This is a genomic window from Enterococcus sp. DIV0358, assembly GCF_051713465.1.
GTDB lineage: Bacteria > Bacillota > Bacilli > Lactobacillales > Enterococcaceae > Enterococcus > Enterococcus faecalis.
This window is the reverse complement of sequence record NZ_JBIOPX010000001.1, coordinates 57,672-115,342: the sequence shown is the minus strand read 5'-3', so window position 1 is coordinate 115,342 and position 57,671 is coordinate 57,672. Positions and strand designations below refer to the sequence as shown.

At 38.3% G+C, this 57,671-nt stretch carries 49 protein-coding genes (1 of these 49 only partly in view); 10 read left to right on the top strand and 39 right to left on the bottom strand.

Annotation, left to right across the window (positions count from 1 at the left end):
* Positions 1 to 500 carry the 5' end (the start) of an NADP-dependent oxidoreductase gene (locus IGK70_RS00500; protein ID WP_010827081.1) on the bottom strand. 517 nt of this gene lie to the left of the window's left edge, so the window shows 500 of its 1,017 coding nt (coding positions 1-500); its start codon is at positions 498 to 500; its stop codon lies beyond the left edge, outside the window.
* Between the two features lie 179 nt (positions 501 to 679).
* Between IGK70_RS00500 and IGK70_RS00495 the strand changes: the two genes are divergently transcribed.
* Both IGK70_RS00495 and IGK70_RS00490 read left to right on the top strand, forming a co-directional pair.
* Positions 680 to 1,015 carry an ArsR/SmtB family transcription factor gene (locus IGK70_RS00495; RefSeq protein WP_002356136.1) on the top strand — a complete coding sequence of 112 codons (336 nt, stop codon included), beginning with the start codon at positions 680 to 682 and terminating at the stop codon, positions 1,013 to 1,015.
* Positions 1,012 to 1,692 carry a type 1 glutamine amidotransferase domain-containing protein gene (locus IGK70_RS00490; RefSeq protein ID WP_010827080.1) on the top strand — a complete coding sequence of 227 codons (681 nt, stop codon included), beginning with the start codon at positions 1,012 to 1,014 and terminating at the stop codon, positions 1,690 to 1,692. Before IGK70_RS00495 ends, IGK70_RS00490 begins: the two co-directional genes overlap by 4 nt.
* A 90-nt stretch (positions 1,693 to 1,782) precedes the next feature.
* On the opposite strand, the gene IGK70_RS00485 is transcribed toward IGK70_RS00490, so the two are convergent.
* From IGK70_RS00485 to IGK70_RS00460, 6 genes are all read right to left on the bottom strand, one after another.
* Complete coding sequence (locus tag IGK70_RS00485) at positions 1,783 to 3,234, bottom strand: YfcC family protein (RefSeq protein ID WP_002356134.1); 1,452 nt, start codon at positions 3,232 to 3,234, stop codon at positions 1,783 to 1,785.
* Between the two features lie 47 nt (positions 3,235 to 3,281).
* Entirely contained in the window at positions 3,282 to 3,974 is a 693-nt protein-coding gene (locus IGK70_RS00480) for a Crp/Fnr family transcriptional regulator (protein ID WP_002356133.1), read from the bottom strand.
* A 24-nt stretch (positions 3,975 to 3,998) separates the two neighbouring features.
* On the bottom strand, positions 3,999 to 4,931 hold the full coding sequence (arcC, locus tag IGK70_RS00475) for a carbamate kinase (protein WP_010822022.1): 933 nt from the start codon (positions 4,929 to 4,931) through the stop codon (positions 3,999 to 4,001).
* A 105-nt stretch (positions 4,932 to 5,036) separates the two neighbouring features.
* Complete coding sequence (argF, locus tag IGK70_RS00470; RefSeq protein WP_160747730.1) at positions 5,037 to 6,059, bottom strand: ornithine carbamoyltransferase; 1,023 nt, start codon at positions 6,057 to 6,059, stop codon at positions 5,037 to 5,039.
* 25 nt (positions 6,060 to 6,084) lie between these two features.
* Positions 6,085 to 7,311: an arginine deiminase gene (gene arcA / locus IGK70_RS00465; RefSeq protein WP_002356129.1), complete on the bottom strand. Its 1,227-nt coding sequence runs from the start codon at positions 7,309 to 7,311 to the stop codon at positions 6,085 to 6,087.
* A 297-nt stretch (positions 7,312 to 7,608) separates the two neighbouring features.
* Entirely contained in the window at positions 7,609 to 8,121 is a 513-nt protein-coding gene (locus IGK70_RS00460) for an arginine repressor (protein WP_002387472.1), read from the bottom strand.
* 218 nt (positions 8,122 to 8,339) lie between these two features.
* Here IGK70_RS00460 and IGK70_RS00455 point away from each other — a divergent pair, with 218 nt between their 5' ends.
* Positions 8,340 to 8,819: an arginine repressor gene (locus tag IGK70_RS00455; RefSeq protein ID WP_002356125.1), complete on the top strand. Its 480-nt coding sequence runs from the start codon at positions 8,340 to 8,342 to the stop codon at positions 8,817 to 8,819.
* Positions 8,820 to 8,949: 130 nt separating this feature from the next.
* Positions 8,950 to 9,900 (top strand): alpha/beta hydrolase, encoded by a 951-nt coding sequence (locus IGK70_RS00450; protein ID WP_025191067.1) that lies wholly within the window; start codon positions 8,950 to 8,952, stop codon positions 9,898 to 9,900.
* A gap of 36 nt (positions 9,901 to 9,936) precedes the next feature.
* Here IGK70_RS00450 and serS read toward each other — a convergent pair whose 3' ends face one another.
* Genes serS through IGK70_RS00430 form a run of 4 tightly spaced genes read right to left on the bottom strand, consistent with a single transcriptional unit; the run spans position 9,937 to position 13,931 of the window.
* On the bottom strand, positions 9,937 to 11,208 hold the full coding sequence (gene serS / locus IGK70_RS00445; RefSeq protein ID WP_010827078.1) for a serine--tRNA ligase: 1,272 nt from the start codon (positions 11,206 to 11,208) through the stop codon (positions 9,937 to 9,939).
* Between the two features lie 26 nt (positions 11,209 to 11,234).
* Positions 11,235 to 12,128: an L-serine ammonia-lyase, iron-sulfur-dependent, subunit alpha gene (gene sdaAA, locus IGK70_RS00440; RefSeq protein ID WP_104855563.1), complete on the bottom strand. Its 894-nt coding sequence runs from the start codon at positions 12,126 to 12,128 to the stop codon at positions 11,235 to 11,237.
* Between the two features lie 14 nt (positions 12,129 to 12,142).
* On the bottom strand, positions 12,143 to 12,838 hold the full coding sequence (gene sdaAB / locus IGK70_RS00435) for an L-serine ammonia-lyase, iron-sulfur-dependent subunit beta (RefSeq protein WP_016616693.1): 696 nt from the start codon (positions 12,836 to 12,838) through the stop codon (positions 12,143 to 12,145).
* Positions 12,825 to 13,931, bottom strand: coding sequence for a PTS sugar transporter subunit IIC (locus IGK70_RS00430; protein ID WP_002383466.1), 1,107 nt, complete (start codon positions 13,929 to 13,931; stop codon positions 12,825 to 12,827). Before IGK70_RS00430 ends, sdaAB begins: the two co-directional genes overlap by 14 nt.
* Before the next feature lie 316 nt (positions 13,932 to 14,247).
* Between IGK70_RS00430 and IGK70_RS00425 the strand changes: the two genes are divergently transcribed.
* Complete coding sequence (locus IGK70_RS00425; protein WP_002383467.1) at positions 14,248 to 14,868, top strand: helix-turn-helix transcriptional regulator; 621 nt, start codon at positions 14,248 to 14,250, stop codon at positions 14,866 to 14,868.
* 58 nt (positions 14,869 to 14,926) lie between these two features.
* Here the strand turns inward: IGK70_RS00425 and IGK70_RS00420 are convergent, their stop codons facing one another.
* The 7 genes from IGK70_RS00420 to IGK70_RS00390 form a co-directional block, all read right to left on the bottom strand.
* Complete coding sequence (locus IGK70_RS00420; RefSeq protein WP_104855562.1) at positions 14,927 to 15,712, bottom strand: hypothetical protein; 786 nt, start codon at positions 15,710 to 15,712, stop codon at positions 14,927 to 14,929.
* 155 nt (positions 15,713 to 15,867) lie between these two features.
* Positions 15,868 to 16,629, bottom strand: coding sequence for a formate/nitrite transporter family protein (locus IGK70_RS00415; protein WP_153853727.1), 762 nt, complete (start codon positions 16,627 to 16,629; stop codon positions 15,868 to 15,870).
* Positions 16,630 to 16,805: 176 nt separating this feature from the next.
* Positions 16,806 to 19,568 (bottom strand): glycosyl hydrolase family 28-related protein, encoded by a 2,763-nt coding sequence (locus tag IGK70_RS00410; RefSeq protein ID WP_162783088.1) that lies wholly within the window; start codon positions 19,566 to 19,568, stop codon positions 16,806 to 16,808.
* Positions 19,565 to 19,804, bottom strand: coding sequence for a hypothetical protein (locus IGK70_RS00405; protein WP_002356115.1), 240 nt, complete (start codon positions 19,802 to 19,804; stop codon positions 19,565 to 19,567). The genes IGK70_RS00410 and IGK70_RS00405 overlap by 4 nt, the downstream gene beginning before the upstream one ends.
* Before the next feature lie 336 nt (positions 19,805 to 20,140).
* Positions 20,141 to 21,646 carry a helix-turn-helix domain-containing protein gene (locus tag IGK70_RS00400; protein ID WP_002376347.1) on the bottom strand — a complete coding sequence of 502 codons (1,506 nt, stop codon included), beginning with the start codon at positions 21,644 to 21,646 and terminating at the stop codon, positions 20,141 to 20,143.
* 81 nt (positions 21,647 to 21,727) lie between these two features.
* The gene (locus IGK70_RS00395) at positions 21,728 to 22,642 is read right to left on the bottom strand and encodes a diacylglycerol/lipid kinase family protein (RefSeq protein ID WP_002407569.1); all 915 of its coding nucleotides are present in this window, start codon (positions 22,640 to 22,642) and stop codon (positions 21,728 to 21,730) included.
* 273 nt (positions 22,643 to 22,915) lie between these two features.
* Positions 22,916 to 29,044: a SpaA isopeptide-forming pilin-related protein gene (locus IGK70_RS00390; RefSeq protein WP_162783086.1), complete on the bottom strand. Its 6,129-nt coding sequence runs from the start codon at positions 29,042 to 29,044 to the stop codon at positions 22,916 to 22,918.
* A 709-nt stretch (positions 29,045 to 29,753) separates the two neighbouring features.
* Between IGK70_RS00390 and IGK70_RS00385 the strand changes: the two genes are divergently transcribed.
* Both IGK70_RS00385 and IGK70_RS00380 read left to right on the top strand, forming a co-directional pair.
* Positions 29,754 to 31,241 carry a helix-turn-helix domain-containing protein gene (locus IGK70_RS00385; RefSeq protein ID WP_104855554.1) on the top strand — a complete coding sequence of 496 codons (1,488 nt, stop codon included), beginning with the start codon at positions 29,754 to 29,756 and terminating at the stop codon, positions 31,239 to 31,241.
* Complete coding sequence (locus IGK70_RS00380) at positions 31,235 to 32,719, top strand: helix-turn-helix domain-containing protein (protein ID WP_104855553.1); 1,485 nt, start codon at positions 31,235 to 31,237, stop codon at positions 32,717 to 32,719. Before IGK70_RS00385 ends, IGK70_RS00380 begins: the two co-directional genes overlap by 7 nt.
* Before the next feature lie 205 nt (positions 32,720 to 32,924).
* On the opposite strand, the gene IGK70_RS00375 is transcribed toward IGK70_RS00380, so the two are convergent.
* From IGK70_RS00375 to IGK70_RS00315, 13 genes are all read right to left on the bottom strand, one after another.
* Complete coding sequence (locus IGK70_RS00375; RefSeq protein ID WP_002381345.1) at positions 32,925 to 33,104, bottom strand: hypothetical protein; 180 nt, start codon at positions 33,102 to 33,104, stop codon at positions 32,925 to 32,927.
* A 20-nt stretch (positions 33,105 to 33,124) separates the two neighbouring features.
* Positions 33,125 to 34,360 (bottom strand): MFS transporter, encoded by a 1,236-nt coding sequence (locus IGK70_RS00370; protein WP_002356101.1) that lies wholly within the window; start codon positions 34,358 to 34,360, stop codon positions 33,125 to 33,127.
* A gap of 296 nt (positions 34,361 to 34,656) precedes the next feature.
* Positions 34,657 to 34,917, bottom strand: a complete 261-nt coding sequence (locus tag IGK70_RS00365; RefSeq protein WP_224798851.1) for a hypothetical protein — start codon at positions 34,915 to 34,917, stop codon at positions 34,657 to 34,659.
* Positions 34,918 to 34,932: 15 nt separating this feature from the next.
* On the bottom strand, positions 34,933 to 35,238 hold the full coding sequence (locus IGK70_RS00360; protein ID WP_104855933.1) for a hypothetical protein: 306 nt from the start codon (positions 35,236 to 35,238) through the stop codon (positions 34,933 to 34,935).
* Complete coding sequence (locus IGK70_RS00355) at positions 35,235 to 36,632, bottom strand: DUF2974 domain-containing protein (RefSeq protein WP_104855934.1); 1,398 nt, start codon at positions 36,630 to 36,632, stop codon at positions 35,235 to 35,237. The genes IGK70_RS00360 and IGK70_RS00355 overlap by 4 nt, the downstream gene beginning before the upstream one ends.
* Complete coding sequence (locus IGK70_RS00350) at positions 36,632 to 37,147, bottom strand: hypothetical protein (protein ID WP_033594356.1); 516 nt, start codon at positions 37,145 to 37,147, stop codon at positions 36,632 to 36,634. Before IGK70_RS00350 ends, IGK70_RS00355 begins: the two co-directional genes overlap by 1 nt.
* Positions 37,148 to 37,186: 39 nt before the next feature.
* Positions 37,187 to 37,702, bottom strand: coding sequence for a hypothetical protein (locus IGK70_RS00345; RefSeq protein ID WP_104855935.1), 516 nt, complete (start codon positions 37,700 to 37,702; stop codon positions 37,187 to 37,189).
* 163 nt (positions 37,703 to 37,865) lie between these two features.
* A complete protein-coding gene (locus tag IGK70_RS00340) occupies positions 37,866 to 38,108 on the bottom strand; it encodes a GlsB/YeaQ/YmgE family stress response membrane protein (RefSeq protein ID WP_002356092.1) in 243 nt (80 codons plus the stop codon).
* A 23-nt stretch (positions 38,109 to 38,131) separates the two neighbouring features.
* Positions 38,132 to 38,692 (bottom strand): Asp23/Gls24 family envelope stress response protein, encoded by a 561-nt coding sequence (locus tag IGK70_RS00335; RefSeq protein ID WP_002356090.1) that lies wholly within the window; start codon positions 38,690 to 38,692, stop codon positions 38,132 to 38,134.
* Positions 38,693 to 38,750: 58 nt separating this feature from the next.
* Complete coding sequence (locus IGK70_RS00330) at positions 38,751 to 39,263, bottom strand: Asp23/Gls24 family envelope stress response protein (protein ID WP_002383483.1); 513 nt, start codon at positions 39,261 to 39,263, stop codon at positions 38,751 to 38,753.
* 12 nt (positions 39,264 to 39,275) lie between these two features.
* Positions 39,276 to 39,467: a DUF2273 domain-containing protein gene (locus tag IGK70_RS00325; RefSeq protein WP_002356087.1), complete on the bottom strand. Its 192-nt coding sequence runs from the start codon at positions 39,465 to 39,467 to the stop codon at positions 39,276 to 39,278.
* 12 nt (positions 39,468 to 39,479) lie between these two features.
* Positions 39,480 to 40,052 (bottom strand): alkaline shock response membrane anchor protein AmaP, encoded by a 573-nt coding sequence (gene amaP / locus IGK70_RS00320; protein ID WP_002381343.1) that lies wholly within the window; start codon positions 40,050 to 40,052, stop codon positions 39,480 to 39,482.
* A gap of 12 nt (positions 40,053 to 40,064) precedes the next feature.
* Positions 40,065 to 40,958 carry an SDR family oxidoreductase gene (locus IGK70_RS00315; RefSeq protein ID WP_002367586.1) on the bottom strand — a complete coding sequence of 298 codons (894 nt, stop codon included), beginning with the start codon at positions 40,956 to 40,958 and terminating at the stop codon, positions 40,065 to 40,067.
* Between the two features lie 273 nt (positions 40,959 to 41,231).
* On the opposite strand from IGK70_RS00315, the gene IGK70_RS00310 reads away from it, so the two are divergent.
* On the top strand, positions 41,232 to 41,885 hold the full coding sequence (locus IGK70_RS00310) for a Crp/Fnr family transcriptional regulator (protein WP_002356081.1): 654 nt from the start codon (positions 41,232 to 41,234) through the stop codon (positions 41,883 to 41,885).
* Positions 41,886 to 41,926: 41 nt separating this feature from the next.
* On the opposite strand, the gene IGK70_RS00305 is transcribed toward IGK70_RS00310, so the two are convergent.
* From IGK70_RS00305 to ruvA, 5 genes are all read right to left on the bottom strand, one after another.
* The gene (locus IGK70_RS00305; protein ID WP_104855936.1) at positions 41,927 to 42,844 is read right to left on the bottom strand and encodes a helix-turn-helix domain-containing protein; all 918 of its coding nucleotides are present in this window, start codon (positions 42,842 to 42,844) and stop codon (positions 41,927 to 41,929) included.
* A gap of 545 nt (positions 42,845 to 43,389) precedes the next feature.
* On the bottom strand, positions 43,390 to 45,729 hold the full coding sequence (ygjK, locus tag IGK70_RS00300) for an alpha-glucosidase (RefSeq protein ID WP_104855937.1): 2,340 nt from the start codon (positions 45,727 to 45,729) through the stop codon (positions 43,390 to 43,392).
* A gap of 177 nt (positions 45,730 to 45,906) precedes the next feature.
* Positions 45,907 to 46,605: an N-acetylmannosamine-6-phosphate 2-epimerase gene (locus IGK70_RS00295; protein WP_002370615.1), complete on the bottom strand. Its 699-nt coding sequence runs from the start codon at positions 46,603 to 46,605 to the stop codon at positions 45,907 to 45,909.
* 141 nt (positions 46,606 to 46,746) lie between these two features.
* Complete coding sequence (gene ruvB / locus IGK70_RS00290) at positions 46,747 to 47,763, bottom strand: Holliday junction branch migration DNA helicase RuvB (RefSeq protein WP_104855938.1); 1,017 nt, start codon at positions 47,761 to 47,763, stop codon at positions 46,747 to 46,749.
* A gap of 12 nt (positions 47,764 to 47,775) precedes the next feature.
* Positions 47,776 to 48,390, bottom strand: a complete 615-nt coding sequence (gene ruvA, locus IGK70_RS00285) for a Holliday junction branch migration protein RuvA (protein WP_002361491.1) — start codon at positions 48,388 to 48,390, stop codon at positions 47,776 to 47,778.
* A 218-nt stretch (positions 48,391 to 48,608) separates the two neighbouring features.
* Between ruvA and IGK70_RS00280 the strand changes: the two genes are divergently transcribed.
* Both IGK70_RS00280 and IGK70_RS00275 read left to right on the top strand, forming a co-directional pair.
* A complete protein-coding gene (locus IGK70_RS00280) occupies positions 48,609 to 49,595 on the top strand; it encodes an LLM class flavin-dependent oxidoreductase (protein WP_220421767.1) in 987 nt (328 codons plus the stop codon).
* A 14-nt stretch (positions 49,596 to 49,609) separates the two neighbouring features.
* Positions 49,610 to 49,834 carry a DUF896 domain-containing protein gene (locus IGK70_RS00275; RefSeq protein ID WP_002356070.1) on the top strand — a complete coding sequence of 75 codons (225 nt, stop codon included), beginning with the start codon at positions 49,610 to 49,612 and terminating at the stop codon, positions 49,832 to 49,834.
* Positions 49,835 to 49,880: 46 nt separating this feature from the next.
* Here the strand turns inward: IGK70_RS00275 and IGK70_RS00270 are convergent, their stop codons facing one another.
* The 3 genes from IGK70_RS00270 to glmU form a co-directional block, all read right to left on the bottom strand.
* Positions 49,881 to 51,560 carry a peptide ABC transporter substrate-binding protein gene (locus IGK70_RS00270; RefSeq protein WP_104855940.1) on the bottom strand — a complete coding sequence of 560 codons (1,680 nt, stop codon included), beginning with the start codon at positions 51,558 to 51,560 and terminating at the stop codon, positions 49,881 to 49,883.
* 135 nt (positions 51,561 to 51,695) lie between these two features.
* Positions 51,696 to 55,688, bottom strand: a complete 3,993-nt coding sequence (locus IGK70_RS00265) for a 5'-nucleotidase C-terminal domain-containing protein (RefSeq protein WP_438775144.1) — start codon at positions 55,686 to 55,688, stop codon at positions 51,696 to 51,698.
* 440 nt (positions 55,689 to 56,128) lie between these two features.
* A complete protein-coding gene (gene glmU, locus IGK70_RS00260; protein WP_002356067.1) occupies positions 56,129 to 57,514 on the bottom strand; it encodes a bifunctional UDP-N-acetylglucosamine diphosphorylase/glucosamine-1-phosphate N-acetyltransferase GlmU in 1,386 nt (461 codons plus the stop codon).
* Positions 57,515 to 57,671: the final 157 nt, after the last annotated feature.

Below are 57,671 nucleotides of genomic sequence, written 5' to 3'. Positions count from 1 at the left end.
AGTTTTGCTAATTGAATCGCAATGGTTCCAATCCCTCCTGAACCTGCTTGAATCAGGACTTTCTGGCCTGGCTGTACATTCATAATATCATGTAGCGCTTGATAACTTGTCAAACCGACTAACGGAATGGCCGCAGCTTCTTCAAACGTTAAATTTTTCGGCTTCATAGCTACAGCCGCTTGATCCACAGCAATATATTCAGCAAAAGTTCCCACGCGATTTTTGGGTACTCGTCCGTAAACTGCATCGCCCAGCCTAAAATTTTGAACATTTTTTCCAACAGAGACAACAATCCCAGCAAAATCACTGCCTAAAATCAGTGGCATTTGATAATTTAAAAGCATCTTTACTTTGCCATCTTTTGTTTTTAAATCAATCGGGTTGATACTGGCAGCGATAATTTTGACCAAAACATCATTGTCATGAATGGTGGGTAAGGGCACCTCCTCGATTGCTAATTCTTTTTGTCCGTATTTATGAATTAAAGCGGCTTTCATCATTGAATCTTTCCTCTCTTTCTATCCCTTTTATTGGTTTAAAAGTTTAAACCCTTAATCAATTAGTATCTTAACGAAAAATGGAATCCACGTCAAGTTTCAGCCCTTAGCGTATTTCATTGACAAAAAACACGAAAAATGGTTTAATCGTTTAAAAATGCGAACCAAAGGGGCGAAAGAATATGAAAGAATTAGAAGAAATTCAAACAGAATTTACTGCGCTTAGTGATTTTTTAATCGCATTGGGTGATGAAAAACGCCAAGCAATTATTATTGCACTGTTAGAAGACCAGGCCTGTGTTGGCCGTCGTGTCACTGAGTTAACAGAGGCGACACAACTCTCACGTCCCGCTGTTTCTCACCACTTAAAAATTTTGAAACAAGCCAAATTAATTGATTGTCGCAGTGAAGGAACTAAAAATTATTACTCACTTTCTCACGATACCACCAAAATTGAGCAACTCCAACAACTATTGACCCACATTACGTCGATTATGCCAGGGAGGAAGCAAGCATGAAAAAAATTCTCGTGGTCCTCACAAACGTTTCCCGTTATCACGGCACCGAAGAACCAACGGGCCTCTGGCTAGGTGAAGCCACGGAGTTCGTGGAAGAAGTAACCAAAGCAGTATTTTCAGTTGACTATGTTAGTCCCCAAGGAGGCTATGTCCCTTTGGATCCCCGGAGTATGAAATATGTAGATTCATCCATTATGGCAGTTTATGAAAGTGCTGATTTTCAAGAACGAGCGCTAGCACATTCCCTCTCTCTTGAAGAAATTGAGCCAGATGAATACGCAGCAATTTACTTTACAGGAGGCCATGGCGTTATGTGGGACTTTCCTGATAATCCTCAGTTGCAAGCAATCACTCGTAGCCTTTACGAACAGGGCAAGTACCTAACTTCTGTTTGTCACGGAATTGCTGGCCTTTTAAATGTCAAAGATGCGTCAGGAAATTATTTGATTGCAGATAAAACCATTACTGGCTTCACTACTGCAGAAGAAATTTTAGCCATGAAAAAAGCAGTTGTTCCTTTCTTAAACGAAACAATTGCCAAAGAACATGGTGCTACTTTTGCGAAAAAGCGTCCCTATAAAGAATTTGCGTATCAAGATGGCCGTATAATCACTGGGCAAAATCCTTTTTCTGTCCGCGCTGTCGCAAGATTGTTAATTCAACAACTATCAAAATGAAACAACAGCGACTACTTTTAGGTAGTCGCTGTTGTTTCATTGCTTCTTCTTTTTTCCGAAAGCCGAAGCCCTAACATAAAAAATTTTTGATTAGCTAAAGAGTAACATCGCGCCAATTAAGATAATTAGGTTAATTAAGCCTAAGACAATCATTGGTTTGGCCATGAATTTTGTCCAAGTGGCATATTGAACTTTGGAAATTTCCAAACCACCCATTACGACACCAGATGTTGGCGTGATCAAATTAATCAAGCCACAACCTGAAGCAAAAATCATAACCATCACTTCTGGACTTAAACCAATGTTTTTAGCTAACGCACCCATTACAGGAATAGAAACGTACGCTAAACCAGAAGTTGAAGGAATTAGGAAAGATAAACCTAAGTATAAAACAAAGGCACCGATGACAAATAAGACTGGGGAGAGTCCTTGTAATAAGCCTGCCGCTTTATCAAGGATAAATGAATCTAAATACGTTTTAGACATCAAAACAGATGCCCCGCGAGCAACTACAATGATTAAAACAACGGATAACATATCTTTGGCACCGTCGATAAATGCTTCAATGGTTTCTTTTTCAGTAAAGCGACCAATCAAGGCAGCAATGATACCTAAAAGGAAGAACCACATCGCTAAGTCGCCAAAGTACCAGTCACCGAAACTGTTGCCTGTTAAAACAGACGTCCAGCCTTTGAAAATCGTCACTCCAAAGTCGTTCCATGGAATTAAGGAAACAATCATAATGACAAAACAGAAAGCGAATACCATTAAGATTTTTTTATGACGATTCGTAAATGGCATTTCTTTCGACGCTGCTTGTCCATACGTTTTTTCCATATCCTCTTGTTCTTGTAAAGATAAAATTGTTGAACCTTTGTCAGCCTTCACTTTTTTCGCATAACGCATCACAATGAAAATAGAATAGCTAGTAGAGGCCGCCCACAAAATAGCACCGACAATTAAAATAATTCCTGTATTCGGCTGAATGCCAATACCTCGCAACGCATCCATCGCTACCCCTGTGGAGAAAGGGTTAACCGTTGAACCGATAACACCTGATCCTGCACCCAATAACACAGTACCCACTGCGACAAACGTATCAAAACCAGCGGCGACCATGGTGGCACTCAATAAACCATAAAAAGGAATTGTTTCTTCTGCCATTCCATAAGTCGAACCACCAATAGAAAATAAAATCATTAAAATCGGAATGATTTTCAATTCGTTCCCTTTTAACTTTTTAACGACTGATTGAATCCCTGCTTCAAGAGCCCCAGTTTGCGTCACAATATTTAAAAAGCCACCGAGTACTAAAATAAAAATATTAATTTCAATGGCATCTTTAAACCCATTGAATGGAGCCATGATAATATCCGATAATTTGGCCCCTACCACGTGGTCAACCATTTTGCCATCAATTTCTCTTGGGGTAAATGGCTGGCCATTTAGCAAGACCGTTACGATACCTAAAACAATTAAAATAATAAATAAAATACTAAAAGACGAAAGCTGTTTTTTGTTTTTCTTCTTTTTTTCTGCCATATCCTTTTATACAGGAACCTACTTTCCTGTATCTCCCTTCTCTATGATTAATTACTCAATCGATCAATAAAGAATGGCGTATCTAGAAAAGTTAAGAATTTATGACTGTAGCTAATACGGTTCATTTGGACTAATTTTTTCATAACACTGCTTGCTGTTTCCCGCGTAGTTCCACTCATTCGTGCAATGTCATTAATGGTAATTGGACAAGTAATTGCAACGCGTTCTCTGTTGTCAATTCGTTCTCCTAAATCATTTAATAACATCGCCAGTGATGTCACAATCCGTTCACATGCATCATTGGTTGTTCCTTTTTGGATTTTGATCATGCTTTCTTTTAAAAGGACCGATTGTTCTTGAATCCAATGAATCAATTGCTGGGGATTATTTTGGAGAAAACGCTCAAACAGTTTAACTGGCACAAACACAACCTCAATATCCGTATAGGCAATCGCGGAGTCGTAATGAACCTCATCTTGAAACAGTCCGATTCTCGGAAAAAGAGCCTGCTTTTTCATAAAATGCAGATAGGAAAAATTACCACTGCGATCATTTTTTTCAATTTTAATGACACCTGAAACCAATAAAATCAAATGATTTCTCGGATCACCTGGATAAAAAAGGACTTGGCCTTTTTTATAGGAGCGAACGAAACTCTCGTTGCGCAATTCTGTTAGTTCTGATTCAGAAAAGTATTGAAAATCTTGATTATTTTTAGTGATTATTTTCTCTATCATCATCTTAATTCTCCTAAATACTATACTTTATTTTGTCACAACCGTTCCTACGATTTCATCGCCGCTCATACTTCCTAAGTTTTCCAAAGAAGTGATAATTGCTTGTTTATTGGGTTGGCTTTCTACAAACTGAATGGCGGCTTCAATTTTCGGTAACATACTACCTGGTGCAAAATGACCCGCTTGTTTGTATTCTTCCAACTCTGCTACAGTGACATTGGTTAATTGTTTTTCATCTGGTTTGCCATAATTAATACACACATAATCCACGCCAGTTAAAATAACTAGTGCATCCGCATCCACTAATTCTGCCAGTTTTTCAGAAGCAAAATCTTTATCGATTACTGCTTCGACACCTTTTAATTCTTGTCCTACGACAGGGATGCCACCACCACCACATGAAATGGTAATTATATCATTTTTTATTAAGGTATTAATAGTCTCAGCCTCGTGGATGTCAATTGGCTTAGGACTTGGAACGACTTTGCGCCAGCCACGTCCTGCATCTTCTTTAAAAATAGCACCTGCTTGCATTGCTTCTTTGGCTTCAGCTTCTGTTAAAAATGGACCGATCGGTTTTGTTGGATTTTTGAATGCCTCATCTTCTGGATCCACCACCACCTGTGTTAAAACAGTAGCCACTTGTTTCTTGATTCCTGCTTTGTTTAATTCTTGATTAAGCGCATTGGACAACCAGTAGCCGATACTTCCTTGTGTCATAGCAACACACGTATCTAGCGGCATCGCTGGATTTTTTTCAGAATCAGCTGCTTGTTGTTGCAATAATAGATTTCCGACTTGTGGACCATTGCCATGTGAAACAATCAACCGATGCCCTTGTTTAATTAAATGAACTAAATAGGCAGATGTTTGAACTAATGCTTGCTGTTGTGCATGTGCGCTAGCATCATTTGAAAGGATGGCATTTCCGCCTAGTGCAACGACCATTTTTTTCCCCATTACAAATCCTTCTTTCCTATCATAATAAAGAATAGGCCGCCCTTCAAAAGAAACTCTTAAAGGGCGAAACAACTATTCTTTTTTCAATGTTTTTTCAGTTGCTTCCTACACACGAGGAATGAATAAGTTGCCTAAAGTAGCTGCCATGATTGCTTTAATGGAATGCATTCTGTTTTCTGCTTCTTCAAATTGACGACCATATTTACTGCGGAAGACTTCATCCGTAATTTCCATTTCAGTAATGCCAAATTTTTCAGCAACCATTTCTCCGTATTGTGTTTTCGTATCATGAAAGGCTGGTAAACAGTGTAATACGATTAAATCGCCATCCATGTTTTCGGTTTTTTCTAACATAGCCATATTAATTTGATAAGGTTTCAACAGATTGACACGTTCTTCAAATTTATCTTCTTCACCCATGGACACCCAAACGTCTGTATATAACACGTTGGCTCCTTTAACACCTTTAGCAACGTCGTCTGTAATCATTAATTCTGCACCAGATTCTTTCGCAAATTCTTTTGCATAATTAACGACTTCATCAGAAGGGAACAATTCTTTTGGTGCACAAATGCGAACATTTACGCCTAAAATAGCACCTGTCACTAACAAGCTGTTTGCCATGTTGTTACGGCCATCGCCGACATATACTAAAGTGATTCCTTCTAAACGACCAAAGTTTTCTTTCACTGTCATAAAGTCCGCAATCATTTGTGTTGGATGCCATTGATCCGTTAAACCATTCCAAACAGGAACACCAGAATATTTCGCTAAATCTTCCACTACTTCTTGACTAAACCCACGGAACTCAATCCCGTCAAACATACTACCTAAAACAATCGCTGTATCTTCAACAGATTCTTTTTTACCTAATTGAATATCGTTGGCGCCTAAATACTCAGGATGTGCCCCTAAATCAATCGCTGCTGTAGTAAATGCAGAACGTGTCCGTGTCGAAGTTTTTTCAAATAAAAGAGCGATATTTTTTCCTTCTAAATAGTGATGTGGAATCCCTTTTTTCTTCAATTCTTTTAAGTGAATACTGAAGTCTACCAAATACTCTAATTCTGCTCTTGTAAAATCTTTTTCTGCTAATAAACTACGTCCTTGAAATACTGAATTCATGATGATTCCTCCTATTTTTGGGTGTTTTTTAAAGATCTTCACGGTAAAGTGGCATGCTCATACAACGAGGGCCACCACGGCCACGTACTAGTTCACTTCCTGGAATGTAATTCAATTTCACGCCTGCTTCTTCTAGCGCTTTATTCGTAATCGTATTCCGATCGTAAACAACAACTTCCCCAGGGGCAATTGCTAATGTATTTGAACCGTCGTTCCATTGTTCACGGGCTGCTGCTGTTAAATTTCCAGCGCCGCAACGGATTAATTGAACATTGTCTAAATGCAAGTATTTGCATAAAATGTTATCTAATGTATCTTTTTCTTTTGTAATTTGGATGTCTCCATCTGCTTTTTCAGTGATCGAGTAAACAACCAAACCACCTTCGATTTCTGGATGAATCGTAAATTTATCATAGTCAATCATGGTAAAAACGGTATCTAAATGCATGAATTTACGATGTTCACCGATATCAAAAGCCAAGATATTTTTGAACCCTAATTTTTGTTCAAAAATATTTCTCGCAATTTTTTCAATTGACGCGGCATCCGTTCTTTGAGAAATCCCAATGGCCACTACTTCTTTTGAAAGAATTAATTCATCGCCACCTTCAATTCTGGTTGATTCTGAACGATCATAGACTCTAGGAACCTCTTTTCCAGCAAAACGAGGATGATAATCAAAAATGTATTGCCCAAAAATGGTTTCCCGTTGTCGAGTTACTGAATACATATGATTTAAAGAAATCCCGTGGCCCATTGTCGCAAAGTTATCACGTGTGAAGTATAAGTTAGGCATTGGATCAATAATGAATGGATAATCCGCTTCAACCATATCTGTTAAAAATTCTTGCTCATATTTAGGTAATTCTTGTTTTTGAATGCCTGCAATCGCTTTTTGAATCAGTTCTTCGTTGTCGTCAATTTCTAACATTAACTCTCTAACTTTTTCTTTTGCTGATTCACTGCGAATATTGGCTTCTTCTAAGAATTGGTCAATAAATTGTCGGCGGACCTCTTCATTAATCAACGCTTCAGCAGCTAAGTCCTCTAAATAGACCACTTCGATATCTTTTGATCGTAACAACTCTGCAAATGCATCATGTTCTGCTTGTGCTTTTTCTAAAAACGGAATATCATCAAACAACAGTCTCTCCAGATAATCTGGCATTAAATTTTCTAATTCCTTACCTGGACGATGTAACATCACTGTTTTCAATTTCCCGATTTCAGAAAATACATTAATTGGATGACTCATGTGAAATAACCTCCTCAACTTAATTACAAACACAGAATAACAGACCTGATTAACCTAGGACGTGAGCCATTTGCCAAACAAAATACCAAATATACAACGGTATTCTTTCTTATGCATATTTCCAGCCTAAAAGAATGCGCTTTCATAGATATTCTAAAAAAATAATGCATAATTAAATAAAAAAAAATGCATTTATTCAAAAAAAAATTATTTCTCCATACACTTCATAAAGTTATAATCTTATAGAGGTAAAAGGAAGTGAGCCAGAAGTCAAAACGACTTCTGGCTCACTTCCTTTTATGCGTTACTTTTTGACAAAGGTGTTGGCTGAATAAATTGTTGAAAATACTGCTCTAGTTCTTGTGCTTTTTCCTCGGATGATGAAACAATAATAACAGTGTCGAAGCCAGCGACAGAACATTTCTTTTCACACAAAGACACTTCATCAAGTACAGCTGAAAACAATGTTGCGTTGTCTGGTAATGTATGAACCACTAGTAAAAAGGCGACACGTTCAACTTTGGTCACTACCTCACGAATTGCTTGTATCAACTGTTCTTTTTTTCGTTCTTCTAAAGAAGTGAATTGTTCAAAAATCGTTAACCGCATCTCGCCAGACTCATCTAATGCTTTGACGACTTTTAATTCCCATAAATCCCGTGAAATCGTTGCTTGTGCGACATTTATCTCGCGCTTTTTTAATTCTCTTAACAACTCATTTTGACTATGAATTACGGTTGTTTGAATGATTTCTTTAATCAAACTTTGGCGTGTTTGCTTATTCACAAATAACACCCTTCCTCCAGACATTTACAAAGCAATACTAGCAGAATCTCTCTAATTAGAATAGAAAAAGGGTCGTTTAGCTAAAAGGTTCTCATTGATTTTGTCGGATATTTCTCATTTAAAAAAGTGAGACTTGCACAATTTAGTAAAACGTTGTACAGTGATTTTAGGGAATTACTGGCACCGTTTTAAATAACAGCAATGATGTTTTTTTGCATGATTAACTGAACTGGAGGAAAGTAATGAACCGATTAAAACGCCAAACGATGATTAAGCGATTGGTCACAGAAAATGAAATCCATACACAAAGTGAATTACTAGCATTATTGGAGAAAGAAAATATTCACACCACACAAGCAACTATTTCTCGTGACATTCGTGAGCTGAATTTAAACAAAGTAGACAATGGTCAAGGAGAAGCCTATTACCGTATCTTGAATAATTCTGCCCTTCGTCCAAAATATAAAACAGATGAAGAACGTCTTGTTGACATTATTATTGAAACTGGTGTTTCTTTAACACAAATAGAGTTCACAAATCTTTTAACCGTCTTACCTGGCAACGGGCAAGCCATTGGGGTTTTAATTGATCGCATACGTATCCACAACCCTCATATCTTAGGCTGCATCGCTGGGGATGATACCATCTTAATTCTTTCAAAAAATAAAGAAGATGCCCTTGAAGTTAACAACTATTTCCAGCAGTATTTGTACCACCCATAATTCGTCACTTAGTGAAATCGACTATTTTTTGACATCATTGCTATTTTTGTTAAAGATAAATAAAAAAAGGCGTCTCAGTGAAAGCTGAGGCGTTTTCTCATGAGTTTTTCTTTTGAACACCTTCTTTTTTTTGTATAATAATCAAAAAGCAAAGAAAGGGTTTCTTATGACTGAACAATTCATACTCACTTCAAACGATCAACAAACTCAGCTCAATGTATGTCATTGGCCCTGTCCTTCACCCAAAGCCGTAGTTCAATTGATTCACGGCATGGCAGAGCATATCCAACGTTATGATGAATTTGCTCGTTTTTTAAATCAATTAGGGTTTGCCGTAATTGGTCATGATCATCTAGGTCATGGCGAATCTGTACAACCAAGCGCACCGATCTATGGTTTTTTTGGAGAACAAGGGCCTGAAAATGTCGTTACAGATATTCATCAAGTGAAACAATGGGCTGTGAATCGCTATCCACAATTGCCCTATTTTATGATGGGTCACAGCATGGGGTCTTTCGCCTTGCGCAACTATCTGCAAGACTATCCTGTGACTATGCAAGGAGTCATTTTCATGGGCACTGGAACAAGTCCGTTACCTTTAACCGCAGCATTGCCTTTTATTAAAAAAATGGCCGAGAAACAGCCGAAAAAAACAGCTCCGTTCATTGATAAGCTGGCATTTGGTTCTTTTAGCAAAAAATTTCCTGAAGCAGGTTCCTTTAATTGGCTTTCTAAAAATCAAGCCAATGTGGCTGACTATGAAAATGATCCATTAATGGGTTTCGTATTTACCAATAATGGTTTTGCTACCCTTTTTTCGCTTGTTAAACGAGCCAACCAAAGGAATTGGTACCAATCGATCCCAAAAGAATTGCCTATTTTAATCATTAGTGGCGCTGAAGACCCAGTTGGTGATTTCAGCAAGGGGCCAGCGAAAATTCAAAAGCAATTAAAGCATGCAGGTTTTCAGCACGTGACGTTACGACTATTTCCCACATTGCGTCATGAAATTTTATTAGAAACGGAAAAAGCTACAGTTTTTCAAGAAATTGGGCATTGGTTAACGGATTTAACGAATTAAAAAAGAAGGTTGATGTTGTGACATCAACCTTCTTTTTTAATCTATTTTCGTTAAACCGCCCATATAAGGACGTAGAACTTCTGGAATCGTTACGGTGCCATCTTCATTTTGATAATTTTCCAAAATGGCCGCCACTGTTCGACCAACAGCAAGTCCTGACCCATTAAGTGTGTGGGCATATTGAACTTGACCCGTTTTATCACGATAACGAATCAACGCCCGACGTGCTTGGAAGTCTTCACAGTTTGAACAAGAACTAATTTCTCGATACGTTTTCTGTGCCGGAATCCAAACTTCTAAATCATAGGTTTTCGCTGCCGAGAAGCCCATGTCACCTGTCGAAAGAGTAATCACTCTATAAGGGAGGCCCAATTTTTCTAAAATGTCTCCAGCATTGTTGGTCATTTTTTCTAATTCTTCATAGGAGTGTTCTGCATCACTAAATTTAACCATTTCTACTTTATGGAACTGGTGTAAACGAATTAATCCTCGGGTATCACGGCCTGCGCTACCCGCTTCCGAACGAAAAGAAGGACTTAAAGCAGTAAAATAAATCGGTAACTCTTGCGCCTCTAAAATTTCGTTATTATAGTAGTTAGTTAACGGGACTTCCGCTGTGGGGATCAGCGTCAAATCACTTTCTGCAACTTGGAAGACATCTTCTTTGAACTTAGGAAACTGACCGGTGCCAAACATTGCTTTGCTATTGACCAAATAAGGAGGAATCACCTCGGTATACCCATGTTCATTAACATGTTGATCTAACATAAAATTATAGACCGCTCGTTCTAAACGAGCCCCTAAGCCTTTGTAATAAAGAAAACGGCTACCAGATACTTTCGCGCCTCTTTCAAAATCTAAAATTCCTAAGGCTTCACCGATTTCCCAATGTGGTTTCGGTTCAAATGAAAAAGTTTTCGACGTACTCCACCGCCGAACTTCTACGTTGGCGGCTTCGTCTGCGCCAACAGGCACGCTCTCATGAGGTAAGTTAGGCAGACGTTCTGCAATTGCTGTGCATTGTTCTTGCAAATGAACAACTTCTTGGTCTAAAACTTTAATTTGCTCGCTAACTTCTTGCATATTTAGCAATTGTTGTGAAGCATCTTTTTGTGCACGCTTTAATTGTGCAATTTCTCCTGACACCTGATTACGGTGTTTTTTCAGTTCTTCAACTTTAACAAGTAACGCTCTCCGTTCTTCATCTAAAGCCAAAAAGCGTAATAAAACTTCCTCGTCCACACCACGTGTTTTTAACTTTTTCTGCACTACTTCTACATTTTGGCGAATTTTTTTCATATCCAGCATCTTATTTCCCTCTTCATGATTAAATTTTAAACAATGGTGAATTTTACTTTTTCAAAAATTTCATTCTTCATTCGTTGGCCAGTCGCTGTGCCAGCTAAGCCACCTAAACCCGTTTCTCTCAATTCTCGTGGTAATTGACGGCCAACTTTATTCATGGCTTCCACCACTTCATCTGCTGGTATTTTATTTACAATTCCAGCTAAAGCCATATCTGCAGCGATTAACGCATTGCCTGCACCTACTGTATTTCGTTTGACACAAGGAATTTCGACTAACCCAGCCACTGGGTCACAAACTAAACCTAATAAATTCCCTAAAGCCATAGCAAAAGCTTCAGAAGATTGGCGTGGTGTTCCGCCAGCCGCTTCAACAGCTGCAGCGGCGGCCATCGCTGAAGCACTGCCTACCTCGGCTTGACATCCACCAACAGCACCAGCAATCATCGCATTGTTGGCTGTGACCATTCCAAATAAAGAACTGGTAAACAAGAAACGAATTTGTTGATCACGCGTTAAATTCAAGGTGTTTTTAATCGCTGTTAAAACCCCTGGTAAGGTGCCACTTGCACCAGCGGTTGGCGTTGCGCAAACAACGCCCATTGCTGCATTGACTTCATTAGTACCTAGTGCGGCTTGAACTGCAGACATCATTAAATCACCTGATAACGTTTTGCCAGCTGCGCGGTATTTTTTTAAACGCGACGCATCACCGCCCGTTAACCCAGTAGGAGAAAAAACGCCTGCTCCTTCTTGCGAGCGTTTGACAGCAGCATCCATGACATCCAAATTTTGACCCATCTGTGTCCAAATTTCTTCATAGCTTTTTTGGCTACGCTCCATTTCTTGCTCAATCATCAAATCAGAGATTTTTTTTCCTGTTTTTTCAGCTTTATCGATAAATTCTTCAATCGAAAGGTACATATGTCAAACTCCTATCATAATAAGATTATTTTCGATGTGTCATCTAGTGAAAACAGTTGTTCTTTCACCGAGGAAATTGGTGCCGAATCTAAGTCAAAGATGAATAAAATTTGATTCCCTTCCACATAACGAGACACCGCATTCACTTGAATATTATTTTTTTGTAACGTATCTTTAAAAGCTTGCATCGCCTGCTCGTCTTGATTAATGACTAACAAAATAGGTAAAGGACCATGTAGTTGGACATTGAAACCATCTAATTCAATATATTTCACCTCGATAGTGCCGCCACCTACAGAAATTCCTGTTAAATGAATTTCGTGCGTTGCATCACTGAGTGTCACACATGCTGTATTAGCATGCTTCACTGGACTTTCTTCACTCATTTCTAAAAATTGAATCTCGATCCCTTGTTCTTCCGCAAGTTCAATGGATTGTGTTACGTTGGCATCATCTGCTGCTAGTCCAAGAATTCCACCAATAATTGCAAAGTCAGTCCCATGTCCTTTATGCGTGTCTGCAAAAGATTCATAATATTTAATCACAATTTTTTCTGGCGTTCCGCCGAATAACTTTCTTGCCGCTAAGCCAATTGCTAAGGCCCCAGCTGTATGCGAACTAGAAGGACCAATCATAATAGGACCGATAATGTCAAAACAACTTTTGTAGTTCATTACTTTGTTCACTTTTTTAGGTTTATTGATGGCCATAGCTGTGTTCATACGTAACTCCTCCTTTGGTTTTTACTGCTTCTTTTTCTTTTTCACTGGTTACTTCCGTCGTTCCTTCAAATTCTGGTGTATTATCCACCGCTTCAATTCTGTAACGTTTAAAGACCAGCGCACCTAAAAATCCAAACATCAGACTGACCACTGTGATAATCGCTACTGCTAGTAAAGTCGTTTGAATGGCATTGTTACCTAATGTCACAAGTAAACCAGCCCACGGCGTTGCCATTCCTGTCACAGGTACTTTTAAGCCAAAGAAAGTCACTACAATACCACTAACCATTCCTGAAAATAAATTCGTTGCGTAAATAGGAATTGGATTGGAGCTGATGATATCGACTTGTGTTAATGGCTCAATTGCCACAGCTAACGGGGTTGAAGCTGTGCCTAGTTTTAACTTTTTAAATAGCGCCGCATTGACAATGGAACTGCCGTAACAAGTCAACGCACCGACAGCCATTGGTACACCAGTCAAACCAATCAAGGCAGTTAAAACCATTGAACTTAACGGTGTCATACCAACAATCGGGATAATAGCACCTAAAATTGCGCCCATCACATATGGATTGCCATCTACTGCACTTAAAATCGTGCCCCCAATAACTTCTAGGACACCTAATACAACAGGTTGAATAAAACCAGCAACTAACGAGGCTGCGACTGGAATGACTAAAATAACGACTAATAAGTCAATCCCTTCTGGAATACGTTTTTGCATCTGCTCAACAACAAAAGATAAAAGATATGCGGTAATAAAGGCTGGTAACAAGCTGACTTTAATCAATGACAGACCTAAAATAATTGAAAAAACTGGACTAATCCCGAAAGCGAGCGGCACAAGAGCTCCAGCTGCTAAACCACCTAGACTACCCATAGTTTCACCAATTTGCGACACATAATCTAAATGAAAAACGCCGCCTACTGCATACCGCAAAAACGCCTCTGGTAGAAAGGTGGCACAAGCTGCACCAGACAAAGCACTTAAAGATTTTTTCCCTCGCGGTGCTTTAAAAGAGAATAGGGACATGCCACATAAAACTAAGACTAACATCAAGATTCCTGATAACGTTTTCATTTTTTTGCCTCCAACTATATTTTTTTATAACGGATGGTACTCCTGAATAAAATTTTTATTGCTCAACAAGTGAAAGAATGAGCGAGCATTCCGATGAACTAAAGTACAATGAGTAACAAAAATTTCATTCCACATTCAGAGTATACGACTAAACAAAAGTTTAGTCAATGTATTTTTTTAACGTAAAGAATCTTATTGCTTTTCCATTAAAAAAGTATTACACTAAAATTAATTTCAGTGTAGGGGAGGATATCACTTGGAGTCATATTTACGTTTAAGTGAAGTAGATAAACAAATCTTACATTCACATGCCTTAATGCTTGATGGATTAGGGAACTTCTTTGGTAGTACCCATGAAGTCATTCTCCATAGTTTAGAAAATTTGGAAAGTTCAGCTATCAAAGTCATCAATGGCCATTTCAGTAACCGCAAGGAAGGTGCCCCCATTACTGATATGGCGTTAAAAATGTTAAGTCAAGTAGAGTCGGAACATGATTACGCTGTGAAACCCTACTACAATAAAAATCAAAAAGGGGTTATTTTAAAATCTTCCACCATTCCAGTTATCGGTGAAAATGATCGTATTATTGGATTAATCTGTATCAATATGCATTTAGAAATGCCATTAATTGATTACTTGCAAGACTTATTACCTTCAGGACAACAAAATGATATGTCCCAAGAGCTTAAAAATTCTGAACATTTTTCTGACAATATTGACGAATTAATCACTACTTCACTGACAAAAGTAAAACAAGCAGTAGAAAGCGATCCAAATGTATCACATTTGAATCAAAATAAAGAAATTGTTATTCGTTTATATGATCAAGGAATTTTTAATCTCAAAGATTCTGTCATAAAGATTGCCGATCGATTAGGTATTTCAAAAAATACCATCTATTTACATATCCGCAATCATAAAAAAGAAGAAGCTTAAACCATCAAAGCCACCAACGCTAGTTAGCGTTGGTGGCTTTGATCACTTCTCTTCTATTTTAATTTGGTAAATCAAACAAGTAAGGTGTCCCTATTTCTCCATTTAACGTAACATCTAAGCGATTTTTTGTGCCGGGAACTAAATTACTGGCTGTGAAATTCCCTTGGGCATCCGCAGTAAAACTTGCTAAAATCACCCGCGCATCATTTGCACGCGACACTAAAATAGTTGCATTCGGTGCTGTTTTACCAGAAATTGTCCCTTGTTTCGGATCAATCGTAATATTGCTAAAAGAAAGCGCTGCTTCTTGTCCTGAACTTGGAATATCAATTTGGACAGGTGCACTATTCCGTTGATCAACGGTTGCGATTAATTGAGTAGTCGCTCCCGCTCTGGGACTAATTACTGTAAAATTGCCATTGGCATCCGCATAAAAAACACCTGCTTGTGCAGAAGCATCACCGACTACCGTTGCTGTAATGGTTGCATTAGGTAATGTAGTACCATTAATTTCATTTCTTTCAGGATTGAAAACAACATTGGTAATTGTAATGTTTGTATCAGGTGCTTGGTTTTGAGGGACTTCATTCGTTTCATCAGTTCCTGCAGAAGGCTGCGTGACATTTTCTGACGGATTTTCCCCTGCCACATTAGAATTTTGACCCGCGACAGACGAATGACTATTTTTCATTTCTTGTTGGCTAGAGGATTTCTGCGTGGCTTTCTTTGTTTCTTGCTTTGGATTAGAATCATTTGTGCTTGCTGTTTTTTTGTTTCCACATCCTGCTAGACTTAAAGACAATACACTGAACGTTAACATACTGAACAAAGCCATTTTTTTCATTTTTCGTTACCTCCAGAAATCTTTTTGTAACATTAATGTAACATTGTTTTAAAAATCTAGCAATAATTTTTCAACCGTTTTCCTTTTTGTTTAAAAAGAAAAAACCTGCACAAAGGCGTTTAGCCTTTGTGCAGGCTTTTATCTGCTAAATGGATTTAATGTTTGCGATAGCTTAAATAGTAAAAGCCAGAAACAAAAATGGCGCCACCAATGATATTACCTAAATAAACAAAAATAAAATTACGGAAAAAGTCTCCCCACTGAACGCCGCCTTCGAAAATTGCGGCTGGAATGATGAATGCATTCGCCACACTATGCTGAAAGCCAATTGCAACAAAAATCATTACTGGAAACCAGATGCCTAATAGTTTCCCCGCTGCATCTTTCGCACCATAACAAAGCCATAAGGCCAGACCTACGAACCAGTTACAGCCAATACCTGAAATAATTGCTTGAAGCCAAGTTGCTGCAACTTTATGTTCTGCAAGAGAAAGAACCTGATTTAAATAGGCGCCGCTACTGGTTAAACCTAAATAATGGCCAAAAAAATAGGCAACAAATAGGGCGCCAACCATATTTGCCAATGTAATTGTGACCCAGTTCACGATCAATTCTCTGAAAGAAACCTTTTTAGCAAACCAAGCCGTACTCACCGCCATCATGTTTCCTGTGATTAACTCACCACCAGCCATTAAAATAACAATTAGACCAATTGGGAAAACCGCAGCTCCCACTAAAGCTTGAACACTGGCTAAATCTGCTGGAATAGAGGCGGAAACACGCACATAAGCCAAATAGCCGAGGGAAATCATAGCCCCGCCGATAAATCCTAAAATGAGTTTTGCTACCAAAGGCTTTTGAATTTTTTTCTGACCATTTTCAATACTGATACTTAAAATTTCATCTGGTGTATACAAACATTTCACTTCCTTTGTTTTTTGTCCTCCTTTACTTTACCCTTATATCACAGAAATTCAAGTACTTTTGTGTATTTTTTCACTAAAAACTGTAGTTCTTTTAATTTTATATAAAAACATCCTGAAACAAGTCCCATTTCTTGTTTCAGGATGTTTACTTATCCGTTTTTAAAGAGTTATCTTTTCACTTTAAAACAATAGGTTGCTATGGCTAACGATAAAAAGCTCAGGCCTAGGAAGCTCCCAACTGCTGAAGATTGTTCCCCTGTTTTGGGGAATTTTTTCTTGGCAATTTTGGTCGTATTATCCGCTTTTTTGACTGTTCCTGACGATTCTTGATTCGTCTGTATCTGTCTAGTTGTTTGGTTTTCTGCTGCAGATTCCTTTTTTTGACTAGCCTTGACAGAGAGCTTTGAATTACTTTGAGCGTCATTAGGATCTTGATTCGACTCTTCCGCGTAAATGACAGAATTCTGGCCTTTGTTTTGGCTGCTTTCGTTTACAGTGCTTGGGGTGCTACTCTCACTTGTACTACTTGTTTTACTGGTTGTACTTGGTGTGTTGCTTTCATTTGTATTGCTTGTTTCACTTGTCGTACTTGAGGTGCTGCTTTCATTTGTCGTGCTTGGCGTGCTGCTTTCGCTGGTATTACTGGTTTCGCTGGTTGTGCTTGAGGTGCTGCTTTCGCTTGTGTTACTAGTTGTCTCTGTTGATTTTTCAACTAACAGAAGTAACGCCGTTTTTATGGTTTGTGTTAATTGATTAATACGCTTTTGTGCATCTGCAGGCGTTTTAAAGTCACCAAGTGTTGGCTCCAATAATTCTTCATCTGACCAAGCAAGCAATTTTTTTAACTGTTTAGGACTTTCTTCGCCAGTTGTTGTATCTATTAAGGTTTCTTGCATGGCTTGCCAAGAGTCTGTGGTATATACAGATTCGTCTAATTTATGGACGATTGCCAGTTCAGTTTCTGCTTCTGCACGCTCTAGCGTGATATCGGCTTTTTTGACTAATACTTTCACTGCAGATTGCAAATTAGCTGTTAACTGATCCACTTGTTCTTGGGTTTTGTCCCCACTCTCCTGACCTTCTGCTAACAATTGTGTCGCCTGCTGATAATAGGAAGGAACAATCGTTTTAGGCCCAATGGCAGTGAATAACTGCCAAGAGTAGACCGTATATTGGTTTGCTTCACCAATCGAAGCATAAACGGTTTGTAGTTGGGACAAATCAAGCTTTTTTGCCGGGGCCTCTACCGTCACCGGTACGTTCACTGTTACCAATGAACCTGTTTCATAAGTTAATTGAACAGTCACTTTTTGTTGGCCGATTTCATTTAAGACCTCTGGATTGACGATTTTAGCAGTTGGGACTGCTTCATCCGCGTCATTTGTATTAGCAACCAGTTGCTGCGGATCGATTGATTGTCCTTGCACAATCGTTGTAGCCACAGGGGTTGCTAAAGTATTTCTAACCGGAATTGGCGTATTTTTATATTGCTCATAAAGCGTTGGTGAAATTAATGATTCCCATGTTGCTGGCATTAAGCGATAGTCCGCCTCTGTCCAATTTTCTACCAATAATTGGCCGTTTTTAAGGCCATCATCTCGAGTATTGTCTTTCACAAAACTCGTTTCTGGTCGGAACCCACCGCCACTAGCGATTAACAATTCCCGACGTCGGTTTTGCGGAATATTATGGTAGTTAACAAACTGATTGTTGATAAATACGCCATTGAACACATTGTTATTTCCTGTATGTCGATTGTATTCCATCCCAATTGCATATTGATTGTCCCAATACTTCCAATCAAAAATGTTATTAGCCACTAACCAGTTAGAGAGTTCTGAAATAGCCCCCTCTGCTTGCGTTTCTGCCAAACCGATCTCTGGTGTTCCATACATAATGAGACCTGTATTTCGCAAATAATTATTCATAATCGTAATATTACGGCCTGATTTAAACTTAAATCCGCCAGCTGGACCATTTTGTAGTCCGCGTAAATGATTCCCCACCACCGTGATGTTTTGAGCACCACGGAAATAAATTGCATGATCTCCCACCAGACCATTCAAGTCTTCATTATCATAAGGTGAATAGAAAAAATTATGTTGAACAGTTACATCCTTCAGCATATTAAAAGAATTAACCCCGGTGGATAGATAGTTTTGTTCATTAGGTACTGAAATAGCACCGACTTCAATGGCTGTTTGCAAACGTGTAATAGTCGCTGCTAAGTCTGAACGACTGGTACTTTTAATCGCATCTAATTCTGTCACTTTTAAACCAAATAGATTGTCCACGATGTCTACATCTGACATATACTGGAAGCGACTTGGCGTTGAATAACCACCAATGTAAATCGCTCGGTTAAAATCACCTCCCGATTGCATATGTGCCGTGTCTCGCATGAAAATATTGCCTGAAATCTTAACGCCAATGTCTGCATTTAAATTGACCACGAATCCTTTTAATGGATTATAAAAGATATTGTTTGCTAGCGTTAATTGATTCGTCAATTTTAAGGTCACATTGATGCCGTCAAAAGCAATATTTTGAAGTCGTACATTGGTTTTCGTCCCGTACGTTGTGTCTGTTAGCTGAATCGGTGCACCTGTAGCATTATGTAAAATAGTGGCTCCTGTTGTATCGCCAATTAATTGATAATTTGAAGAAATCGCAATATCTTTTGACAGAGCATAACTTCCCTGTGGTAAAAATAATGCCCGTCCTTCCTTTGCTGTCTGACTCAGCAACGTCTGTAACTTATCTGTTTGATCCTCTGTGCTATTAGGCACCATCGCTTGCGCACCAAAAATCGTTGTATCTGTTGCGTTAACTGGTTCAACCGCTTCGGTCACCATTGGCAGACCAACCACTGTCAATAAACCAAATAGAAGAATGAGCATTGTTTTCTTCATGTGTTTCCCTCTTTTCATTCCGTTACTTCCAACGGCTTATTTTGTAAAAGTTGATACAGCGTAATAACACGACTGTCTTCGTATGCATAAATTTTTTTGAATTTTGGATTCATATGTAAGATACTTGTTACCTTTAACAAGTTTTGATTTGTGACTTCTAATTCTAAGGCCTCAACCAATTCCTTTAAGCGAACACCGGCACTATTTTCTTCACAACTTAAGATTTCTTCAATTTGTTCCATCCGTTTTTTCATCTTATCCCTCCTTCCTTCCCTTGCTCTTTCTATTATATAGAAAAATTCTTGTGAGAAACCTCAATATTTTTTAACTACCTGTTAAAAAAAGTAACAGTTCCTTTACTATCAATAGCTAACCATCTATTATTTACGATAAAAAAAGCAAAAAAAGCACCTTTTTGACATAACTTTCAGAAGAATTGACGCAGTATTTATTAAAAAATAGCGAGAAAACGTCAATAAGTAGGTGTTGATCACCTACTTATTGACGTTTTCTTCTTGTCTTTTTTTACTTTTTAGAAAAATTTTTTTACAATTTATCAGATATGTGCATCAAAATAGCCTATTTTTTTATTAAAGTGACGTGGTTCTTTTCTCGTTAATTTTTACTATTTTTTGGTTCAAACGATTATATTGCTCAAACGTTAACTCACTTGAAAGTAAAAAGATCTCTGGATGGCCCGTTTCCACATCTGCCAAAGAAGTCACTAATAGTAAATCAATATTTTGCCATTCTTCTTTGCTTGCTTCACTGTATCGTAAAACTTCCAATGCATAAAACCGACGAAAATTATTTTCAATCGAAAGTTTCACCCGTTCTTCTTCCAGTACTGGCAAGCCTGATTTTAACCCTAAAACAATTTTTTGTTCGCGATGAATTAAATCATTGGAAAGCGCCAAAACACTAGAATAACGCAAAGCCAAAAATTCTTTATTTGTAAATAATTCATTGCCTGTTTGTTCGTAAAGTTGATTTAAACCTTGAATTAACTCTGCTAAAAGAACCGGATATTTTTCTTTGATTTTATTCCAAAAGACATTGTACATTTTCACATTTTGGACATAGTAAAGTTCGGCAAATAAATGTGTAGCAAACAAATAATAAAAAATTTGCGGACGAATTTTCTCCAATTGCGGCGTCATGTGTATTTCTTCTAATAAGAAATGTTGGACTAAATGAGTCAACATGTAAACAGGCGCTTCAGACTCATCAAAATGCGCTAAAATAGCTTGTGCAGTGGCTTCGTCTTGATAAAATTGGTCATTGGCCAACAAGAAAAAGTACACAAAGGTCAAGTCGTTTTTATTAAGGAAAAGGGTTGTAGCTGTCATCTCTTCTATAAAAGCTTGGTAATGTTTATTACCTTCTAAATAAGTTTCTTGCTCGGCTGAAGGTCGATATTCGGCGCCTTGCGCACTCCGGACTTTTGAGATAGCGACCATATATTTAACTCGGCGTATCACCGTTTCCGCAACTTCTACGTTGAAAAAAGCCATCATTTTTTGGACAGTTTGTGCGACTTCCGTTTCTTGTATATAGTCAAAAGGCCAAGTATCACGGATTAAGTCCATAAAAATAGTGTAAGCAAAATGGCGCAAATACGCTTCATTGCCTTCAATTTTCCAGGTGCTTTTATTAATCACTAACCCCAATGGCGCTAAAATTTCTGTAAACCCTTTAAGCAAGCGCCGAATCGTGGCATCACTGGTATGATATTTTGCTGTCGCTGGCACAATTCCATTAAATCGACCCCAGAATAAATCTTCCATTACTTGATAAGTTAAACTATCCCGAAAAATTGCTGTATAAAGTTTCTGGAACGCTTGGCTAGACGCCAAGTTCAAGCGATAGCCATGCCCCTTTTCAAAAGCCAAAGAAGCATCATTATCCACAGCATAATACGTAATGTCATCTTTTAGAAGTTCTACGTATTTTTTGACTGATTTTTTGTTTAATTGTAATTCTTCTGCTAACTCATTGATGTCAATCCAGCCTTCATTAATTGGCAAGTTTCTTAAAATAATAATTTTAGAAACGACATCTGTATCGAATATATCAACATATTCATCCCATTTCACTGTTCACTCAACTGCCTCTCTTCTGTTCTATTGTACACAAAATGAGAAATCTATTCCACGAAAAAATAACAGTTGTTTCTTTTATTCTTTCGTAGATGTGGAAGTTTCAGGAACAAACACGTTGAGTCCCCCAGCTTCCACCGTTACTTTAATCGGTAAATCATCGGTAGGGTCGCCATCTGTTCGTGTTTGGACTTTCTTGTCTTTTTCGCCACTAATTTTAAATTGACTCCCAGAGAAATACACGACACCAGGAATTTCATTTAATTGTCCTCTGATAATTTTAGGTAAATAATAGACAAACTTGTAAAAAACTAACTTAGGTAAAATGATAATGTGGACTTCGCCGTCATCTGGCGTGGCATTGGCATCGAAATTGGTAAAGCCGCCAGCAGAATTCGTCATGGTCATCGTTAACAATTGGGCTTTGCCATGCCAACGTCTTTCATCGCCATCAATTTTTAGTTTGTATTTTTTCTTTTTCATTAATAAGCGGAAAAATTGCTTTGTAAAGGCTAAAGGACCATATTTTTGTTTCTCCTGTTGGGTCACATTTGCTGCTGTATCTGCTAATAGTCCAATCGTTAAGGTCGAAATCATCACATCTTGATTTACCATCCCAAAGTCAACTGGCGTGGTCTGTCCTGCCAAAATGGTCTCAAAGGCGTCTTCTTCTTTCAAAGGAATACTTAACACACGTGCAAAATTATTGACTGTTCCACCTGGAATAATCCCTATTTGATAGTCACGAATGGTGTCTTTAAAATTTTGAACGGCATGATGAATGGTCCCGTCACCACCAATGACGACCAAGACACCCACTTGATTTTCCTTGGCATTTTTCCGCATTTCTTCAGGATCAATGTCTGGATTGGAAGGTTGCAAAATAACCGCTTCCCCTTTCGCTTCTGCAGCTTTTTTAAAGCGTTCTGCAATCTCTTTACTTTCACTACTTCCTGAAGTTTCGTTGTATAAAACCATCATCTTTTTCATCATTCTATCCTCATATCTCTAACTAAATTTCTTGCACATGTAAAGTGTACAATATTTTAGCCAAAATACCTAAAGATAGCATCGAAAAACAACGGCTGAGGCACAAGCGGTTATCTCCAAGAATCCAGTAAGTTCTGTTCAAAGGCTAAACTGAGATGAAGGGATACCTGAGAATGTCAATAAGAAGGAGCTACTTTTGTTCAGTTGATTAGCTTAAGATGAAAAAACAGGCCATCCGTCGAAAGGACGGATGGCCTGTTTTTTTATAGCTTTTGCTTATTTCTTGCTCTTTTTATAGAAGAGCCAACTTGCCAAACCGACCAACAGGAGGCCGATAAAGACAAAGAAGTAATTGACTTGTGTGTTGGTTTTCGGTAAACCAAGCCAACCTGTCTCTCTAGCTGCATGTTTCGTTGTTGGCTGATTTGGTTTTGTTTTTTTGGATACAGGTTGTTTCTCGTTAACAAACGTGCCCGCATCCACGAGTTCAGGTTTGTCTTTCGCTGTTGCCGCAATAGTGAATGCGACTGCTTGCTTAGACAGTTGGTAACCATCCGGTGCTTTTGTTTCCACAAAGGTATATTTTCCTGGTTGTAAGTGGTTCACTTGAACTAACCCTTGGTTGTCAGAACGTAATGAACGAGCGACAGTTTGCCCTGTCTCTACATCTGTCACTTTAAATTCAGCACCTGCTAAGGCATTCTTTTGCTGGTCAATTTTCACCAGCTTGGCAGCACCTTGGTAATTAATAAAAGGTGCTTTAAGTACCACAGTGGCTGGTTTGCCTTGGTTGTCTTTCACAATCGTAAAGCTTGCGCTTGGCGTTTCATTAAGAAGATAGCCAGTTGGCGCTTGTGTCTCCACAAAACGATACGTTCCCGGTGCTAAGTTTTTCGCAATGACTTTGCCTTGCTTGTCAGACATCAGATTGGTTTGTCCAGCTACGGTTTGCCCTGTTTCATCAATGACCTTAAACACCGCACCTGCCAATGCTTCACCTGTTTCGTTTTCTTTGGTTAATTGAGCAGTTCCTTGATAATTGATAAGATCGCCTAAAGCAATTGGCTGCTCTTTTCCTAATTGGGCGGTTACATCAAATGGATGTGGCGTTGTGTCTAACAGATAGCCTGTTGGTGCTTTCGTTTCCACTAAAACGTAATGCCCTTCATTTAGCCCTTTAGCGTAAATTTCGCCAGTCTTGTCCGTTGTTATTTCAGAAACTTTCTCTCCTGCACGATTCAAGAATGTTATTGGTGAACCTTGTGGCTGATTCTGATTATCGGCGTTGTAAATTGCAAAAACTGCACCCGCTAAGGTTTGATCTTGCTCGTTGACTTTACGTCCCGTTACTTCCGCTTGATAATTTACAAACTCTAACTCATCTAGTGGTTGTTTATCATTTGAATTCTTTTTCACTACAAAATAAATGGGTTGTTTATTGACGATATAGCCATCCGTTGCATCCAGTTCATCTAATTCATAGCTACCAGCGCCTAAATCGTCCATAGCCAATGAACCATCTTTTTCAGCAGTTACTTCTCTTTCAAAGATTTTTTCCCCGTTTTCGATTCGATACAATTTAAAAATTGTTCCTGGAAGTGGATTCGCATTGGCATCAATTTTCTTAAAGACGGCGCGTCCTTTGAAATTGGCGAAGGCTCCTAATTGGAAGATCTCCGGATCACCTTTGAAATCACCACGAATTTCTACTTTTACTAATTCAGGATAAATAATATAATCTGCGCCATCTGGTAATTTTGGTGCTTTGATTTCTTTATAATAATAGGTACCTGGCGCCAAGTCTCTAAAGATAATTTTGCCATCTTTGCCACTCGTTGCTGTAATCCCTAATGATTGTTTATTGTGATCATATAGTTCAAAAACAGCACCTGCTAATGGTTGGTTTGCGCTATTCGTTTTCACGATTTGGAAAGCCCCTTTGTAATTCACAAAGTTGTCACTAGCAACCACGACCGCTGGTTTACCAGCATTTTTCTCAGCAATTTCAAATGGGACTGGCGTGGTATTTAACAAATAGCCTGTTGGCGCTTTGGTCTCTACAAAGCGATATTTACCTGGGGCTAAGTGCTCTGCAACAATTTCCCCTTGATTATTTGTCGTCAAGCCTGCCTGAATCGTTTCTCCCTTCGCGTCGAGCACTTTAAATGTCGCACCACTCAACAAGTGTCCCTTCACATCTTTTTTGATTAATTTAGCTGCACCTTGATAGTTAACAAAGTTAGCCGTTGCTATAACTGTTGCTGGTTTGCCCCGATCGCTTGCTGCAATCGTGAAAGCACTTGGTTCAGTGTTCAAAAGGTACCCTGCTGGCGCTTTAGTTTCCACAAATTGATATTTGCCTGGGGCTAAATCCGTTACTGTGACTTTTCCGTCTGCATCCGAAACTAAGTGTTTTCGAACCACTTTTCCTGTGTCATCAAGGACCGAAAATTCAGCCCCTGCCAATGGATTACCTGCTTGATCTTTTTTAATTAGCTCAGCAGACCCTTGGTAATTCAGCATTTTGACATGAACATCATGAATTTGTCCACTCGAATTTTGTGTCACAATGAATCGTTTGGGTGTCGTGTCTAAAAGATAGCCTGTCGGTGCTTCGATTTCTGTGAACTGATAAAGCCCTGGTTTTAAACTATCCACCTCTAACTGGCCATTTGCGTTGGTTCGATCCGGCGCAAGGGGAACTTCTTCCCAATGAGTAAACGGCGTGGTTACGGCATGCTCTAATTTAAAGCGTGCATTGACTAATTTTTTGCCCTTCTCATCTGTTTTTTCTAAAATTACTTTACTGACATCATTTTTGATGATGGTTGGTTGTGCTCCTTCGGCTGAGGTTTCTTCATTGATGGTGATGGTTTGGCCTTTAGCTAGTTCGTCCGAAACTGTATAACCTTCGGGCGCTTTCGTTTCCACCAAAATGTATTCCCCTTGTGGGAGGCCGCCAAATGTAATCACACCTGTGGCATCCACCGTGCCTTCACGAAGAACTTGCGTCCGTTCTTTGTTCCAAAGTTGGAAATGGGCACCAGCTAAAATGGTTGTGCCATCCATCGCTGTTTTTTTCAACTGAATTTTACCTTTGGTTCCGCTAGCGTGACCGCCGCTGTGATCAATGTCAACGACCACATCCCCGTTATCATCTCCATGAATAATTTTTGAACCGTTCCCTGTAATATCCACTTGGTTGGACACAGTATCCGTGCTCCCTGCAGCCGAAGAGGTGACTAAACTGCGATATTCTAAATAATACGGTACTTCAATGTGAGCCATTTTCACAACGATTTGTTGTTGTCCTGTTTCATTATCTGTTGTAACGTCTAAGGTGTAATCTTTTCCTTCTTCTAAAATCACTGATTTATCTGGCGTAATGGTGCCATCTTCGCTAACTTTCGTTCCGTAAATCACAATTGATGCCTGGTCAACGACTTGGTTTGGCGAAGGCGTATCGGTCACTACTACATCATCTAAAACGGATTGTGAACCATTGATTGTTACATGCCAATCGACATAGTTAGGATCAGCAGGATCAACTTCCCCAGTTTTAGCGACCGTTTCACCGCCATGGTTAATGGAAACTTTACCAGTCACATCACGACTTTGGCCATTATTGGTGTACGAAGCGATGTTGTCATACTTTTGAGCCTCTTCAATCACCATGTCATCAATGGACGTTTTGAATTCAACTATATAGGTTTTGGTATCTCTTGGTGTTGCTCGATTTGGAAAAGCAACGTCCACTGTATTCTGATTGCTCTCACTTGGTTCAATCACATGAGTCATTTGGTCGTTCACTGGTTGATTCGGATTGACTTTCGCAACAGTTCCGTCTGCTAAGGTTTCTCCTTCGTAAACGTTCAAACTACCACCAACGTACTGTTGATTCTCTAAAATTGGATCCGTTAAAGTCGCATTAATCAGCGGGTTATTACTTAAGTTCACAGCAATGGTCCAAGTAATTTCTTTCGTTACTGCATTATAAACACCACTTTTTTGGGCATTTAGCGCGTAGGGCGGTAATGGTTTAAATGGCTTGGTATCATCAGAATGATGCGAATCACCATTTGCATCTGTCCAATCAATGGAGGCACTATTGGTAAATTGATTTGGTCCTCCTTCATTGCCATCTGAATCAAGTTGTGTGACATCAAAGTTCGTTAAGTATTCGATATGAAATTTATCTGATGTATCTGCATATTGCCCTTTAAACGTAAGTGTAAAGCCCGTTTCAGCGCCTGCAGCATTTTGTTCAACATGTAAATCAAAGTCCCGACCTAACACTAAGGTTGCCCCTGTCGTTTGATCCGTAATTACTAAGGTACTCGCAATTAATGTTAAGCCTGGTACCGGACTAAATTCATCCTTAATGACTTCATTAATCATTTGATACCCGTTGTTATTGACATCCAATGTCCACCCAATCGTTGAGTTATTATAGTCTGGCTTGCCAATACCTTTAATAATATTTTGTTGACTAGCCGTGCCATCGCCTTCTGAATGCTGGCCAGTGCCGACATCCACACGATTATTCACGGCGACATCGCCCTCAACAATTCCAGCAACTTTAGTTTTATAATCAATCTTGACTGCGCCAGTCACATCATGCAAAAAGTCAATTTCAAAGGAGCCATCTCCGCTGACAACCACTTTGTAATCTTTTCCTTCCACAAGTTCTGCCCCAACGACTTCATTTCCTTTATCATCAAACGTCACTGAATATAAATGTAAAGAGTCTGGCTCAAAGGTTAAATTATCGCCCATTGTGTCTGTAATGACTGCTTGGTCTTTTGGAATGTTTTGTTCGCCATAATTGTAGTTAATTTCCCAAGAAAATTCTTGGTTGGCTTCATCGTAATCTACATTGCGCTTGTCTAGCATTTTGCCATAAGTTGCCGTAACAGTTGCTTCAGCATCTAACCCACTTGGATTATTATCACTTGTCAACGTTGCGTGGTTTTTAAAAGGCACATCGCCGCCGCCATCTGGAATAACCGCCTCGTCAATCGTGGTTTGATACTCAAGACGGTACGCTTTGTTAGTGTCTCCTTTAATGGTCACATTGCCATTTTTATCGACGGTATACTCATCTGGGCTAAGTTCACGACCAACTTTTTCAACCGTGCCATCAAGGTTCATGACTAATTCATAGACTTTCACAGACTTAAAAGTATTTCCCGCTGGCCACGTTTCTGTCACCGTTGGATTTGTTTGATCTTTCATTGCTTGATTGATATCCACCGTCCAAGTAATACTACTAGGATTGGGTGTGCGATCAAAATGGCCTTGTTTATCAATCTGATCTTCCGTATTGGGTCTCACAGGAATGACAACAGGCGGTTGATGGTCATTGGTAGGAAAATCAATCACCCAATCACCAGGGCCACGACCATCTGAATCATCCAGATGCGTGTCTAAAGCAAAGTCGCCATGAATCTCACTTTCAGAAGTCACTCGCTCATTAAAGGTAAAACGCACAGTGCCATCTTCATTAATCGTATACGTTCCATAAACATTGCCTTCCGCATCAACTAAATCACCAGAACCTGGTTTATTAGGTTTCAAATTTCCAGGTAATTGAAACTCGAAGTAATCGCCCGCTTTCATTTGGTCCCGCACATCTTCGGGAATTGACCAGTTAAAGTTCCAATGAATGGTCACATCTTCTTTGTACGGTGGGGTTGCCGGTGTCCCATCAGGGTTTAAATAAATCGGGTCTTCAAAATTATCGATAATCGTTGTTTCATCACCTGTAAAATAGTCACTGATATCTGTTGGTCCTGCTACGCGCGGTTTGACAGTCGTCGATTCAGTTGTTTTACTTTCTATCGCTTTTGTCGTGCTGGCGACAGTTTCTTCGGACGAACGAGGAACAGAGGAGTTTGTAGATGCTTCTTCTGTTGAACCTTCATTCGCTGATGCGGCTGGCGAACTCGTGATTGCCGTTGATTCTGTCGGATCAGTACCGGTATTTAACGTCAACGCTCGTTGTTGTTGTCCATAAGAAAACGTCACATCTTCTGTAGCTGTAGGGTTCAACGTTAAGACTAACGTATCTGCTAACGCTTGCTGATTCAATTCAATTTGAATCTGTTTCTTCTGGTCATCCACTTGAATCTTGCGCGTATTATTGGGTGCTGCCCAATGTGCAGCTTTGAGTGGCACATTGGCACTATAATGCACTACAACCTCTTGTGTTGCTGGTTGTGCTTTTCCTTGAAGCGCTAAGGTCATTTCTTGCTGGCTGGTTTGCTTCACTTCTCCTAACGTTAACTGGCCATCGCTGTTAACATCTTCCGCCAAAGCCATGAGTGGTGTGCCATAATTTAGAACAAGTAACAAACACATCAACCCGTAGAGCCAACGGTTTACCATTGGACCATTCTTTCTCATTTCTTTCATCCTTCCTCTACTAACGACACATAGAAGAGAACGTTCACTTCGTACCAATTTTTTATTTTAAACCAAATAAGTGAGTGCTCTTCTGTTGTCTTTCTTCCTTGCTAAAACAGACAGCCAACACACCTTTTCTTTTTATCTCCTCAAAACGCACTCTTGCTTCGAATGCGGATTCATTTTCTGCTTATTCCTATAGACCCTTCTATAAGAATAAGAAGAGTATAACGGGATTTTTCAGCAAAAATTATCAACAACTTCTCCTCCAAATAGAAAAAGTTGATGAAATCCCAGAAACCCTTTTCATCTTTATGAAAACACGTCCTTATCCTTTCTTATTTTTACTATTCCTTCTTCCACTATACCGTTTTTTTAAATTTTTTTCATAAGAACTAACCAGACAAAAAAGCCTATTTGTATAAGCTATTTAAGCTAAAAAATCAACAGACTCAAATTGTCATTTTTGTTATTTAAATGTTTTATATAAACCATTTGTTTTTCTTAATAATTTTTTGCTCTATCATTTTTTATCCGCATTTTCTTCTATTTAACACATTTAGTTCTTCTTGATTTTTAAGAATAGATACAGTAGCATAAGAACAACTAGTTCTTTCACTGGCAATTGTCAATGTCGCTTAGAAAAGAATGTTTTATCTGTATTATCTGAAAAATCAAACAAGCGTAACCAATTAGAAAGGTGGTTATTATGCATAACTTATTAACCAAACAGGAAATTCAGTTACTTTCCCTAATTGAATACTTGTATGACAGTAAAGAAAAAGTCCCCATGCAAGTACTCCGGCGAAAATATGAATTTTCCCATTACAATATCAACAATTTATTGAATCAATTAACTTTATTAATTTCTCGAGTCAATACACATGAAAATGTACATATTCGCATTATTAATAATCAACAGTCCATAGAATTAGTCGCCGATGAAAATATCCCGATTGAGTTAATGAAAGAAGCCGTAGTTCGCGGGTCATTAACTTATATGTTAGCCTTAGATTTACTTTTAAAACGCTATACTTCAGCCAAAGATTTTTGTGAAGAGCATTTCATTAACTTTTCTATTTTCAAACAAGTCAGTGACCGTTTAAACAATTATCTAGCTAGATTTAATTGTTATTTAAATTTAAAAAGGCGAGAAAAAATTTGTGGCAAAGAGAAAGATTTTCGTAGTTTCTTTTACTCCTTATTTTTCATTTCAGGAACTTCTCTCGTTCCTTTTTTATCTAAAACCAATCAAGCGCAATTGCAGAATTTTATTGAAATCATCAAAAACCGTTATCCTTACTTTACATATACCGATTTACGCAAATTAAAATTAATTATGTCCATAGGTTTACTCCGTTACCAATCTGATTTTACAATCAGCGATTATCCTGAAATTGCTACGATCAATTTAGCCTTTCCTTATTCAGAATTTCAATTATTAGTGAATGATTGTTTTATTAATGAACAAAAAGAACCCGACACATGGCGGGCTGAAATTCGTTTCTACTATGATTTTTTCAGTACATTAACGATGTATTCACTTGAACAAATAGAAACGGTCAACTTTGCCAACTTAGCGATTATGGGCATGGATGAAAGTCCCCATGTCACCTGGATTTTTGAAAAATGTACGCAATTACAGTTGGATTTAAGCGCAATAGAAGTGGTCTTTTTGTTGGTTAATTTATCCAATGCCAGTGAACGACTGATTCATTTCCCTGTGGAAGAGGAATTGAGCTATGAGGTTGCTAATGTCTCTTTGTATGAAAAACAATACCCAAACGTTTCACGAACAACCAACTATTTCTTAAAACGTTTGCCTTTTGACAAAAAGCACCCACTAGATGCATTATTTAAAGAAACCATTTTTTTAATTATTCGGAGTGTTTTATTAAATAAACAAATTCCTGTTAAAATTTTGCTTCATTCATCTATTAATCAGATACAAGAAAACTGGTTAGCAAAGGAAATCAATAATTATTGTGATGTTCCTTTGAAATTCGTCAATCATATTCAAGAAGTGCCTGACTTAGTCATTACTGACAAAAATAATCCGCTTTTTCACGCCAGTAAAACTTTTTATTGGCATCCCGTTCCTTATTTAGACGAATACTATAACCTAAAACAAGTAGTTCGCAAAATTTATTTTGCCAAATTGCGTGGGGAAAACAGTTTGGAGGGAATCGGATGTTAACAGGGTTACTTGATGTACCTTATCGTAAAAGTTTTGCTCTTTTAGAAGAGTTACTCGAACGTCGTGAAGCAGAAGAACAAACATTGGCGATTTCTACTTTAGCGACTCAATTAAAAATGCAACAAAATACCATTCTACAATCTGTAGCTTTGCTCCAAGCAGAAATTGAAAAGAACGATTGGGAAAACTTATTTTCTTTGTCGGCAAACGCCAAAGAAATCACATTTTGGTTTGCACCCTATTTCCAACTATCGTTCTTGATGCCCTACTTTGTCAAAAAAAGTTTCGCGTATCAAGTACTGACCTATGCCTTTAACCATAATGCAATTGATAGCAAACATTTTGAAAAAGTCCTAGAAATTTCTTCATCAACCTTTACGCGAAAAATTGGACAATTAAACCAATGGCTCCAAAAATATCAGATTGAAATCAATTTAAAACGTACCAATGTGTTGGTGGGCAAAGAAAAAGATATCCGAATTTTCTTTATGATGCTTTTTTGGAACAATTACTCTGAAGGGGATTGGCCGTTGCACACGATCACTAAAAAAGAGGTCCATAGTCTCTTTCGACGTTTAAAACATTCTGTTTCCTTCAATACAACACAAGATTTTACAAAAGACTTGATTTTTTCTGCTGTGATTTTAGCGCGTTGGAAAGAGGGCTTTTTTATCAAAGAAACTTTCGTGGAGGAAGAAGCGATTGTTAATCCCTTTGTTAATCTGAGTGAATTTGAATTGTTTTTTAAAGAAGAAGCCTTACACCAAGTTCCAACAAAATTTATACAAAAAGAAGGACTTTTTGCCTTTTTCTTATTAACGATTAGTGTCAGCTACGCCACACAAGAGGTCTTGGAAATTCCAGCAGCTCGGATGCATATGGTCCAGCTGTTAGGCTCGCCCATTAAAGAGATTATTTATCAACTGACGTCTTTTTATCAAATTAAATTGACATTTCACGAGTATCTTTATCTATATACTTCTATCCAAAATTTAAGTGTCTTTTTTAAGACCTTTGTTACGATTGCCAATCCATTTGTGCAAGAAAGCTTTTTAAAAGAAGCACTTCAAAAAAATCCGAGTCTCTACAAAGATGTGAAGCGCCTTACAATTGAAATGCTTCCGACATTGATTGGCAATGAAAAATTGTTAGTTGACTGCTTGTTTATTCTTTTTTGTACATTGAAAACGAAATCTTTACCACCGATTCGTGTCTTAGTAAGGACCAACCAAAGTAACTTAATTTTAGATACCCTTTATGAAAAGCTAAGTAAAGCCGTGGATAAAAAATTAATTTTTGTCGCTTCACCAGAAAAGCCTTTCGATGTAATTATTACAAATATCTTTTCAGAAATTAGTGTCAAATCAACGATTCCTACTTATTATGTTGATTTTTCCGCTAGCATTGGTGAACTAGCACAGAGCTTAGAAAATTTAAATACACAAATTGTCACCAAACAAAGTCCACGCCACTTTTAAAAGTTTTCACGTGAAACATTTTAAGTGTTAAAAATAAGCAAGAAACATAAGTTAAACTAGCTTATGTTTCTTGCTTATTTTCTTTAAATTACAAAAACGTCAAAAGGTAGCAGAAAAACTGCTACCTTTTGACGTTACGAAAATTTTTCAATGTTCCACTCTAGTGATAACGAAGCGTAGAACATTCATTTACTAACTACTCACTTTACATGACGTTATTATTTTCTGTCACCAATTCTAGCTCTTGCAAGTAATGATCCAAAGTCGCGTGATGTTGATCGACATCGGCTAACTCTGTTTCAATTTTAGCTAAACGCGTGTTCATGCGTTGAATTTCCGTTAGTGTTTGTTGTAAAACGTTTAAAATCCGTTCATCGTTAGGCATTGAAATCACTCCTTGTCCATTTATAGTTCTGAGCCGTGTTCAATCTCTTCAATCGTTTCAAGAGACAAATCTTTGGCATCATTTTTAGCTTTGTGGAAGACCATATATAAAATGGTACAAACGATTGGGATACAGCCTGCTAAGAAGTACATTTGTTGGAATGACATAAAGTTACGTAATTCACCTAAAACGTACGGACCAACCCCTAATCCAAGGTCTAAACCGATGAAATATGTCGATAAAGCAATCCCGATACGGTGAGGACTTGGGCTTTCTTGAAGACAAACCGCTTGGCCATTTGACATGAAGGTACCATAACCTAAGCCAATTAACCCACCTGAAACTAATAACATCCAACCAGACGTAGTCATACTTAATAAGAACAAGCCTAGTGTTAAGAAAATGTAGCTCGGATACATGACGTAGCGTTCCCCTTTGACATCGAAAATCCGACCTGTCGATGGACGTGTTAAGGTAATCACGACTGCATAGACGATAAAGAAGAAGGTGCTGACGTCAACTAAATCGATTACTTTGACATAAGAAGATAAGAAAGATAAGACACTTGAATAAGCAAGACCCATTAAAAAGGCGATAAATGTAATAAATAAAACTTTCTTTTCAACAAAACTATCAAAATTCCATTTAGATAAAGCTTCACGATGTTCAGGTGTTAACTCAATATTTTTCACTGGGAAAATGAAGCAAGCAATGGTTGTTAACAAAATTAAAATAATTGAAAAGTTAATAATGACATGGAAGTTGGAAACATTTAACAATAACATCCCAATAAATGGCCCAATGCCGGCTGCTAAACTAGTACTCAACCCATAATAATTGATCCCTTCCCCTTTTTTATTTTTAGGGATATAGGCGGTAACAATTGCGTTGGTCGCTGTCGAAACGGTTCCGTAACCAAACCCATTTAAAAAACGGACCAGATAAAGAATGCCCATACTTGGCATATACATATACGCAACAGTCGTTAAAAGATAAAACAAAGCCCCATAACGTAAGACTTGTTTGCGCCCAATCAGTTCAAGGAGTTTCCCCATGAAAAGTCGTGCAAGCAATGTCCCGATGATGTAAATTCCTGAGGCCAGACCCGCTTGACCTAAAGTAGCATGTAAGCTATCTTGCGCAATCACCGCAATAATAACCATTAATAAATAATAAACAAGATAGACAATGAAATTAATCACTGTAATACTGATAAAGCCTTTATTCAAAAGCTTTGTTGGTGTTTGTTCTGTCATAATTCTTTGAATTCCTCTCTCTTTTGTTCTGTTTATTTTGTGTTGCTATTTTTCAATAAAAGACCGCTATCCCCTCACTTTGATGACTTATCAAAAAATTTTCTGAAATTCGTTTGCAGTTATTACTATACGAGATATCCGTTACAAAAAAATGTAAATTTGTGAATGATAAACGTTATCTACAAATAACTTCAACAAATGTTGTTGATTTTTGTTGAAGAAAGAGTCCTCAACTATTCTCAAAATATCGAATGGTTGAGGACTCTTTCTTTTAATTAAAAATAAGTTCACATCTATTACAAACTGTCTATAGTTTGACTCTGTATGTCTAAGACATCGGTTACTTTTTGGCCAAATTGTCCTTGGATCGACTTTTCTAAGCCAGTATTTGCATTTTCTATTAAGCGTTTGGCTTGTGCTAAAGCACTTTTTCCCCTTCGCTTGCTTTTCTGTACTTTTTTACTCTGTTGTTGTAACAGCGATAAACCGAGAGACTGCGCTGTTACTTTTTGCAGATTCTTTTGGTATTCTTTCCATAATTTCTCCAATAACTCCATGAACATCCTCCTTCGTTAACTTTCCCGCTGTGCATTTAATTTTCTATACGTTATTTCTAACTCTTCCCTCTGACGGTAAAGTTTTCTCTTAGCATGACTTACTTCTTCTGAAAAGTCATATTCTAATCGGACAAGCGCTTGTCTCGCTTGTTGTAGTGGTTGCTGATTTTCGGCAATCATTCGAATAGCAAACTGAATGTTATAATAGGTTTCTTCAGCGAGTTGTTGGCTTTTTCTCTGATAAGAAGCTAAGAGCATTTCTTGCTCATCTAACTCCCGCAATTGTCTGCGGCATCTTTCTAGCTCATCGGCTGTCGTCATGTTAAGGCTCCTTTCAGTTGGTTCGCTAATTCTTGATCTCTCTGAACCAATTCATTTATTTTAGCGGTAATTTGTTGGGTTAATTGAACAAATGAAGTTCTAATACGATTGATTTTGCTGAATTTTTGCTGGAAATATTCCAGATCTTGGTCAACCATCGTTTGTTTCGTACATTGGACTTGATCCATCGCCTCTCTCATTTCTGCATACGAAAGTTCTGGTGTATGTCGTTGAATGAGTTGCAATCCGTTTTCCCAATCTTCTTGTAATTCTTGCATCACTTTTTTGTAAATATGTAGGCACTCTTCCATCGCTACATCAAATTGTGATGCGGCGACTTTAACAACCGCTAAGGCTTGACTATCTTCTAAATAAATCCGTTCATTACTAGATAATCCGCCACCGCTCGCCGTTAAAGAAACACGTAATTCATTCAACTGATTAAATTGTTTCAGTTGTTCTTGAAGCCATTTGTTTTCTTTTTTTAAACGGTTGATTTCTACCAATGTCTCAGGATTCGTGCCGTCGTAAGTCTCCAACCCACGGATTCTATTTTTATTTTCTAAAATCTGCTGCGCCAGGATGGTTTGCTCGATTGCAACGCCACCATGCCCATCTGAATATACAGCAATGTCGCCCCATTTATCAATATAATTTCCGTCATCATCAGTTTTAAACATATCCAAATCATGGCCGAACGTCTTTTTAACCCAGCCGACAATTACGCCACTATAATTATCAACTCCAAAACTATAAAAAGGAATTTTCCCTTGTCCACCTGTTACAAAACTGCTGGTGACCGCATCTGAAGTATCATAGAAATTAATAATTTGACCTTTGTAGTTTTTAATTTGTTCGTCTGTCAATCCTGAACCAGCCGCACCATACGTGATGGCATTGTAGCCTTTCAAAACCGCAACGTAAATTGCTTCGGCACCACCAAGAGAATGGCCTGTCGTGTTAATTGTATAGCCAGCTCCAGGAGAATATTGGCGCTCAATCTGACTGGCATATGTTAAAGCAGATTGGAACGCTCCAGCTTGGTGTTTGTCATTAAAACCAATTTCTCGAAAATTGGTTTTCCAATCTTGCCATGATTTGGTACCAGCGTAGACAATGGTGAGATTTTGGTTGATTACGGATTGGGGATAGCCTGGTACATTTTTTAAATCAACCTCTTCTTTACCCTTGTATTCATCTTTGAGTTCTGCTACTGTCATGGCTTGCATGCTGTTACTTCTTGGTTCATGTTCGTATCCGAGGGTATCTTTATCAGTATCGATGGTATTGATTACAAGGTACTTCGCCCCTTTGTATTTAATAACATCTCCTGAATTTGTTGTTTCTTTCTGCACTCCATATACTGTTTCAGAAAATTTCCGATAGTTATCCATTACTTTATCCCTCCTTCATAATACATAATTTTATTCTTGGACATTGTTACAGAAGTTGGCTGTTCTTTTTCTTCTAAAACATAATTATTTCTCGTATTTCCTGGATCCAAACTATAGCGAAATTTTCCTGTTTCTGCTGAGATAGTACTTAATGTTGTATTATCTTCATACACATCGTTAATAATAAATTCGACCTCTAAACCTTTCATTGGTCCTATTGAAAAACTTGTAAATTCTATTTTGGTAATGTCGGAGTATTCTCTTAACGCACTTAATTTATTAAAATACTCCTCTTCTGAAATACTTCCTTTTCCCTTATTAAACTCTTGATAAATCTCTTCGACTTTTTTTTGATTTCTCGTATAAATCCGATAGTTATTATACAAATAGTTCGCTAAGTCTGTTTGGATTTCGTGTAGTTTTGCTTTTTCTTGTTCGTCCATGTACCATTTCCCTCCAATTCCTATGATTAAAATAATGAGTAATCCGATTAACCATTGCTTCCTATGTTTCACTGATTCACCTCCTTGTTCTTTATGTACGATAGTTATCCATTACTTTATCCCTCCTTCATAATACACAATTTTATTCTTGGGCATTGTTACAGAAGTTGGCTGTTCTTTTTCTTCTAAAACATAATTATTTCTCGTATTTCCTGGATCCAAACTATAGCGAAATTTTCCTGTTTCTGCTGAGATAGTACTTAATGTTGTATTATCTTCATACACATCGTTAATAATAAATTCGACCTCTAAACCTTTCATTGGCCCTACTGCAAAACTGGTAAATTCTACTTTTTTAATATCGCTGTATTCTTTTAATTCATCTGATTTTTTTAGAAATTCTTCCGTAGTTAAACTACCTTCCCCTCTGTTGTATTCCTTATTTAGCTGTTCATCCTTTGCTTCATCTACTGTGTAAAGCCGGTAGTTATTATACAAATAGTTTGCTAAATCTGTTTGGATTTCGTGTAGTTTCGCTTTTTCTTGTTCGTCCATATACCATTTTCCTCCAATTCCTATGATTAAAATAATGAGTAGTCCGATTAACCATTGTTTCCTATGTTTCACTGATGCACCTCCTTTTGCCACGCAACGACTTTTTAATTAAATTTTAACAAAACCACCTATCAATGGAAAGTTATATTTAATCTAATTCTAATAAACCGAATGATATTAAAGAATATAAAAAAAGAGTTTGGACAATCGCCCAAACTCTTCTGAAAAATATTCTCTATTTTCGTCCTAAAATCCATGAAACGATGGCAACTAAAATCACTGCCCCGATAATCGATGGCACAATAGCCATCCCAGCTAAGCTTGGTCCCCATGTGCCTAAAATGGCTTGACCAATTGTTGAACCAACTAACCCTGCAATGATATTGGCAATAATGCCCATCGATGATCCTTTTTTAGTAATTGCTCCAGCGATTGCCCCAATGACACCACCGACAATTAATGCCCAAATAAAGCCCATGATTGTTTCCTCCCTTTAACTGTTTATTCTACACGTGGTTCCATATTTTCTTTGACTTGTTCTGTCCCTTTATTCACAGCTTTTTTTGCTTTTTCTGTTTGTTCAGAAGCAAATTCACCGGTACTTTTGGCAGCGCCTGTGACTTTATCTTGAACCGTTTCGCTATCTTCTTCGTATTCTTCTTTTGATTTGATATCAACTACGTTAACATTCACTTCAATCACATCTAAGTGGGTCATTTTTTTCACTTCACGGCTGATTAATTCTTTCATTTTTTCGTAAATGTCTTGAATATCTTTGCCGTATTCTACCACGATATCCATATCAACAGCGACTTGTTTTTTACCAACTTCGGTATCAATACCAGCTGTGACGTTATCTGTGTTTACTAATTTTTCAGCAATATTTGAGAAAAAGCCGCCATCGACTGTTAATAGACCATCGACATTTTCTAAGGCTAAACCGATAATTTTTTGAACGACTTTATCTTCAAATGTTAATTCACCTTTGATTGCATGATCTTCTGGTGTGTGTGGGCCGTTTCCTGCTGGTTTTGGTACATTATTGAATTTTTCGTTACTCATGGTTCATTCCTCCTAGTTTCTTCTATTATTGCTTTATTTTTAATAAAATAATAACCAATTATTGAACACGAGGTGCCGTGTTTTCTTTGACTTTTGTCTTGCCTTTAGTTACCGCATGTTTGGCTTTGTTGGTTTGTTTTGACATAAAACTACCTGTCGCTTCAGCGGCGTTGCCAAGTTTATCTTGGACCGTTTCACTTTCTTCTTGGTACTCTGCTTGTGTTTTGATATCTACTACGTTGACATTGACTTCGATTACTTCCAAGTGAGTCATTTGTTGGACTTCACGAGTAATAACCTCTTTCATTTGATCATAAATGGTCTCGATATCTTTCCCATATTCGGCTACAATGTCCATATCCACTGCGACTTGTTTTTTGCCGACCTCGGTGTGAATGCCTGTTGTAACATCTTCACTGTTAATCATTTTATCTCGTAAATTCGAGAAAAAACCACCGTCCACAGTTAACAAACCGTCGACTTCTTCCAAAGCAATGCCAATAATTTTTTGGATTACTTTATCCTCAAACGTCAACTCACCTTTAACAATCGATACATTTGCATTTTCCATAGCCAAAACCTCCTATTTATGATGAAAATAATTTTTGACAATGCCTGTCTGTTCCAAATACAAACCTAGCCAAATACCTAGTCCTGTCAGGAGTACCACTAACAATGTTTTAAAGAAGCCGATTGACAGAAACAAGATTGCAAAAACCAAACCGACTAGGCCACCAATTAACGGAACGGCATATTGTTTTATCCATTCAACCATTGTACATCCCTCCTACTCCACACGTGCTTGTGTTTGCTGTTGTTGTGGTCGTTTCATTGATTGAATATCTTCAAAATGAACATCAATCGTAATCTTGTGACCAGTTCCCACCAAACGAGCAAGCCGTTCTTCCATTGTTTTTGACCAAGCTTCTGTTTGTCCAATTAAATCCGCCGTTCGTTTCAGTGTGCCTTTGACATTGACCTTAATGCGCCGTTTTGTCGCCTTTACACGAATGGTTGGTGCTTCCAGAAAGTCACTGTCTTGCAAGCTAGAGCGTACAAATCCTTCGATGGCTTTACGGTGTAACACTAACTTTCCTTGCTCTTCTTTTAATTCAAACGTGCCTTTTCTTCTTGGGAATAAAAGAATGAATAAAAATAGAAAGAGCATAATTCCTAGTAAAACCAGCGCTACCCAAAAGATTGCTTGACGTGCGTACTCGTTGTCTTGCAAGAACCATTGGACATTATCTGGTGGTTGCCAAGCTGTATCGGCTGACCAAGTGGTAATGGCCACCGCGCCAAATAATGCCATTAAAATCAGTGAACCTAGAAGCAAAAGTATTTTAACAACTTTATTCACGGAACATCCCTCCTAAAGATTAATTGCTTCTCCACCAGTTACGCCATAAACTTGAGCCGTAACATAACTTGCATCATTGGACGCCAAGAAAACATAAACAGGGGCTAATTCAGCAGGCTGACCCGCACGTTCCAGTAAAGAATGTTGCCCAAATTCTGGCAACTCTTCAATTGGTTGTCCATGATCTAACTGTAACGGTGTCCAGATTGGTCCTGGAGCCACGCCATTTACCCGAATGCCTTTTGGTGCCAGTTGTTTTGCTAAACCAACGGTAAAGTTGGCAATTGATGCCTTCGTTGCTGCATAATCCAACAAATGCTCACTTGGATTAAAGGCTTGGACGGAAGTCGTTGTCACAATACTACTTCCGGCAGGCAAGTGAGGCACTGCTGCTTTGACAATGCCAAACATCGCAATAATATTGACATGGAAAGTGTCTATCACTTGTTCCATTGGTAATTCTTCAATAGCGGCACAGGAAATCTGTTGGGCAGCATTTAAAACAAGGGTATCCAAGCCGCCTAATGCTTCACGAGCTTGTGCAACCAATTCTTCAGGTGCCTGTTTATCTCTTAAATCTGCTGGCAAAAGAAAGACTTTTCGGCCAGCTTCTCGTATATAGTGCGCCACTTCTTCGGCGTCTTTTTCTTCACCTGGGAAAAAATGTAAGGCAATATCTGCACCTTCGCGAGCAAAAGCAATCGCCGCCGCTCGTCCAATCCCAGAATCACCGCCTGTAATTAATACCCGACGATTTTCTAATTTGTGATTTCCGACATAGCTGTCTTCCCCACAATCTGGTTTAGGAACCATTTTGTCCTGTAATGCAGGAGTTTCTTGATCTTGTTGCGGAAATCCATCACTATAAAATAACTTTCTTGGGTCTTTTAAGTTTGGTTCTGTCATGAAATCTCCTCCCTTTCTACTATTACCTTAATACAATTTTTTCTTTTTGAAAAATATTTGAGCACATAAAATAAAAAAAATATTTTTAATACTCATTAAGCGAAATTTTTGGCAAAATTATCTAAAAGCTGATTTTATTTTTCAAAATAGCGTTTAATTGACCTTTTTTATCAACATTTGTTATTGACATATGATGTCCAATTCGCTTAAATAAGAAGGAAGCCCAACAGGCAAAAACAAAAATATTTAGAGATAATTGAGGAGTTACCGCCAATGAGAAATGTTTTACAAGACTACTTAGATGAACATTCCTTTCGAGTCGTTGTAAAAAAGAAGAAAAATTATTTAACTTATGAAGGACTGCAAGATCGTTATGCCTATATTTTAAAAAGTGGCATCATCAAAACTAGCGTTATTTCCAAAGACGGTCGTGAATTTAATTTACGTTATATCAACAATTTGGAAATTGTTTCATTGCTACGTGATGAATATTCAGAGTTTATTGATGCACCTTTTAATATTCGCATCGAATCTCCACAAGCAGAACTTTACCAAATCGACCGTGTTCAATTTTGGCGGGATATCAATAATAGTAAAGACTTGCAAATGTATGTCAAAGAATACTATCGGGACCGTTTAATGCATTCCATGAAAAAGATGCAGCAAATGTTGATGAATGGCAAATTTGGGGCCGTTTGTACACAAATCTATGAAATGTACGATTCATTTGGCGTAGAAACAGAGGAAGGTATTTTAATTGATTTCGTGGTGACCAATGAAGAAATTGCGCATTTTTGTGGGATAACTTCTGCTAGTAGCGTTAACCGGATGATGCAGCAACTAAAAGAGTTAGGGGCAATTGAACTACGTAACCGCAAAATTTTGATTAAAGATTTAGATATGATTAGAGATAACATTATTGTTTAACATCAGCACCCCCGCAAGTTTGACCTTGCGGGGGGTGCTTTTTATTTTTCAGTGACAATATTCACAGGAAATTGTCCATAATCTAAATTAAATGTCCGACCAGCCGTCAGCTGAAGCATTTCTTTTTTCATGCCTTCCGCCAAACGTGCATCCCCAAAACTTTCAATCATATCAATAACGGTGATTACTTCTTTATAATATCTCATTTTGCCAGTGTACAGATAATACGTAAGATTTTTTAAATAACGTAAGTTAAAATGAATATAGTAGATTTCGGCAGGAATCGTGGTAACACTCATTAGCGCTAAATACTCCCGAGCTTTCGCATAATTTTTCTTATAAAGTTCCCCAGTAATGATATTTAGGTAAAAACCATAGGCAACATTTAGTGTTTGGGTATCACGTAATTCAGCATCTTTGACAGGAAACATCTGCTCAAGAATCTGAAGGACTTCGTTTTCAGAAAATAACGCCCCTGTATTAGTCACCATTTGATAATCGTAATATGTATAGTAGCTTTTGCTAGAGATAAGTGCGAGAATTGCCATTCGATCAGTTTCATCAAATTCTGGAATTTCCTCCCAATCATTACTGAAAGTTAGCTTAATATCTGTATAAATAGACATCTCTACTGCGTTTTTGTGGGGATTGCGCTCTAATTGATAAAAGTAATGAATCAGGTTCTTTTTTTCACTTGTATTGTTCACTCCCATTTGACAACATTCAATTTGATGCATAATTTTAGATGAAGCCGTACTTCTTGTTTCAGAGACCATATGAAAAAATTCATTAAAGGTAATCCCTAGTGACTGTAATGCTGTCATTAAATCCTCGTAACTTAGCTTGGCTTCACCAATTTCGATTCTTCGATAGGTTTGTTTCCCTTTTTTTGGTAAAACATCTTTCTGAGCAATTTTTTTCTTTTTTCTAAAATACTTTAATGCCTCTAACACATCCATAATATGCTCCTTTCTATTAATAAGTTAATATTAAGTATTATTTTTTTATTAACTAAAATATAATATTTTATAAAAAATTATTTTTACGAACTTTAATATTACCAAATAATCAAATAATATATTTGTTTAAATTATTTTTTTGCACATTATAATTGTTAGACGTCAACAAATTTAAAAAAACTTTTCTAATTCGTTCTTGAAGAAACTAAGATATCTGTCTTATAATGAAATTCAATATAACTTAGAGCAGGAGGTGTCGCAATGTTTGGTTTCAATATTAGTTTATTTCTTATTACTCGGTTCCGTTAAACCCACTCTTCACTAATCATTGTACAATCAATTCCATCGAATATCTATTTCATTTTTATTAAATAACATTTTTAATAAAAGTACATATATTTTTATTTTTAGATATTTTCTTTAATTAAATGAAATATATTTATTAAAACAAATAAATTACATTCAATTAAATTCAGAAGGAAACAGATTGTAGCAAGTGAAGAAAAAAACAGCTCTTGAGTGATATTTCCTCAAGAGCTGTTTTTCTATTTTATCTCAAAAGCGGTTTGCGTTGTAGGGTTATTACTTAATAAGGTGTTTTTATACAGTAAATAGTACGCTGCTGCTGACCAACTAAAGTTTTTCGTACTTAAGCCCTTCCCTGTCAGTGGATCATAATTTTCATGAATAGGGCCTTCTCCCATCAATCCTTCGGCATGCAAGAAGAGTTTTTGTGTCATTTCTTTTGCTTCTTTTGTATAGTCATAGTTCTGAAGAGCTTCTACACCAAACAAGGCTTGATCAAGCCAAACTGGTCCCCGCCAATATTTCGTTGCAGCAAATTTTTCATTGTCTTTGGATGCCGTTGGGAATGGCATAAAGGTATTAAACATTTCTTGATTCATCATGTTTTTCTTAACTGCCGCCGCCTGTTCTTTGGTCGCTACTTTTGCCCAGAGCGGCAACCAGCCTTCTGTTCCTTTGCCACGATTGACTAACAATTTTGTTTTCGAGCCGTCTTCATTTATTTGTAAGTCATAGAAGAAGCCCGTTTTTTCATCAAACATATTTTCTTGAATATATTTTTTTAGTTTCTTCGCTTCTTTTTGATAGTTCTTATAGTCCTCTTTTTTGCCTAGTTCTTCTGCTATCGAAGCTAAATAGCCCTTTTCAGCGTAGAGATACGCATTCAAATCCACTGATTCTTGATTAATCGAATACCCCACTACTTTTCCTTTATTTTTATTTTCAAAAACTTTAACTCCGTCATCGCCTTTGCCCACACCTTCTTTGTCAAACCGTGTAGCGTTATCCATACCACTTTCCCACGCGGCTGCTTCAATAACAGCATCATCGTCCACTTTAGGTTGGCCATTTTTATCTTTAATGATTTGATCCTTGTCGTCTTTTTGCCAGTGGGCATCACTGACCATGCTTCCATATTCTGCTATCCCGTTTTTATTGTGGTCTCGGTTGGTATACCACCAATTGTGATAAGCTACAAGTTTGGGGTACATTTCTTTTAAAAATTCCTTATCTTTGGTTTCTTGATAAATATGCCAAACTGCCCATGCAGCCAATGGTGGTTTAGAATTTCGTTCATTCCAGTTGCCACCTTCACCACCACGCGCACTGTCTTGATTGTAAAAGACAGCATCAATGATCGCTCCTGCATCTTGTGGACGTACGGTATCATCTTTTTGAATTTGATAATCAAACAAGGCCCGCATATTATTTTTAGCTAACTCAGGATTAAAATCAGCCGTTGCTACATCCGCTTTCCACGAATCCCAAGCCCACATACCAATAAACCATTTATAAGACATGGACGGAACAATCCCGTCATGCTTAAAGGCACCTGCCGCACTTCGCCAATTGGTATTAATCGTTTCAATCGATTTGACTAGCGCATTTTGATATTCAGGAAATTCTGCTGTTTTCTTTTGATCAAACGTTTTATCTAGATATCCTTGCCATCTTTGCTTGTTCTCTTTGAAATAGCGCGCCGCATTTTTGGTATATTCGGGTGCTTGTTGTTGTTCCTTTGCCTCTTCTTCTTTTGTAAAAGTATAGCTTTCTGTGGTATAGGTGTTATACGTTTGTTTAGGCTTCAATTCAATTGGTTCAGCGGTTGCTGTATAATTCCGATTATCAATTTTTGTTGAAACTTTATCCGCATGATGAATCGTATATTTTGTGTCTTTCGTAGCAAAATAATTCCACATTTCTCTGACTTCACCAAAATTCACTTGAATGTCATTGTCTTTAGCAGTTAAACGAGTGCCAATATCTAAGGTTTCCGTTCCCTCTTGAATTTTGTCAAAGACCGCACCTGTCCAGCTTGCTTCAAGTGACAAGGGCTCTTCACCAGTGTTTTCAAGTGTCGTTTGGATAAGCGCCGTTCGATTGCTGACAAAAATTAAAGCTAAATGAATCGTTAAATCGTCTAATTCATAGGTTTGCTCTAGGCGCCCAGGATAATAAGACAGGTCCATGCGGTTGCTTTGGCTTAAATCATAGGTTTCTCCCGTTTTTTTATTTTTGACCGTTAATTTGTTTAAACTTGCCGCCAAGTTTACTGGATATTCTTCCGCAATAATCAATGGCCCCGCAAAACCACCCAGTAGCTCTTTATTGCTTTTTTCAGGTAAATAGTAGCCATGCCATGCACCTAAATCAGAAAAATTATTAAAATAATTGGTATCGTATACGCCATTCGTCCGTTCGGTTGGTGATGCACTCACATCTAAAACATTTGCAAATTCATCAACTTTTGTTCTTTCAACACTTGCTTGCACTTCCCCGCTTAACGCAAAACAGCTGACTACGGTGATTCCTAACGCTAACCAAGTAGACACCCGTTTCTTTTTTGATAAACCCTTCATAAAACCCCTCCTATAAAATGATAGCGCTTTATACACTGATTTATTATCAGCAAGGACTATGCCAAATGGAGTGTATCCCTTTTCATTATTGAAAGATTCAGCTTTCTCTAGAAAAAAAGCGACCGTATCGAAGTGTATTGATCAAAAAATAACGAGTGTATCGATAGTGTATTTAGTTTATGCTTGATTCTGTTTTATTTTCGTAGCTTCTACAAATTTTTCAGTAATTTTTTGCGGTCGTGTAATAACAGATCCCACCACCACGCTATAAGCACCTAGCTCCAGAACACGTTGGACTTTTGCTGGCGTATCAATCATTCCTTCTGCAATGATTGGTGTAGTAAAATGCTTCTTTGCTTCTCTTAACAGTTCAAAATCATTTTGTTCAATCCGCTGATTTTCACTTTGCGGCGTATAGCCGACTAACGTTGTGCCAATATAATCAAAGCCTAACTCCGCCGCTTCAATCATCTCTTCCAGCGTGGAACAATCCGCCATCCATTCTTGGTTAGGATACTTTTCTTTTATTCTTTTGAAAAATGTGGCTAACGTTTCGCCATTTGGTCGTTTCGAATGGGTTGCATCGAGAGCGATAATTTCTGGCTGAACAGCCATTAATTCATCTACCTCACGCATAGTTGCGGTAATATATACTTCTGCGTCAGGATAATCTCGTTTAATAATCCCAATGATTGGTAAATCTACCTCTTTCCGGATTGCTCGAATGTCTACCACAGAATTTGCTCGAATGCCTTTAGCCCCTCCTTGTTTAGCGGCCAAAGCCATCTTGGACATGATAAAAGAACTATGCAACGGTTCGTCTGCCAACGCTTGGCAAGAAACAATTAATGCCCCTTTGATTTCTTTATTCAACATTGATCCCTCCAATTTAAAAGCGATTACAAACACAGTATACCTACAACAGCTGAAATATGCCACTCTCCCAAATAAGAACAAACGTTTCACGTGAAACAAAAGAAAGCAAGCGGTTAAGGCTTGCTTTCTTTTGACTTATTTTTAATTTTTATGACCCTCTAAATAATCATACCCAAAATGTGCATACGCAAATGGCGTTGCAATTCGTCCTCGTGGTGTTCGTTTAATGAAACCTTTTTGAATAAGATAGGGTTCATACATATCTTCCACCGTTTCGGTTTCTTCACCGATGTTTACAGACAAGGTACTTAAGCCAACCGGACCGCCGCCGTATAAATCAATCATTGTTTTCAACAATTTTTGATCGACATAGTCCAAGCCTTGATGGTCCACTTGCAGTAAGGTTAACGCTTTGTCTGCAATCGCTCGGTCGATTTTGCCATCTGATTGGACTTGGGCAAAATCACGGACACGTTTTAACAAACGGTTAGCAATTCGGGGGGTTCCTCTTGAGCGGCGCGCAATTTCAAAGGCACCATCCTCAAAAATCTCCGTTTGAAAAATATCCGCGGAACGGAGAACGATTTCTTTTAAATCCTGCTCTTGATAATACTCCATGTGAGAAATAATCCCAAAACGATCTCGTAATGGTGCTGAAAGCATCCCTGCCCGTGTGGTAGCGCCCACTAAAGTAAAAGGCGGTAATGGAAAATGAACGGGATGTGCCGTGGTTCCTTGACCAACCATGATATCAATGTAAAAATCTTCCATTGCGGAATACAGCATTTCTTCCACAACTCGCGGCAAACGATGAATTTCATCGATAAATAACACATCACCAGGCTCTAATTCGTTCAAAATAGCGACTAAATCTCCCGCCCGTTCGATGGCTGGTCCACTTGTGGTACGAATGTTCACATTCATTTCATTGGCGATGACCATCGCCATTGTCGTTTTCCCTAAACCTGGCGGACCATAAAGAAGGGTATGATCCAACGCTTCATTCCGATTTTTCGCCGCTTCAATATAAATCGTTAGTTCTTGTTTTACTTTGTCTTGACCAATATATTGTGCTAAAAATTGTGGACGTAACGATTTTTCAATTGAAGCTTCTGCTTCTTGACTTGCAGCTGAAAGCAACCGTTCTTCTTCTGTCATCGTTATTCCTCCTTAGCGTTTCATCATGAATTTTAACGCATTGCTTAAATAAACATCTGTCGTTGTCTCACCTAACGCTTCCAATTGCTTAGTAATACGCTTAATCTCTCGGTCACTGTAGCCTAGGGCACTTAATGCTTCTAACGCTTCTGCCAATGCTTGATTGCTTGTTGTCACTACTTCGGTGGCGGTCATGGCCGCCACCGCTGCTTCGGAAGACTCTAATTCGCCTAGTTTTCCTTTTAAATCTAAAATCATTTGTTGGGCTGTTTTCTTGCCAACACCTGGGAACTTCGTTAAATATGTAACATCTTCCCCTTCAATTGCATTGATTAAACCACCATGATCAGCCACAGAAGCCATGATAGCTAAGCCACTTTTAGGTCCTATTCCAGAGACACTGATTAATTTTAAGAACAATTGTTTTTCTTCTAAACTGCCAAAACCAAATAAAAGTTGTGCATCTTCCCGCACGACTTGGTGAAGATATAGTTTAATGTCCGTATCCATTTTTCCTGAATAGCGATACGGGTTATCGACTGAAATCTGATAGCCAATGCCATTTGTTTCAACGACAATATAGTATGGGCTAACAAACGTTACTTTTCCAATAATATATTCGTACATGTTGTCACCTTTCCAATTGCTGATTGCGTACATATGTTCCATTTTAACACAAAGCATCAAAAAGCCATAGCGGAGAATTTTTTATCATCGACCTTGGCTACATCTATTTGTTACTTTTCGCTCACTAGGGAATTAAAAAGTGCGTACTGTTTTTTTTGACATGCTTGCGTGATAATAGCGGTAGCTTCAAAAAAATAACCAAAAAGGAGACTACATACATGAAATTAAGTATCTTAGATCAATTAACGGTTCCTAAAAATCAATCAGCAAGCGACACATTACAAGAAGCCAAAGAGCTCGCTCAATTAGCGGAAAAACTTGGCTACACAAGAATTTGGTATGCCGAACATCACGGTTCAGACGCCTTTGCCAGTGCAACGCCAGAAATTTTAGTTGCACATATTGCTAGCGCCACCGAAAAAATTCGTGTTGGCGCGGGTGGCATCATGACCATGCATTATGCGCCATTTAAAGTCGCAGAAACGTTTAAAACGTTAGCAGCTTTATATCCTGATCGAATCGATTTAGGCATGGGCCGCTCGCCTGGCGGCAGCCCTTTAACTACGTTGGCGTTAAATAATGGTCAGCCACCACAGCTAGACCAATTTGATAAATTACCTGAAATTTTACTCTTTTTAAGAGAGGAATTTCCTGAAGATCATTTATATTCTAAAATTTCAGCTGTTCCGCGGGAAGTTCTATTACCACAACCTTGGTTACTAGGTGCTAGTAAAGAAAGCGCACGTTCAGCTGGTGAATATGGCATTAATTTTTCCTTTGCGCAGTTTATTCATGGACATTTGCCCAAAGAAGTATTGTCAGCATATTACAAGCATTTCCGACCAGTAACTGAACAACAAGAGCCGCAAGTGAGCGCTGCGTATTTCACTTTCGCCGCCGACATGAAAGAAGAAGCAGAATACCATGCGGCTAGTTTTGAGCATTATATCTTTGCCACCGAACATGGGCTTCCAAATAAATTTTTATCGCCAGAAGAAGCCCTAGCTTTCCCTTACAGTGAAATGGACAAGCAGGTGTTAGAACAAAATAAACAACGCTTTGTCATTGGCAGTAGCCAAGAAGTCGCAGATTTTTTCCATCAACAAGAAGAACTAGGGTTGACAGAAGCAATGCTAATCACCCCAGGTTATGACAAACAAACGCGCTTTCAATCATTTGAACGCCTAGCAAAAGAATTATTATAGAAAGGAAATGAGAAATGTTAGAGGTTTTAAAAAGAATTAATACGCTTGCACAAAAAGAGCGTGAACAAGGTTTAACATCTGAAGAACAAGCTCTTCGTGTCGATTTGCGACAAGAATATTTGCGGACCATTCGTGAACAATTCAATAAAACATTAATGGGCGTCACTATTTATGATCCTACTGGTGAAGATGTAACCCCAGAAAAATTAAAAGAAGAACAGCAGAAATATTTTGATTAAAAGAGACACAGAACAGTCGATTTGACTATTCTGTGTCTCTTTTTAACTACTCTTCTGTTATATATGTCCACTTATAATCATATTGTGCGCCAGCACCATGGGCAACGACGCCTTTCACTTCTTTACTGCGTAGATGGGCAGTTGCCTTTTGATAAAGTGGTGCTAAAGCGGTCTCTTCACCAATCAATAACTTCTCAGCCTTAACCATGTCTTCCCAACGTTTTTCAGGATCTGAAGCATCTCTTGTGGCTGAAGCCTCGATCAACTCATCGTAGGCTTTACTTGAAAAACGCCCGCGATTATAGTTATTACCAGTAACAAAAAGTTCTAAGAAACTACTTGGATCTGCGTAATCCGCAGCCCAACCACCTAAGATTGTCTCAAAATCGCCGCGACTGCCTCGATCAATTCGAACTGAAAACGGCACTGGGCTCACTGTTACATCAATGCCCTCTAAAGTATCCTTTAACGTACCTTGAATATATTCCGCTAACTTTTTCGTAGAATCGACATCATCGGCAACAATATCCATTTTGAATGTTGTTATGCCCAATTCTTTCTTCGCTTTTGCCCAATATTCTTTTGCTTTTTCTGGGCTATATTCAACAATTTTTTTATTTTCATCAGCAAAATCTTTGTCATCTGTCGGCGAATACGACATCCCTTCTGGAATTAAGCCGGTAGCGACTACTGAGCCGTCGCCTAAAATTTTATCTACTAATGCGTTGCGATCAATCGCTGCTGAAATTGCTTTGCGTAAATTCACATTATTATACGGTGAATTTTTATCTCGCTGATTAAATTCCAAATAGCTGGTTCGTGCTTCTTTTTCGATAACCAATTCTGGATCCTTCGCCATTTGCTGGGCCAATTCGCCACTTAAAATAACATCGTCTGCTTGACCATCTTGGAATAAGTTCAAGGCAGTTGGTGCCTCCTTGACAACATCAAAATTGATTTTATCTAATTTGACATTGTCTTTATCCCAATAGTTTTCATTTTTTTCCAAAGTCCAATTGGTATCTGAACCAGCCCCTTCAAAGTTAGCTAAGACAAACGGACCATTATAGACTGCTTTTTCACTGGAAGCAGCGTAATCTTTGCCATATTTCTCTACGGTTGCTTGATGTTGCGGGAAAAATAGTGGAAAGGCCAGTAAATAATCAAAATATGGTGTTGGTTTTGCCAGTTTAATTTCTAGCTCGTAATCCCCGTTTGCTTTAATGCCTAATTCAGAGACTGGTTTCTTACCAGCTACAATATCTGCGCCGTTTTCAATCATTTCTAGAAAATAAGCATACTCAGCGCCAGTCTGAGGATCTGCTGTACGTTGCCAACTAAAAACATAATCGGCAGCTGTGACAGGATCACCATTGGACCATTTTGCTTCTTCTCTTAGTTTCACTGTGTACGTCAGACCATCATCACTGACTTGCACTTTTTCTTTAGCCCCTGCTGGTTGCGGCTTGCTTTTATCATCTAAACGATAAATTCCTTCATACGCATTATTCAGTGCCGTAAAACTAATTGTATCTGTTCCTAAAGATAAATCTGCAGAAGGCATTTCTTGTTGAACTACTACTTTAAATTCTTGTTTAGCGGCGGTTTTCTCTGATCCGCCTTTTGCTTTTTCGGCGCCAGCTCCCCCATCACCACCACAAGCAGCTAAAACTAACAGCGTTGTTAAACTTAACCCGATAAGTCCTTTTATACGTTTACTTTTCATGCCTTTCTCCCTTCACAGAAAAAACTCTTCATTTTTTAATTTTTAGAATATTCTTATAATACTAAAATTAAAAACAAATGGCAAGCATTAAAATAAAAAAAGAACCAATCCCGAAGGACGGTTCTTAAAAAATGACTAACTAGCTTTGTTACGTCGTTTATAAATATACCAGCCAGAAGAAGAAAGTCCAACGAACAGTAAACCATATAACGCAAGCGCTTCTGTTTCTGTACCTGTTTTAGGTAAAAAGCCGCCATACTTTTTCTTCTCTGTTACGGATGGATTGCTCTGTCTTGCTCCCGCTTGGTTTTGTTTATTGGTTGCTACTGGTGTTTCTGGTTTTGGATCTGGTTTTGGATCTGGTTTTGGATCTGGGTTTGGATCTGGGTTTGGATCTGGGTTTGGATCTGGGTTTGGATCTGGGTTTGGCGTCTCTCCTCCACCGATTAACTCTTTGTAAGCTTCTTCCGAAATAGAAACAATTCGTTCGCCTGGGAATGGTTCTTTATATTGTGCTAAATCAATCGTCGTTGCTGCACGATACAACCGCAAGCTGGTGGCACTTTTCAAGTATTCAATTAAGACAGCATCTAGTGAAATCCCTTCTTCTCGTTCACCACCTAGCATATCGTAACCATCACCACCAGCAGCTAAGAAATCATTGGTAGCCATCCGGTATTGTTTCTTCTCATCCAATGGTTCAAACTTTTGTGTTTGCCGATTTTTAATTTCTATTCCTAATACGCGACTACCGACAATCGTTTGTCCTGTTTCATTGCCTTCGTCACTAGCCAAGCGAGTACCTGGTTTTGTGGAATCATAGTGGATACGAATGGAGCTTGAAACATGTAGGAAACCACCATTTGCGCCAAGTTTTGGTTGGCCAGCATCATCTAGTAAAATTGTGCCATTCTCATCTTTTTGTGGAATCGAACGAACAGACATTTCAAACATTTCTTTAACTTGAGCGCCGGTTACTTGAATTTGCGCAATGCTATTGCCAAAAGGTAACACAGCAATGACATCCCCAACTTTAATCGGTCCTTGCTTAATATCAGCGCGAATGCCGCCACCATTAGTTACTGCAAAATCAGCAGGTTGACTAAATGCGTCTTGGCCATATGACATAATCGCATCACCAATCAAATTCCCTAAGTTGGTCTCTCGTGTGCGCACATTTTCTCGTTGTCCATCCAATGTGAATGGAATATAATCGACAATTACTTTTTCATTTTCAGCGTTAAAATTCGTACGTGCTTCATCAACGATGGCTTTAACTGCCGGGTTTTCTGGCAATTCTAGCAACTCTGCTGCTGAAATCAATTTTGCTGTTTTCTTAGTTGGTTCACTCTCTGGTGCTGTGACGATCCCAACATTATTTAAATAATTACCTGTTTGAGCATAGATCACTTTGCCATAACGTTTGCCACTTTCGACGGCTGTATGCGAATGTCCATCAATCACAGTGATATCTAACTCAGGATATGTTTGACTAAGGGTTTCTGCTAGCGTATCACCACGCCAGATATGCGGCGTCGTTTCATCTACGCCTAAATGCCCAGTAACCACGAAAGCTTGAATATCCGCGTACTTCTCTTTAATTTCCTTAATCACTGCTTCTACTTCTGGAATCGGGTCTTTAAATGTCACCTTCTCCACGTTTTTCGGGTGTGTTTTCGTTGCTGTTTCTGGGGTCGTCACACCTACAATGGCAAACTTTTTCCCGGCTTTTTCTACGATTGTATACGGATCAAAAACCCGTCCACTGCCATCTTTGTAATACGTATTACTAGATAAAATCGGAAAATTCAGTTGATCTTTATAACCTAGTGCAATCTCTAAACCAAAATCAAACTCGTGATTTCCCACCGCCATGGCATCATAACCAACTTCATTCATTACTTTGGCCATATCCGCGCCTTTGGAGAAATTGGAGATTGGTAATCCTTGGAAAACATCCCCTGCATCCACCATCAAGGTTGGGTTTTCTTGGTATTTAAAGGTTTTTAGACGCGCCATACCTAATTCGCCTTTCCCTGCTTCTAGTCGTCCATGAACGTCATTTGTGTGCATAATGGTATATGCATTATCTAAATCAAAGCCCGCATTACGGACATCTTGTTTCGTAATAGCGGCGGCGTTTGGTGTACGTCCATCAGGAGAAGTCGGAATTTGAAGAGTGCCGTCATTCACTAATTCGATTGCTTTGGCACGCCATTTTTCATCAAAATTTGTCCCAATAATTGACCAATTTCGTTCGATTTCTTGTTCTGGATTAAGCGTTCCTTTTTTCTTAATATAATCAACAATCATTCCTCGTAAGGTTTCTGGATCAGAATTTTTAATAGGTTCCCCTACTTGAATCCCTTGGCTAGCTAAACCGCCGTAACGATAATTATTCATAGCAAGCGTATATTCTTTGGCAGGATCCAACGGTTGGCCGTCAATTTTCGCATCTACAATTCGTTCACCCACTGGTTTTGAAATGTCAATCTTGTAGTCCACTCCAGAAATCATGTCATAGTTATATACACGAATGTTTGGATTAAAACTAATGGTCAAATCATCTGGCTGTGTTTGGTTATAGTACGCCCCTTGTTTTTCTAAATACTTCAGTAAGTTTTCACCGTTAATGGGAACACTCACTAAGGTATTCGGGTATTTGTAGATATCAAAAATCGTGGCATAGGAAATCTTCCCCGCAGGTAATTTACTGTCGTATTTAAACAGCGCTGCCGCACTTAATTGTGCACCTGTTACTTCTTTTTGAACGTTATTAATTAAAGAAATCATCGCTGTTGGTTGTAATTGCGCTTCGGGAATTCCTTTAATTTCTTGTTTTGGTAAAAAATCAGCTGTTGCTGTGCCGATCTCCTCCTGAATAAACGCTCGCGTTTTTTCATGGTATTCTTTTGTCGCTGCCTTAACTGCTTCATCTGCTGGAACATTCGTTGTTGGTACAATCGTTGCTGTACCTTCTTGCACTTCCCACTTATCGGCATTTTTAGCAACTGAAAGATCAATCTTAACAACTTCTGTCCCTGTATCTTTAGGTCCCCCTACCGGTACAGTTTTTCCATTCGGCGCTGCTCCTTGCTTGGTAAAAGAAAGGTGGTCATGACCCAGAATATACGCATCAATCCCCGCGACATTTTCAATTACTTGATCGGCACTGGCAGCCGGATCACTATTTTGTTGTCCCGCATGAATCGAAGCAACAATAATGTCAGCCTGATCGTTAGTTTTCAACTCAGTAACCGCTTTTTCTGCTTCTTCTTTCAAAGGTAAAAAATTAAGCGAAGTAACACGAGGGCCATCCCACAAAGGAATGTGCGGAATTGTTAAGCCGATAATCCCAACTTTTAAATCTGGCTGCCCATCTTGATTAAAATCAAGTTCCTTCGTGGTAGTCCCTTCAACAAAACGACTACCATCCTTATTGTAGGTATTCGCAGACAAGATTGGAAAAGTGGCTTCTTTTTGAATTTTTTGGATTAACGGTAAACCAAAATTAAACTCATGATTTCCCAAAACCATTGCATCATACTTCATCACATTCATGGCGGTGATCATTGGATGGGTCTTTTCATTCACTAAAGGCGCTTTATTATACAAGTCATCTGTTAAAATAGTGCCTTGAATATTGTCGCCATTATCAATTAAAACGGTGCCTGCTGGGTTTTGTGCCCGGACTTGGTTGACGACTGTACTTACTTGGGACAAACCAACTGGTAATTCTTTATCATCTTCATAAGACCAATTCCATAATTGACCATGAACATCTGACGTACCTAAAATTGTTATTTTTTGCGGCGTGCTCGTTTCTTCTTTTTCAGCGGTTGACGTTTCTAAATTCGTCGTCTCTGTTGGTGCCGTGGTTTCTTGTGACTGCTTGACACTGTCACTCGTAGCCTGATTTGGTGCTTCTTGTTTGATGTCTGTTGTTTCCTGTGTAATGACTGGTTCTTGTTTTCTACTTGAATCGGTGGTACTTGTTACTGCTTCTGAACTTTGTTGACTCGTTGTTTCTACTGCATATGCCGTACTAGTAACGCTTGGCGCTATCAACGCAACAGCCATTAAAAAATGCATGCCCCACTTCACTTTTTTAAAGCTCAACTTTTTCACAAATTTCCTCCTTGTGTTTCAACCCATTTGCAACAAACAATTGTCAAAGTAACAAACAACAAAAAGAGCCTTCCCCCATCACGCTGCTCTTCTTTTCCTATCATAATATATCCGTTAAATAAAAAACAGTAAATTCCGTTAAAATAAGATGTTTTTCCTGTAAATTGTTTTTATTTTTGGACAATATAGCGGGTTTGTTTGTGAAAAAAATAGTAATTTTGACCAAAACACGAACTTTATAAAAAAGAAAGTCTTTTTATATTGGAAAAGCGGAACAAAAACTATTTTTTTGAAAAAAATAACTAAAAATACCGAATAAACAGCATTGGTCTAGTCCTTGAATACCTCTAAACAAATATTAGCAGCAATTGGTCTAGTCTTTAAGTAGGAAAAAGAACGCTCTTTTGCTTAAGCAAAAGAGCGTTCTTTTTTATTTGAGGTTAATCCTTCATGTAAGGTAACTTTTTAGCATAGCCTTCTTTATTCACTTGACGTGCCCGGGCAATCGCCAAATCTTCTGAAGGGACATCTTCTGTGATAGTTGAACCAGCAGCAGTCACCGCATGATCACCAATCGTGACTGGCGCAACAATATTCGTTGCAGAGCCAATAAACGCGTGATCACCCACGACTGTTTGGTGTTTATTTTTGCCATCATAATTAACAAAAACAACGCCGCAACCGACATTAATATCTTTGCCTAATGTTGCATCACCAACGTATGTTAAATGGCCCACTTTTGTTCCTTCATCGATTGTTGCATTTTTTACTTCCACGAAGTTACCAATGTGTACGTTTGCCCCCACATCTGCTTTAGGACGTAAATGTGCATACGGACCCACATCGGCCCCCTCGCGAACCACACTTTCTTCAATCACAGACTGTTTAACAACCACTTGATTGCCGATGTGACTATCAACGATTTCTGAATGTGCGCCAATCAAGCAATCTTCGCCAATCACTGTTTTTCCTTTGATAGTGACTCCCGCTTCAATGACTGTGTCTGAACCAATTACCACACCTTCATCAATATACGTTGTATCTGGATCAATAAATGTAACACCATTTCGCATATGCATTTCATTTAAACGACGATGCATAATTTTATTAGCAGTGGATAAAGCGACGCGATCATTTACACCCATTGCTTCGTCAAAGTCTGCCATTTGGTAAGCAGCGACAGCTTTGCCTTCTTTTTTCAAAATTTCAATGATATCTGTTAAATAGTATTCCCCTTGTGTATTGTTTGTATCTGTTTTCGCTAACGCTTCAAACAATGATTCATTATCAAAACAGAAGGTTCCTGTATTAATTTCTTGAACACGTGCTTCTTCTTCACTGGCATCTTTTTGTTCCACGATTCGTTCTACAATGCCCACATGGTCACGAATAATTCGACCATAGCCTGTTGGGTCTTCCGCATGCGCTGTTAAAATAGTCGCACTTGCATTCTTACCTTGATGGTAATCGAATAAATTTTTCAAGGTTTCCGCAGTTAATAACGGCGTATCCCCTGTAATAACTAATGTTGTTCCTTGTTTACCACCTAATAACTCTTGTGCTTGCATGACTGCATGCCCAGTTCCCAATTGTTCAGCTTGTAAGGCATATTGACTACGTTCGCCTAAATGGCTTTTAATCATTTCCGCCCCATGTCCAACGATTGTCACGATTTCTGTTGGTTCTGTTTGTTCTACCTGATCTAAAATATGTTCGACCATTGGTTTACCAGCAACTGGATGCAATACTTTATAAAGTTTAGATTTCATGCGTGTTCCTTTACCAGCTGCTAAAATAATTGCGTATCTATTTTCCACGTTTGCCACCTCAAATTAACTAAATTGTTTGATTTTCTTCTAAATCGTCCTCATTATACCTTTTCTAGTTTATCTTACTCTTTTGTCTTTTTCAACAAAATAAGGCATTTAAAAGGTAGACCAATTTATTTTCTCATCTTTTTTTAAAGGAATAAAACAGAAAAAA

Coding starts and splice junctions, on each gene's coding strand:
- IGK70_RS00385 (WP_104855554.1), top strand. CDS start 29,754: ATGCATAACTTATTAACCAAACAGGAAATTCAGTTACTTTCCCTAATT.
- IGK70_RS00420 (WP_104855562.1), bottom strand. CDS start 15,712: ATGAAAAAAATGGCTTTGTTCAGTATGTTAACGTTCAGTGTATTGTCT.
- IGK70_RS00305 (WP_104855936.1), bottom strand. CDS start 42,844: ATGGATGTGTTAGAGGCATTAAAGTATTTTAGAAAAAAGAAAAAAATT.
- IGK70_RS00490 (WP_010827080.1), top strand. CDS start 1,012: ATGAAAAAAATTCTCGTGGTCCTCACAAACGTTTCCCGTTATCACGGC.
- IGK70_RS00325 (WP_002356087.1), bottom strand. CDS start 39,467: ATGGTTGAATGGATAAAACAATATGCCGTTCCGTTAATTGGTGGCCTA.
- IGK70_RS00330 (WP_002383483.1), bottom strand. CDS start 39,263: ATGGAAAATGCAAATGTATCGATTGTTAAAGGTGAGTTGACGTTTGAG.
- IGK70_RS00430 (WP_002383466.1), bottom strand. CDS start 13,931: ATGAAAACGTTATCAGGAATCTTGATGTTAGTCTTAGTTTTATGTGGC.
- ruvB (WP_104855938.1), bottom strand. CDS start 47,763: ATGACAGAAGAAGAACGGTTGCTTTCAGCTGCAAGTCAAGAAGCAGAA.
- IGK70_RS00405 (WP_002356115.1), bottom strand. CDS start 19,804: ATGAAAAAACGGATGGAACAAATTGAAGAAATCTTAAGTTGTGAAGAA.
- IGK70_RS00460 (WP_002387472.1), bottom strand. CDS start 8,121: ATGTCTGGAGGAAGGGTGTTATTTGTGAATAAGCAAACACGCCAAAGT.
- IGK70_RS00360 (WP_104855933.1), bottom strand. CDS start 35,238: ATGACGACAGCCGATGAGCTAGAAAGATGCCGCAGACAATTGCGGGAG.
- arcA (WP_002356129.1), bottom strand. CDS start 7,311: ATGAGTCATCCAATTAATGTATTTTCTGAAATCGGGAAATTGAAAACA.
- arcC (WP_010822022.1), bottom strand. CDS start 4,931: ATGGGGAAAAAAATGGTCGTTGCACTAGGCGGAAATGCCATCCTTTCA.
- IGK70_RS00375 (WP_002381345.1), bottom strand. CDS start 33,104: ATGCCTAACGATGAACGGATTTTAAACGTTTTACAACAAACACTAACG.
- IGK70_RS00380 (WP_104855553.1), top strand. CDS start 31,235: ATGTTAACAGGGTTACTTGATGTACCTTATCGTAAAAGTTTTGCTCTT.
- sdaAB (WP_016616693.1), bottom strand. CDS start 12,838: ATGGCCATCAATAAACCTAAAAAAGTGAACAAAGTAATGAACTACAAA.
- IGK70_RS00280 (WP_220421767.1), top strand. CDS start 48,609: ATGAAATTAAGTATCTTAGATCAATTAACGGTTCCTAAAAATCAATCA.
- IGK70_RS00310 (WP_002356081.1), top strand. CDS start 41,232: ATGAGAAATGTTTTACAAGACTACTTAGATGAACATTCCTTTCGAGTC.
- IGK70_RS00495 (WP_002356136.1), top strand. CDS start 680: ATGAAAGAATTAGAAGAAATTCAAACAGAATTTACTGCGCTTAGTGAT.
- IGK70_RS00355 (WP_104855934.1), bottom strand. CDS start 36,632: ATGGATAACTATCGGAAATTTTCTGAAACAGTATATGGAGTGCAGAAA.
- IGK70_RS00485 (WP_002356134.1), bottom strand. CDS start 3,234: ATGGCAGAAAAAAAGAAGAAAAACAAAAAACAGCTTTCGTCTTTTAGT.
- IGK70_RS00480 (WP_002356133.1), bottom strand. CDS start 3,974: ATGATGATAGAGAAAATAATCACTAAAAATAATCAAGATTTTCAATAC.
- ygjK (WP_104855937.1), bottom strand. CDS start 45,729: ATGAAGGGTTTATCAAAAAAGAAACGGGTGTCTACTTGGTTAGCGTTA.
- IGK70_RS00455 (WP_002356125.1), top strand. CDS start 8,340: ATGAACCGATTAAAACGCCAAACGATGATTAAGCGATTGGTCACAGAA.
- IGK70_RS00425 (WP_002383467.1), top strand. CDS start 14,248: ATGCTTGATGGATTAGGGAACTTCTTTGGTAGTACCCATGAAGTCATT.
- IGK70_RS00365 (WP_224798851.1), bottom strand. CDS start 34,917: ATGGAGTTATTGGAGAAATTATGGAAAGAATACCAAAAGAATCTGCAA.
- serS (WP_010827078.1), bottom strand. CDS start 11,208: ATGCTGGATATGAAAAAAATTCGCCAAAATGTAGAAGTAGTGCAGAAA.
- sdaAA (WP_104855563.1), bottom strand. CDS start 12,128: ATGTACCTTTCGATTGAAGAATTTATCGATAAAGCTGAAAAAACAGGA.
- IGK70_RS00370 (WP_002356101.1), bottom strand. CDS start 34,360: ATGACAGAACAAACACCAACAAAGCTTTTGAATAAAGGCTTTATCAGT.
- ruvA (WP_002361491.1), bottom strand. CDS start 48,390: ATGTACGAATATATTATTGGAAAAGTAACGTTTGTTAGCCCATACTAT.
- IGK70_RS00295 (WP_002370615.1), bottom strand. CDS start 46,605: ATGTTGAATAAAGAAATCAAAGGGGCATTAATTGTTTCTTGCCAAGCG.
- IGK70_RS00335 (WP_002356090.1), bottom strand. CDS start 38,692: ATGAGTAACGAAAAATTCAATAATGTACCAAAACCAGCAGGAAACGGC.
- IGK70_RS00275 (WP_002356070.1), top strand. CDS start 49,610: ATGTTAGAGGTTTTAAAAAGAATTAATACGCTTGCACAAAAAGAGCGT.
- IGK70_RS00390 (WP_162783086.1), bottom strand. CDS start 29,044: ATGAGAAAGAATGGTCCAATGGTAAACCGTTGGCTCTACGGGTTGATG.
- IGK70_RS00395 (WP_002407569.1), bottom strand. CDS start 22,642: ATGATGAAAAAGATGATGGTTTTATACAACGAAACTTCAGGAAGTAGT.
- IGK70_RS00340 (WP_002356092.1), bottom strand. CDS start 38,108: ATGGGCTTTATTTGGGCATTAATTGTCGGTGGTGTCATTGGGGCAATC.
- IGK70_RS00410 (WP_162783088.1), bottom strand. CDS start 19,568: ATGAAAAGAGGGAAACACATGAAGAAAACAATGCTCATTCTTCTATTT.
- IGK70_RS00270 (WP_104855940.1), bottom strand. CDS start 51,560: ATGAAAAGTAAACGTATAAAAGGACTTATCGGGTTAAGTTTAACAACG.
- IGK70_RS00315 (WP_002367586.1), bottom strand. CDS start 40,958: ATGACAGAACCAAACTTAAAAGACCCAAGAAAGTTATTTTATAGTGAT.